This window comes from Aliarcobacter skirrowii CCUG 10374, assembly GCF_003544835.1.
Taxonomy (GTDB): Bacteria; Campylobacterota; Campylobacteria; order Campylobacterales; family Arcobacteraceae; genus Aliarcobacter; species Aliarcobacter skirrowii.
In genome coordinates this window covers 1,844,352-1,902,022 of sequence record NZ_CP032099.1, presented here as the reverse complement: position 1 = coordinate 1,902,022, position 57,671 = coordinate 1,844,352, and the positions used below count along the sequence as shown (strand labels likewise).

The 57,671-nt window shown below is 28.8% G+C and carries 49 protein-coding genes, 2 tRNA genes and 3 rRNA genes (2 of these 54 cut by a window edge); 27 read left to right on the top strand and 27 right to left on the bottom strand.

What is annotated here, in order from left to right:
• The 4 genes in view from ASKIR_RS09880 to secG are tightly spaced (at most 19 nt apart) and all read right to left on the bottom strand, a layout consistent with a single transcriptional unit that may run on beyond the window.
• A protein-coding gene (locus ASKIR_RS09880) for an RDD family protein (protein ID WP_066350108.1) crosses the window boundary here: on the bottom strand, nt 1-49 show its 5' portion. Its footprint begins 440 nt before the window's first position; 49 of the gene's 489 nt are visible here — the first part of the coding sequence; it begins with the start codon at nt 47-49; the stop codon falls past the left edge of the window.
• Complete coding sequence (pyrE, locus tag ASKIR_RS09875; RefSeq protein ID WP_066350109.1) at nt 49-657, bottom strand: orotate phosphoribosyltransferase; 609 nt, start codon at nt 655-657, stop codon at nt 49-51. Before pyrE ends, ASKIR_RS09880 begins: the two co-directional genes overlap by 1 nt.
• 2 nt (nt 658-659) lie before the next feature.
• Nucleotides 660-1,217 carry a ribosome recycling factor gene (gene frr / locus ASKIR_RS09870; protein ID WP_066355680.1) on the bottom strand — a complete coding sequence of 186 codons (558 nt, stop codon included), beginning with the start codon at nt 1,215-1,217 and terminating at the stop codon, nt 660-662.
• Between the two features lie 19 nt (nt 1,218-1,236).
• Nucleotides 1,237-1,569, bottom strand: a complete 333-nt coding sequence (gene secG / locus ASKIR_RS09865; protein WP_066159922.1) for a preprotein translocase subunit SecG — start codon at nt 1,567-1,569, stop codon at nt 1,237-1,239.
• A 95-nt stretch (nt 1,570-1,664) separates the two neighbouring features.
• Between secG and ASKIR_RS09860 the strand changes: the two genes are divergently transcribed.
• Entirely contained in the window at nt 1,665-2,357 is a 693-nt protein-coding gene (locus ASKIR_RS09860; protein ID WP_066159919.1) for a methyltransferase, read from the top strand.
• Here ASKIR_RS09860 and ASKIR_RS09855 read toward each other — a convergent pair.
• Together ASKIR_RS09855 and ASKIR_RS09850 are read right to left on the bottom strand one after the other, a co-directional pair.
• Nucleotides 2,309-2,713, bottom strand: a complete 405-nt coding sequence (locus ASKIR_RS09855) for a thiamine-phosphate pyrophosphorylase (protein WP_066159917.1) — start codon at nt 2,711-2,713, stop codon at nt 2,309-2,311. The two genes, ASKIR_RS09860 and ASKIR_RS09855, sit on opposite strands and share 49 nt — an antisense overlap.
• 39 nt (nt 2,714-2,752) lie before the next feature.
• Nucleotides 2,753-3,451 carry a Bax inhibitor-1/YccA family protein gene (locus tag ASKIR_RS09850; RefSeq protein ID WP_066159914.1) on the bottom strand — a complete coding sequence of 233 codons (699 nt, stop codon included), beginning with the start codon at nt 3,449-3,451 and terminating at the stop codon, nt 2,753-2,755.
• Nucleotides 3,452-3,881: 430 nt separating this feature from the next.
• Here ASKIR_RS09850 and ASKIR_RS09845 point away from each other — a divergent pair.
• The 12 genes from ASKIR_RS09845 to mreC all read left to right on the top strand — a co-directional run bounded on the left by ASKIR_RS09845 (nt 3,882) and on the right by mreC (nt 16,312).
• A 16S ribosomal RNA gene (locus ASKIR_RS09845) occupies nt 3,882-5,399 on the top strand.
• A gap of 113 nt (nt 5,400-5,512) precedes the next feature.
• Nucleotides 5,513-5,589 (top strand) — tRNA-Ile (locus tag ASKIR_RS09840).
• 28 nt (nt 5,590-5,617) lie between these two features.
• Nucleotides 5,618-5,693, top strand: a tRNA-Ala gene (locus ASKIR_RS09835).
• A 363-nt stretch (nt 5,694-6,056) separates the two neighbouring features.
• Nucleotides 6,057-8,970, top strand: a 23S ribosomal RNA gene (locus tag ASKIR_RS09830).
• A 206-nt stretch (nt 8,971-9,176) separates the two neighbouring features.
• A 5S ribosomal RNA gene (gene rrf, locus ASKIR_RS09825) occupies nt 9,177-9,292 on the top strand.
• Together the 16S, 23S and 5S rRNA genes with 2 tRNA genes alongside form the textbook arrangement of a ribosomal RNA operon.
• Nucleotides 9,293-9,860: 568 nt before the next feature.
• Entirely contained in the window at nt 9,861-10,934 is a 1,074-nt protein-coding gene (locus ASKIR_RS09815) for an epoxyqueuosine reductase QueH (RefSeq protein WP_115588060.1), read from the top strand.
• On the top strand, nt 10,931-11,974 hold the full coding sequence (gene lpxB, locus ASKIR_RS09810) for a lipid-A-disaccharide synthase (RefSeq protein ID WP_066350489.1): 1,044 nt from the start codon (nt 10,931-10,933) through the stop codon (nt 11,972-11,974). Before ASKIR_RS09815 ends, lpxB begins: the two co-directional genes overlap by 4 nt.
• A 50-nt stretch (nt 11,975-12,024) precedes the next feature.
• Nucleotides 12,025-12,468 carry a 3-hydroxyacyl-ACP dehydratase FabZ gene (gene fabZ, locus ASKIR_RS09805; RefSeq protein WP_066162250.1) on the top strand — a complete coding sequence of 148 codons (444 nt, stop codon included), beginning with the start codon at nt 12,025-12,027 and terminating at the stop codon, nt 12,466-12,468.
• A gap of 11 nt (nt 12,469-12,479) precedes the next feature.
• Nucleotides 12,480-13,283, top strand: a complete 804-nt coding sequence (lpxA, locus tag ASKIR_RS09800; RefSeq protein ID WP_066350488.1) for an acyl-ACP--UDP-N-acetylglucosamine O-acyltransferase — start codon at nt 12,480-12,482, stop codon at nt 13,281-13,283.
• Nucleotides 13,276-14,499, top strand: coding sequence for an ATP-dependent Clp protease ATP-binding subunit ClpX (gene clpX / locus ASKIR_RS09795; RefSeq protein WP_066350487.1), 1,224 nt, complete (start codon nt 13,276-13,278; stop codon nt 14,497-14,499). Before lpxA ends, clpX begins: the two co-directional genes overlap by 8 nt.
• Nucleotides 14,500-14,502: 3 nt before the next feature.
• Complete coding sequence (locus ASKIR_RS09790) at nt 14,503-15,540, top strand: rod shape-determining protein (RefSeq protein ID WP_066350485.1); 1,038 nt, start codon at nt 14,503-14,505, stop codon at nt 15,538-15,540.
• 7 nt (nt 15,541-15,547) lie between these two features.
• A complete protein-coding gene (gene mreC / locus ASKIR_RS09785) occupies nt 15,548-16,312 on the top strand; it encodes a rod shape-determining protein MreC (protein ID WP_066162241.1) in 765 nt (254 codons plus the stop codon).
• Here mreC and ribE read toward each other — a convergent pair.
• Nucleotides 16,309-16,917, bottom strand: coding sequence for a riboflavin synthase (ribE, locus tag ASKIR_RS09780; protein WP_066350483.1), 609 nt, complete (start codon nt 16,915-16,917; stop codon nt 16,309-16,311). The two genes, mreC and ribE, sit on opposite strands and share 4 nt — an antisense overlap.
• A gap of 106 nt (nt 16,918-17,023) precedes the next feature.
• On the opposite strand from ribE, the gene mnmG reads away from it, so the two are divergent.
• The 3 genes from mnmG to ASKIR_RS09765 all read left to right on the top strand — a co-directional run bounded on the left by mnmG (nt 17,024) and on the right by ASKIR_RS09765 (nt 21,357).
• Nucleotides 17,024-18,898: a tRNA uridine-5-carboxymethylaminomethyl(34) synthesis enzyme MnmG gene (gene mnmG, locus ASKIR_RS09775; protein WP_115588061.1), complete on the top strand. Its 1,875-nt coding sequence runs from the start codon at nt 17,024-17,026 to the stop codon at nt 18,896-18,898.
• 64 nt (nt 18,899-18,962) lie between these two features.
• On the top strand, nt 18,963-20,660 hold the full coding sequence (locus tag ASKIR_RS09770) for an acetolactate synthase small subunit (protein WP_115588062.1): 1,698 nt from the start codon (nt 18,963-18,965) through the stop codon (nt 20,658-20,660).
• Nucleotides 20,661-20,718: 58 nt separating this feature from the next.
• Nucleotides 20,719-21,357, top strand: coding sequence for a DUF4145 domain-containing protein (locus tag ASKIR_RS09765; RefSeq protein ID WP_115588063.1), 639 nt, complete (start codon nt 20,719-20,721; stop codon nt 21,355-21,357).
• A 176-nt stretch (nt 21,358-21,533) separates the two neighbouring features.
• Here the strand turns inward: ASKIR_RS09765 and ASKIR_RS09760 are convergent, their stop codons facing one another.
• The 8 genes from ASKIR_RS09760 to ASKIR_RS09725 form a co-directional block, all read right to left on the bottom strand.
• The gene (locus ASKIR_RS09760; RefSeq protein ID WP_115588064.1) at nt 21,534-22,460 is read right to left on the bottom strand and encodes a tyrosine-type recombinase/integrase; all 927 of its coding nucleotides are present in this window, start codon (nt 22,458-22,460) and stop codon (nt 21,534-21,536) included.
• 132 nt (nt 22,461-22,592) lie between these two features.
• Nucleotides 22,593-26,492, bottom strand: a complete 3,900-nt coding sequence (locus ASKIR_RS09755; protein WP_115588065.1) for a type IIG restriction enzyme/methyltransferase — start codon at nt 26,490-26,492, stop codon at nt 22,593-22,595.
• Between the two features lie 178 nt (nt 26,493-26,670).
• Entirely contained in the window at nt 26,671-29,154 is a 2,484-nt protein-coding gene (locus tag ASKIR_RS09750; RefSeq protein ID WP_115588066.1) for a S8 family peptidase, read from the bottom strand.
• Between the two features lie 3 nt (nt 29,155-29,157).
• Nucleotides 29,158-30,144, bottom strand: coding sequence for an AAA family ATPase (locus ASKIR_RS09745; RefSeq protein ID WP_115588067.1), 987 nt, complete (start codon nt 30,142-30,144; stop codon nt 29,158-29,160).
• A gap of 55 nt (nt 30,145-30,199) precedes the next feature.
• Entirely contained in the window at nt 30,200-31,375 is a 1,176-nt protein-coding gene (locus tag ASKIR_RS09740) for a TniQ family protein (protein ID WP_115588068.1), read from the bottom strand.
• 1 nt (nt 31,376) lies between these two features.
• Entirely contained in the window at nt 31,377-32,246 is an 870-nt protein-coding gene (locus ASKIR_RS09735) for a TniB family NTP-binding protein (protein ID WP_115588069.1), read from the bottom strand.
• A 4-nt stretch (nt 32,247-32,250) separates the two neighbouring features.
• Nucleotides 32,251-34,137: a Mu transposase C-terminal domain-containing protein gene (locus ASKIR_RS09730; RefSeq protein WP_115588070.1), complete on the bottom strand. Its 1,887-nt coding sequence runs from the start codon at nt 34,135-34,137 to the stop codon at nt 32,251-32,253.
• Nucleotides 34,130-34,798, bottom strand: a complete 669-nt coding sequence (locus ASKIR_RS09725; protein WP_115588071.1) for a TnsA endonuclease N-terminal domain-containing protein — start codon at nt 34,796-34,798, stop codon at nt 34,130-34,132. The genes ASKIR_RS09730 and ASKIR_RS09725 overlap by 8 nt, the downstream gene beginning before the upstream one ends.
• Nucleotides 34,799-35,014: 216 nt before the next feature.
• Here ASKIR_RS09725 and ASKIR_RS09720 point away from each other — a divergent pair, with 216 nt between their 5' ends.
• Nucleotides 35,015-36,643 carry an ATP-binding protein gene (locus tag ASKIR_RS09720; protein ID WP_115588072.1) on the top strand — a complete coding sequence of 543 codons (1,629 nt, stop codon included), beginning with the start codon at nt 35,015-35,017 and terminating at the stop codon, nt 36,641-36,643.
• A gap of 18 nt (nt 36,644-36,661) precedes the next feature.
• On the opposite strand, the gene ASKIR_RS09715 is transcribed toward ASKIR_RS09720, so the two are convergent.
• Nucleotides 36,662-37,687, bottom strand: coding sequence for a DNA cytosine methyltransferase (locus tag ASKIR_RS09715; protein WP_115588073.1), 1,026 nt, complete (start codon nt 37,685-37,687; stop codon nt 36,662-36,664).
• 67 nt (nt 37,688-37,754) lie between these two features.
• On the opposite strand from ASKIR_RS09715, the gene ASKIR_RS09710 reads away from it, so the two are divergent.
• The 6 genes from ASKIR_RS09710 to ASKIR_RS09685 all read left to right on the top strand — a co-directional run bounded on the left by ASKIR_RS09710 (nt 37,755) and on the right by ASKIR_RS09685 (nt 41,722).
• Complete coding sequence (locus tag ASKIR_RS09710; RefSeq protein WP_115588074.1) at nt 37,755-38,057, top strand: hypothetical protein; 303 nt, start codon at nt 37,755-37,757, stop codon at nt 38,055-38,057.
• Between the two features lie 135 nt (nt 38,058-38,192).
• On the top strand, nt 38,193-39,047 hold the full coding sequence (locus ASKIR_RS09705) for an NgoPII family restriction endonuclease (protein WP_115588075.1): 855 nt from the start codon (nt 38,193-38,195) through the stop codon (nt 39,045-39,047).
• Between the two features lie 22 nt (nt 39,048-39,069).
• Nucleotides 39,070-39,678 (top strand): toll/interleukin-1 receptor domain-containing protein, encoded by a 609-nt coding sequence (locus ASKIR_RS09700; RefSeq protein ID WP_115588076.1) that lies wholly within the window; start codon nt 39,070-39,072, stop codon nt 39,676-39,678.
• The gene (locus ASKIR_RS09695) at nt 39,665-40,144 is read left to right on the top strand and encodes a hypothetical protein (protein WP_115588077.1); all 480 of its coding nucleotides are present in this window, start codon (nt 39,665-39,667) and stop codon (nt 40,142-40,144) included. The genes ASKIR_RS09700 and ASKIR_RS09695 overlap by 14 nt, the downstream gene beginning before the upstream one ends.
• 1 nt (nt 40,145) lies before the next feature.
• On the top strand, nt 40,146-40,724 hold the full coding sequence (locus ASKIR_RS09690) for a TIR domain-containing protein (protein ID WP_115588078.1): 579 nt from the start codon (nt 40,146-40,148) through the stop codon (nt 40,722-40,724).
• Entirely contained in the window at nt 40,724-41,722 is a 999-nt protein-coding gene (locus ASKIR_RS09685; protein ID WP_115588079.1) for a DNA cytosine methyltransferase, read from the top strand. The genes ASKIR_RS09690 and ASKIR_RS09685 overlap by 1 nt, the downstream gene beginning before the upstream one ends.
• Before the next feature lie 275 nt (nt 41,723-41,997).
• Here the strand turns inward: ASKIR_RS09685 and ASKIR_RS09680 are convergent, their stop codons facing one another.
• The 6 genes from ASKIR_RS09680 to topA all read right to left on the bottom strand — a co-directional run bounded on the left by ASKIR_RS09680 (nt 41,998) and on the right by topA (nt 48,054).
• Nucleotides 41,998-42,723, bottom strand: a complete 726-nt coding sequence (locus tag ASKIR_RS09680) for an AMIN domain-containing protein (RefSeq protein WP_066350450.1) — start codon at nt 42,721-42,723, stop codon at nt 41,998-42,000.
• On the bottom strand, nt 42,720-42,962 hold the full coding sequence (locus ASKIR_RS09675; RefSeq protein ID WP_066162230.1) for an FtsB family cell division protein: 243 nt from the start codon (nt 42,960-42,962) through the stop codon (nt 42,720-42,722). Before ASKIR_RS09675 ends, ASKIR_RS09680 begins: the two co-directional genes overlap by 4 nt.
• Nucleotides 42,962-44,242, bottom strand: coding sequence for a phosphopyruvate hydratase (gene eno / locus ASKIR_RS09670; RefSeq protein ID WP_066162228.1), 1,281 nt, complete (start codon nt 44,240-44,242; stop codon nt 42,962-42,964). The genes ASKIR_RS09675 and eno overlap by 1 nt, the downstream gene beginning before the upstream one ends.
• A 106-nt stretch (nt 44,243-44,348) precedes the next feature.
• The gene (locus ASKIR_RS09665; protein WP_066350449.1) at nt 44,349-45,218 is read right to left on the bottom strand and encodes a biotin synthase; all 870 of its coding nucleotides are present in this window, start codon (nt 45,216-45,218) and stop codon (nt 44,349-44,351) included.
• Nucleotides 45,208-45,720, bottom strand: a complete 513-nt coding sequence (locus ASKIR_RS09660) for a metallophosphoesterase family protein (RefSeq protein WP_066350448.1) — start codon at nt 45,718-45,720, stop codon at nt 45,208-45,210. The genes ASKIR_RS09665 and ASKIR_RS09660 overlap by 11 nt, the downstream gene beginning before the upstream one ends.
• Nucleotides 45,721-48,054 (bottom strand): type I DNA topoisomerase, encoded by a 2,334-nt coding sequence (gene topA / locus ASKIR_RS09655; protein ID WP_066350447.1) that lies wholly within the window; start codon nt 48,052-48,054, stop codon nt 45,721-45,723.
• A gap of 168 nt (nt 48,055-48,222) precedes the next feature.
• On the opposite strand from topA, the gene ASKIR_RS10355 reads away from it, so the two are divergent.
• Nucleotides 48,223-49,098 (top strand): glycerol kinase, encoded by an 876-nt coding sequence (locus ASKIR_RS10355; RefSeq protein ID WP_066350446.1) that lies wholly within the window; start codon nt 48,223-48,225, stop codon nt 49,096-49,098.
• 56 nt (nt 49,099-49,154) lie between these two features.
• On the opposite strand, the gene ASKIR_RS09645 is transcribed toward ASKIR_RS10355, so the two are convergent.
• Genes ASKIR_RS09645 through ASKIR_RS09630 form a run of 4 tightly spaced genes read right to left on the bottom strand, consistent with a single transcriptional unit; the run spans nt 49,155 to nt 53,332 of the window.
• A complete protein-coding gene (locus ASKIR_RS09645; RefSeq protein ID WP_066350444.1) occupies nt 49,155-49,940 on the bottom strand; it encodes a UDP-N-acetylmuramate dehydrogenase in 786 nt (261 codons plus the stop codon).
• Nucleotides 49,940-50,815: a menaquinone biosynthesis family protein gene (locus ASKIR_RS09640; RefSeq protein WP_066350443.1), complete on the bottom strand. Its 876-nt coding sequence runs from the start codon at nt 50,813-50,815 to the stop codon at nt 49,940-49,942. Before ASKIR_RS09640 ends, ASKIR_RS09645 begins: the two co-directional genes overlap by 1 nt.
• Complete coding sequence (locus ASKIR_RS09635) at nt 50,802-51,587, bottom strand: hypothetical protein (RefSeq protein WP_115588080.1); 786 nt, start codon at nt 51,585-51,587, stop codon at nt 50,802-50,804. Before ASKIR_RS09635 ends, ASKIR_RS09640 begins: the two co-directional genes overlap by 14 nt.
• 11 nt (nt 51,588-51,598) lie before the next feature.
• Nucleotides 51,599-53,332: an ATP-binding protein gene (locus ASKIR_RS09630; RefSeq protein ID WP_115588081.1), complete on the bottom strand. Its 1,734-nt coding sequence runs from the start codon at nt 53,330-53,332 to the stop codon at nt 51,599-51,601.
• Between the two features lie 112 nt (nt 53,333-53,444).
• Between ASKIR_RS09630 and ASKIR_RS09625 the strand changes: the two genes are divergently transcribed.
• Together ASKIR_RS09625 and dauA are read left to right on the top strand one after the other, a co-directional pair.
• A complete protein-coding gene (locus ASKIR_RS09625) occupies nt 53,445-54,053 on the top strand; it encodes a tetratricopeptide repeat protein (protein WP_115588082.1) in 609 nt (202 codons plus the stop codon).
• A 3-nt stretch (nt 54,054-54,056) separates the two neighbouring features.
• Entirely contained in the window at nt 54,057-55,679 is a 1,623-nt protein-coding gene (dauA, locus tag ASKIR_RS09620) for a C4-dicarboxylic acid transporter DauA (protein WP_228137890.1), read from the top strand.
• Nucleotides 55,680-55,690: 11 nt separating this feature from the next.
• Here dauA and nfo read toward each other — a convergent pair whose 3' ends face one another.
• Complete coding sequence (gene nfo / locus ASKIR_RS09615; RefSeq protein ID WP_066162201.1) at nt 55,691-56,536, bottom strand: deoxyribonuclease IV; 846 nt, start codon at nt 56,534-56,536, stop codon at nt 55,691-55,693.
• A 107-nt stretch (nt 56,537-56,643) separates the two neighbouring features.
• Between nfo and ASKIR_RS09610 the strand changes: the two genes are divergently transcribed.
• Nucleotides 56,644-57,671, top strand: partial view of a sodium-dependent transporter gene (locus ASKIR_RS09610; RefSeq protein WP_066350439.1) — the 5' portion only. The gene runs 319 nt beyond the window's last position; 1,028 of the gene's 1,347 nt are visible here — the first part of the coding sequence; the start codon lies at nt 56,644-56,646; its stop codon lies beyond the right edge, outside the window.

Below are 57,671 nucleotides of genomic sequence, written 5' to 3'. Positions count from 1 at the left end.
TTTTAATATTTTTTGCTCTATTTTGTTTTACATCTCTCCATTTTGCCATTAGTTTCCTCTACTACCTGGTTTTATAGCAACACTTCCATCTTTGCATAAAGGGCAGTTTTCAGGGCTATACATCTCAAATGCAAAATCTGCAAGTGCAAAAAGTGGTTTGTCAAGTGGTAGTTTGCAATTATCTTTTCTTTCTTTGCTGCTTCCTACTCTTTGACAAAAACCTCTATTTGCTAGTGCTGCATAAGCCACAACTTCACCACCACCTTTTACAATCTCACGTGCAGCTTCAAGTGCACTTCCACCTGTTGTAATAATATCTTCACAAACTAGATATCTTTCACCTTTTTTTACTTTAAAACCTCTTCTAATTGTCATTTCACCATCAGCTCGTTCTGCAAAAATAAATCTTACATCTAAAGCAGTTGCAAGTGCAAATCCAGCAATTAATCCACCAAGCGCAGGAGCACAAACTGCATCAATTTTAATTCCAGACTTTTTAATCTCAAGAGCTAATGCTTCAGCAAGAAGTTTCGCAGTTTTTGGATTTTCAAGTACTTTTGCACTTTGTAGATAAAATTGTGAGTGGTTTCCACTACTTAATTTAAAATGCCCTTCAAGTAAAGCATCTGATTCTTTATATATTTGTTCTATATTCATAATTAAACCGTTAAAATCTCTTTCTCTTTTGTTTTTAAAGTTTCATCAGCCTTTGCTACAAAACCATCAGTTATTTTTTGAATCTCATCTTGAGCTTTTTTACTATCATCTTCAGTAATCTCTTTATCTTTTAGAAGATTTTTTACTTTTGTATTTGAGTTTTGTCTAATATTTCTAATAGCAACTTTTGCATTATCAGTCATGATTTTAGCTTGTTTTGCTGTCTCTTGTCTTTGCTCAACTGTCATTGGTGGAAAAAATAGTTTAATTACTTCACCATTGTTATTTGGATTTACTCCAATATTTGCAGTTTGTATAGCTTTTTCAATAGCTCCTAAAAGATTTTTCTCCCAAGGGCTAATTGTAATTGTTGTTGCATCTGTTGCTAATACAGAACCAACTTGACTTAAATCAGTCATTGTTCCATAATAATCAACTTTTATATTATCTAAGATATTTACACTTACTTTACCTGTTCGTAAAGTTTTGTAATCTCTTTTTAAAGCCTCAATAGATTTCTCCATTTGCTCTTTTGTTTGTGAATAAATTTCATTCAACATATAAAACTCCTTTAAATTTTTACTTAGTTTGTGGTGCAGCTGGTGCTGTGTTCTCTTTTGTTTCAGTAATTGGACTTGAAGGAATTAGCGATTCAATTTTTACGCTATCAATTGCACTTTTATTTCTCTCTTGATTATATAAATAACCTAAAATTAATGTATTGATTACAAATACAATACCTAAAGCCATAGTTGCTTTTGATAAGAAGTTAGCAGGACCTTTTGCCCCAAACACAGAGTCATTGCTTCCGCTATATGCTCCTAAACCAATACTTGAGCTCTTTTGAAGTAGAACTACAATTACAATTAGCACCGCTAAAACAATTTGAACTATTAAAAGTGTAGATGTCATTATCTATATTCCTTTTTTAAAAATGGTGTTTATTTTATCCAAAACTAAATTTAAAATAGATAAAATGTATATTAAATTTTTTTTTAAAGAGAACAATGCAAAAAAAAAATCAATTCTCAAAATATGCAAAAGAGTATCAATCATATAATATAATCCAACAAATTTGTGCAAAATCTTTGATTCGTGAGCTAAAATCAAAACCTAAAAATATTTTAGAGTTAGGTTGCGGTAGTGGTCAGGTTTTTTCAAATATCAGTTGGGATTTTGATAGATACTTAGCTATTGATGGTTCAAAACAGATGTGTAATCTTCATCCTAAGGCAAAGAATCTAGAGTTGAAAAGTTTAAATTTTGATTCTCAAGAGTTTATAGACTACACAAAAAATCAAAACTTTGATATTGTATTATCTTCATCAGCTCTTCAATGGTCTGCAGATTTAGAAAAGTTAGTAGAACATCTATCTAAAATTACAAAAGAGATAAATGCAGTTTTATTTACCTCAAATACATTTAAAACAATTCAAAATATAAGCAAAAATAGATCACCAATTCTTGATGAAAATAGTATAAAAAAAGCTTTTAACAAATATTTTATTTGTGAATTTGAGACTATAAATTATAAATTAGAGTTTGATAACAAAAAAGAGCTTTTTGATTATATTAAAAAATCAGGTGTAAGTGGTAGTAGCGAACTATCTTATGAAAGTGCAAAAAGATTGTATAAAGAGTATAACTTAAACTATTTAGAGTTTGAAGTTATTTTTGTTAAAACGCTCTCTAAAATATAGAGTTCATATCTTATATATTTAAAGTTTTCACTATCTTTAATAGATGAAAGTTTTGTAAGCTCTTCTAAAACTCTTGAACTCTCTTGAGCTCTTTTGAAGTTTGCAATTAAAATTGAGTTTAAATCTTCTCTATTTTGTTCACTTTTAATAGACTCTCTTAAAACATCATTTTGAACATCTCTTGACTCTAAAATTTCATAAAAGTTCTCAACTCTTGCAAGATGCCTCAAATCTTTTAGTTTAGTAGATAATTCCTTATCATTATATACATATCTAAAAATATCCTCAACAACTCGAATTCCTTCTCTAAGTCTATTAAGGTTTGCGTCGATTATTCGTAAAAAATTGTTATTCATATTTTATATAGTATATTGGGGCAAAATTACCCCAATAAATTACTCATTATTTTTCATAATACCAAGTATTTGAAGAAGCGATATAAATAGATTAAAGAAATCTAAGTATAAAGATAAAGCTGCTTCAACTGGAGAGTCATAATTTCCTTTGATTATATTTTGTGTATCATACAAAATAAATGCAGAGAAAAGTAAAGCACCAGCACTTGCAATTACAAGTTGCATCATTGAAGATTGAATAAAGATATTAGAAATACCAGCAACAATCATAATGATTAGAGCGATAAATAAAAATTTACCCATAAAACCATAATCTTTTTTAGTTGTCATAGCAAACATTGAAATTCCACCAAAAGCAATTGATGTCATTAAAAATGCTTGACCAACAATTGAAGCACCACCTGGCATTGCAAAAATTGCAGTTAAAAGAGGAGCAATTGTAAGACCTGTAATAAATGTAAATACAAATAATACAGCTAAATTTACACCAGGAGTATGTTTAACTCTAGGAATTACAAAAAATATAAGTGCCAACTCAATAGCAAACAAAACCCACATCATAGGACCAGCTATATAGTTAACAATTCCTAATCCAATATAAGCTCCAGCAGTTGCTGCTAAAAGTGAACCTGCAAAAAGTTGATAAGTAGCTTTTAAAAAGCTCATTATATATGCTTGTTTTGATGATTCATTTGAGTAACTATTTGTCTGATCTGTCAAATAATCTCTATTGTACATAAATCCCTTCCTTATAATCTTAAGATTTTTTTTTAATACATATAACAATAAATTGCTATATTATGGGGATTATAATATAAAAAAATTGTAAATAAAAGATTAATATAAAAGAATTCCAAAATTTAAGCCAAAGTTAAGCGCAAACCTCTTGACAAAGTAAGATTTTCCTATTATAATTCCCGTCCAATTTGACCAGTACGGTTTAAAATTAAGATCTTTAAAATTATGATTAGACGGTTTAAGAAGATGTAATCTTTATAAACTGAATATGAGAAATGTTAAAAAAATATTATGAAGAAACAAGTATAAGTAAAATTATAACTTGTCTATAACTTGAGTGATAATTTTGTAATTAAGTAATTAAAAACAAAAAAGTCAGATTCAAATAAACTATAACAAATATATATTTATGAAAATAGATATAAAAAAAATTATGGAGAGTTTGATCCTGGCTCAGAGTGAACGCTGGCGGCGTGCTTAACACATGCAAGTCGAACGAGAACGGGCTATAGCTTGCTATAGTTGTCAGCTAAGTGGCGCACGGGTGAGTAATGTATAGGTAATATGCCTCTTACTAAGGGATAACAAATGGAAACGTTTGCTAATACCTTATACTCCTTTTAAACAAAAGTTTAAAAGGGAAAGATTTATTGGTAAGAGATTAGCCTGTATTGTATCAGTTAGTTGGTGGGGTAATGGCTTACCAAGACTATGACACATAACTGGTTTGAGAGGATGATCAGTCACACTGGAACTGAGACACGGTCCAGACTCCTACGGGAGGCAGCAGTGGGGAATATTGCACAATGGACGAAAGTCTGATGCAGCAACGCCGCGTGGAGGATGACACATTTCGGTGCGTAAACTCCTTTTATATAAGAAGATAATGACGGTATTATATGAATAAGCACCGGCTAACTCCGTGCCAGCAGCCGCGGTAATACGGGGGGTGCAAGCGTTACTCGGAATCACTGGGCGTAAAGAGCATGTAGGCGGATTAATAAGTTTGAAGTGAAATCCTATAGCTTAACTATAGAACTGCTTTGAAAACTGTTGATCTAGAATGTGGGAGAGGTAGATGGAATTTCTGGTGTAGGGGTAAAATCCGTAGAGATCAGAAGGAATACCGATTGCGAAGGCGATTTACTGGAACACAATTGACGCTGAGATGCGAAAGCGTGGGGAGCAAACAGGATTAGATACCCTGGTAGTCCACGCCCTAAACGATGTACACTAGTTGTTGTGAGACTAGATCTTGCAGTAATGCAGTTAACACATTAAGTGTACCGCCTGGGGAGTACGGTCGCAAGATTAAAACTCAAAGGAATAGACGGGGACCCGCACAAGCGGTGGAGCATGTGGTTTAATTCGACGATACACGAAGAACCTTACCTGGACTTGACATAGTAAGAACTTTCTAGAGATAGATTGGTGTCTGCTTGCAGAAACTTATATACAGGTGCTGCACGGCTGTCGTCAGCTCGTGTCGTGAGATGTTGGGTTAAGTCCCGCAACGAGCGCAACCCTCGTGTTTAGTTGCTAACAGTTCGGCTGAGAACTCTAAACAGACTGCCTACGCAAGTAGGAGGAAGGTGAGGACGACGTCAAGTCATCATGGCCCTTACGTCCAGGGCTACACACGTGCTACAATGGGATATACAAAGAGCGGCAATACGGTGACGTGGAGCAAATCTTATAAAATATCTCCCAGTTCGGATTGTAGTCTGCAACTCGACTACATGAAGTTGGAATCGCTAGTAATCGTAGATCAGCTATGCTACGGTGAATACGTTCCCGGGTCTTGTACTCACCGCCCGTCACACCATGGGAGTCGAACTCATTCGAAGCGGGGATGCTAAAGTAGCTACCTTCCACAGTGGATTTGGCGACTGGGGTGAAGTCGTAACAAGGTAACCGTAGGAGAACCTGCGGTTGGATCACCTCCTTTCAAAGAAATATTATTAAGATTTGGTTCTTAATATATAAATAAAGAAAAACAATATTTTTTAACAACTCATATTTGGTTTATAAAGATTATTTAACCGAAAAGTATAGGTGAATGGGCCTATAGCTCAGCTGGCTAGAGCGCTCGACTGATAATCGTGAGGTCTCAGGTTCAAGTCCTGATAGGCCCACCATTAAATAATCTTTAAAGATTGTTGGTTTGGGGAATTAGCTCAGCTGGGAGAGCGCCTGCTTTGCACGCAGGAGGTCAGCGGTTCGATCCCGCTATTCTCCACCATACTTAAGTTTTAATATAAGTTTTATAAGAGATTATAAGATTTATATTAGAGCTTTGTAAAAGAAGTTACTAAATGATATTTAAAAATATAATGTTAAAGTCTTTAAAATTTTTTCGTAAAATTAAATAGTAATGTTTAATTTTAAATAAAAAAATTTCATATCTAAAAAAGATAATTATTTGAAAAGATAATTATAAAACTATAGATAACACAACTAACTTATTATAGTATGTACTTGTATATATGTTTAATAAGATAGTAGCCAAAGAATATTATCAAATTTAAAAGTTCTAGTTAAACTAAAACTTTTAGGCAAGAAAAGAGGACCCTAAATAAAATCGTAAGATTTTTTTAGGTTCCGATTATAAGCTATTAAGGGCTAATGGTGGATGCCTTGACTGTAAGAGGCGAAGAAGGACGTATTAGGCTGCGATAAGCCTCGGGGAGCTGCCAAAGAGCTTTGATCCGAGGATTTCCGAATGGGGCAACCCAGCATATAGAGATATATGTTACCCTGCGGGGAGCGAACCTGGTGAAGTGAAACATCTCAGTAGCCAGAGGAAGAGAAATCAAATGAGATTCCCATAGTAGCGGCGAGCGAACTGGGATTAGGACAAACCCAATGCTTGCATTGGGGGTTGTAGGACCATAATATAAGATTAAAGATGATAGATGAATTAGTTGGAAAGCTAAAGCATAGAAGGTGATACTCCTGTAATTAAAATCATCAATAACTTTAATGGTATCCTGAGTAGGTCGGAACACGTGATATTTTGACTGAAGCTGGGGGGACCACCCTCCAATCCTAAATACTACTTACAGATCGATAGTGAACAAGTACCGTGAGGGAAAGGTGAAAAGAACTGCAGCGAGCAGAGTGAAATAGAACCTGAAACCATTAGCTTACAATCATTCAGAGCCCTATGATTTATCAGGGTGATGGACTGCCTTTTGCATAATGAGCCTGCGAGTTGTGGTGTCTGGCAAGGTTAAGCCAAGTGCGAAGCCGTAGCGAAAGCGAGTCTTAATAGGGCGAAATAGTCAGATGCTGCAGACCCGAAACGAAGTGATCTATCCATGAGCAGGTTGAAGCTGGTGTAAGAGCCAGTGGAGGACCGAACCCGCTGACGTTGAAAAGTCTTGGGATGACTTGTGGATAGGGGTGAAAGGCCAATCAAACTTCGTGATAGCTGGTTCTCTCCGAAATATATTTAGGTATAGCCTTGTGTTGTAGCATATAGGGGTAGAGCACTGAATGGGCTAGGGCTGCTTACCGCGGTACCAAACCCTATCAAACTATGAATACTATATGTGGAATCACAGGAGTCAGGCGGTGGGTGATAAAATCCGTCGTCGAGAGGGGAACAACCCAGACTAACAGCTAAGGTCCCTAAGTTACATCTAAGTGGAAAACGATGTGGAGTTACTGTGACAACCAGGAGGTTGGCTTAGAAGCAGCCATCCTTTAAAGAAAGCGTAACAGCTCACTGGTCTAGTGATTCTGCGCGGAAAATATAACGGGGCTAAGATGTACACCGAAGCTTTAGATTCAATTTTTAATTGAGTGGTAGGAGAGCGTTCTATTCAGCGTTGAAGGTATACCGGTAAGGAGTGCTGGAGCGGATAGAAGTGAGCATGCAGGCATGAGTAGCGATAATTAAGGTGAGAATCCTTAACGCCGAAAACCCAAGGTTTCCTACGCGATGCTCGTCATCGTAGGGTTAGTCGGGTCCTAAGTCGAGACTGAAAAGTGTAGACGATGGCAAATTGGTTAATATTCCAATACCAACATATAAGCGCGATGTGGGGACGCATAGAGTTAATCGAGGTCACGGATGGAAGTGTGGCTCGAAGGATGTAGGTTGTTAAGTAGGCAAATCCGCTTAACACTAGACCGAGATCTTACAGGCTCTTGACACTCTTCGGAGGAGATGGAGAATCGATGATACTGTCGTGCCAAGAAAAGCCACTAAGTTTATTATATGTTGCCCGTACCGTAAACCGACACAGGTGGGTGGGATGAGTATTCTAAGGCGCGTGGAAGAACCCTCTTTAAGGAACTCTGCAAAATAGCACCGTATCTTCGGTATAAGGTGTGCCTACTTTGGTATATGAACTTGCTTCAAAAAGCTAAAGAGGTTGCAACAAAGAGTCCCTCCCGACTGTTTACCAAAAACACAGCACTTTGCTAACACGTAAGTGGATGTATAAGGTGTGACGCCTGCCCGGTGCTCGAAGGTTAATTGATGATGTCAGCGCAAGCGAAGCATTTGATCGAAGCCCGAGTAAACGGCGGCCGTAACTATAACGGTCCTAAGGTAGCGAAATTCCTTGTCAGTTAAATACTGACCTGCATGAATGGCGTAACGAGATGGGAGCTGTCTCAAAGAGGGATCCAGTGAAATTGTAGTGGAGGTGAAAATTCCTCCTACCCGCGGAAAGACGGAAAGACCCCGTGCACCTTTACTACAGCTTGACACTGTAGCTTGGATATTCATGTGCAGGATAGGTGGGAGGCTATGATGACTAGACGCAAGTAGAGTCGGAGCCATCCTTGAGATACCACCCTTGAATATTTGAGTTACTAACTGCGATGAGTTATCCTCATTCAGGACAATGTCTGGTGGGTAGTTTGACTGGGGCGGTCGCCTCCTAAATAGTAACGGAGGCTTACAAAGGTTAGTTCAAAGCGGATGGAAATCGCTTGTTGAGTATAATGGCATAAACTAGCTTGACTGTGAGACCTACAAGTCGAACAGAGACGAAAGTCGGTCATAGTGATCCGGTGGTTCTGCGTGGAAGGGCCATCGCTCAAAGGATAAAAGGTACGCCGGGGATAACAGGCTGATCTCCCCCAAGAGCTCACATCAACGGGGAGGTTTGGCACCTCGATGTCGGCTCATCGCATCCTGGGGCTGTAGTCGGTCCCAAGGGTATGGCTGTTCGCCATTTAAAGCGGTACGCGAGCTGGGTTCAGAACGTCGTGAGACAGTTCGGTCCCTATCTTCCGTGGGCGTAGGAAAGTTGAAGAGATTTGTCCCTAGTACGAGAGGACCGGGATGAACCAACCACTGGTGTACCAATTGTTCTGCCAAGAGCATCGTTGGGTAGCCACGTTGGGATGTGATAAGAGCTGAAAGCATCTAAGCTCGAAGCCAACTCTAAGATGAACTTTCCCTGAAGTTCCCAGCAAGACTAGCTGGTTGATAGGCTGGATGTGTAATGGGTGTAAGCCCTTTAGCTGACCAGTACTAATAGAACGTTTGGCTTATTTTTAACAATTTTCTTTGGTTTACTATCTTATTAAGCATATCTTTTTATGTTTAATAGACAATTGTGTTTATTTTTTTAGAAAGAAAAAAAGGCGTTTACTTGAAAAAATGCAAATTTTTTTAAGAGCCAAGACTTTAGCATTATTTTTTCTTAACTCTAATTGAGTTGAGTGCAAAGAGTATTTATTATTTACTTTTTTCACTCAACTTGTTGGTGGCTAAAGAGAAGTGGAAATACCCAGTCCCATTCCGAACCTGGTAGTCAAGCACTTCATCGCCGATAATACTGCTGGGTCCCCCGGTGGAAACGTAGGTCGCTGCCAGCTCTTGAGTATTTATTCAAGCCTTTATCTATTCACTTACCTCCAAGTGTTTAGGTGAAGGCTTTTTTTATCTATCTTTATTTATTTTTATATTAATTTATGTATTTATTCATTATTCTATTTAATCTCTTATTACTCTTATTGTTATTTGATTCTTATCATCTTTAAAGTAGCTTATTCTTTTATTCTCATCTAGTAAGTTTTTTAAAAAACTATTTTCATACTCTTCATTTAAATTCTCTTTATTAAATGTTTTTAAATCTTGACATTTAAAAACACCTTTACAAATTTTATCATTATAAATATCTACATCAAAAATTAAATTTCCTAAACTAAATACTTGAAGTTTTGTATAGTTTTTATACTTATAGATAAAACCTCTATCATGAAATTTTATATTTGGAGTTTTAAAAAGTATTGTTACACTATTTGATGATATTTGAGGCTCTTTTATACTACATGCTGTAAATATTGAAGCAATAAGAGATATTTTGATGATATTTTTGATAAGAAACCCTTTATTAAAATTTTTTTAACTATAATTATACCTTATTTTAAAAAAAGGACAAAATTGTTAGTACATATTTGTTGCTCTGTGGATAGCCACTATTTTTTAGAAAGAATTCAAGAAGAGTTTCCAAATGAGAAGCTTATTGGATACTTTTATGATCCAAATATTCATCCATATAGTGAATATAGACTTAGATATTTAGATGTTGAATACTCTTGTAAAAAATTAGGAATTCCACTTATTGAAGGACCATATAATCTTGAAGAGTGGTTAAAAAAAGTAAAAGGGATGGAGCATCTTCCTGAAAAAGGAGATAGATGTACCGTTTGTTATGATGATAGACTTGCAAACAGTGTAAATAAAGCTATTGAGTTAGGTGAAAGTAGTTTTACTACTACTTTGTTGATATCTCCAAAGAAATCTCAAGAAAAGCTTGAAATTATTGGAAACTATTTAGAAAACAAAACAGGTATAAAGTTTATTTTTAAAGATTACAGAAGTGGAAATGGAGCTCAGATTCAAGGGTTAAGAGTAAAAGAGAATAGTCTTTATAGACAAAATTATTGTGGATGTCTATTTGGCCTATCTTCTCAAAGAGAGCATCAAAAAAAGATTATGGATGAGATGTTTAATCCTATTTCAAATCAAATCTTACCAGAATCAATTGAACAAAGATTAGAGCTATATAAAAAAAGAGATGAGTTTGAAGAGAGCAATAAAGAGTATAAAATAATTAAACAAAGATTTTTAAACTATAGATTACTAAGTGGAAAAGTTGTAGTAAATAATGAGCCTATCTCCTCTTATATTTTTGCCTATTCAACAATAAATAAAAATCAAACAAGTTCAAAAATAGATTATGTAAAAGATGGAATTAATTATTTAGTAAAAGATGAAGTGAAAATTATTACTATTGATAAGTTTAATGAAATCTCTAATAGTAGATATAAATCAACAAAAGAGTTGATATTTAATCAACTTAAATTTGAAGATGAGATTATAGTTAGAAATAAGATATTAAACAATCCTTTTGATTTAAGTGCTTTGATTGTTGTTGATAAAATTATTGATGAAAAATATGAGATTTTTATAAATAGTATTATTTATGAAGATATAAAAGAGGAGATAATATGAAAATTTTAGTAAGTGCAATGGAAGCATCATCAAATGTTCATTTAAAAGAGTTAAAAAAATATTTAGATGATAGTGTAGAGTTTGTTGGTGTTTTTGATAAAGATTTAGGAAATCCTCTTTATGATTTAAGTCATTTGGCAATTATGGGAATAGTTGATGCTTTAAAAAAACTCAGATTCTTTTTTCGTCTTAGAGATGAGCTTGTAAAGTTAGCAAAAGATTGCGACAAAGTTCTTTTGATGGATAGTAGTGGATTTAATCTTCCATTGGCAAAAAAATTAAGAGAGGTTTATCCAAATAAAGAGATTATTTACTATATTCTTCCACAAGCATGGGCTTGGAAAAGAAAAAGAGTTAAAATTTTAGAGGCAACTTGCTCAAAGCTTTGCTCAATCATACCATTTGAAAGTGAGTTATATAGCAATAAGGAAAAAATAACTTATGTAGGACATCCTTTATTGGATGAGATAAAAGAGTTTAAAAAAGAGCTTTTAAAAACAGAAAAAATTGTATTTATGGCTGGAAGTAGAAAAACAGAGATAAAAAACTTAATGCCTATATTTAAGGAGTTAATAAAACATATTCCAAACAAAGAGTATGTGTTAGTAATTCCATCAAAATTTGATGATAATTATATAAAAGAGATTTATGGAGATATTAGCGAATTCACAATATCAAAAGATGCTCACAAATCACTTTTAGAAGCTGAATATGCATTTATTTGTAGTGGAACAGCAACACTTGAAGCAGCACTAATTGGAACTCCTTTTACTCTTGCTTATATTGCAAAAAAATTAGACTTTTTTATTGGAAGAATCTTTGTAAAACTTCCTTATGTAGGTCTTGCAAATATATTTTTTGAAAAAATGTACAATAGACCACTTCATAGCGAATTTTTACAAAAAAATGTAACTGTTGAAAATTTATTAAATGACTATAAAAATATGAATAAAGAAGATTTTTTTCAAAACTCTAAGCTTTTAAAAGATTATTTAAAAGAGGGAAGTTCTCAAAATGTTGCAAAGATTATAAAAAACTAAACTTCTTTTAGATATAATCTTTAGCAATTTTCAATTTTTAGGATAAATATATGTTTGATATTATGCAAATTCAAGAGATTTTACCACATAGATACCCACTACTATTAGTAGATAGAATTACAGATATGGAAGAGGGAAAAGTTATAAAAGGATATAAAAATATCTCTATTTCTGAACCAGCATTTCAAGGACATTTTCCAGGTCATCCAATCTATCCAGGTGTTATGATTTTAGAAGGTATGGCACAATGCGGTGGAGTTTTAGCACTAAAAAGTTCAGGTTTAAGTGATGAAGAGCTTAAAAATAAAGTTATCTATTTTATGAGTATCGACAAGGCTAAATTTAGAAATCCTGTTCGTCCTGGAGATAGATTAGATTATGAATTAACAGCAATAAAGATGAAGAGTACTTTAATGGTTTTTGAAGGTAAAGCTTATGTTGATGGTAAACTTACAGCTGAAGCTGAATTTAAAGCAATGATTGTTGATAAATAATTAGGAATAAAATGAATAATATTCACAAAACTGCCATTATAGAAGATGGTGCAAAACTAGGGAACAATGTAATAATTGGTGCATATACAATAATTGGCAAGGATGTTATTATTGGTGATGGAACAATAGTGGATTCTCACTCTTTAATAACTGGAAAAACAACAATTGGAAAAAATAACCATATATTTTCTCACGCTTCAATCGGATCAATTCCTCAAGATTTAAAGTTTAACAATGAAGAAGAGGTTGAGCTAATAATTGGTGATAACAATAAAATTAGAGAGTTTACACTTTTTAATCCAGGAACAGTTACTGGAAATATTAAAACTATTATTGGAAGTAATAATTTATTTATGGGTTATGTTCATGTGGCTCATGATTGTATTATTGGAGATAACTGTATATTTGCAAACGGAGCAACGCTTGCTGGTCATGTTGAGTGTGAAGATTTTGTTGTAGTTGGTGGATTAACACCAATTCATCAATTTTGTAAAATAGGAACACAAGCTATGGTTGGAGGAGCTAGTGCTGTTGCTCAAGATATTCCACCATTTTGTTTAGCAGAGGGAAATAAAGCAACAATTAAAGGTTTAAACTTAGTTGGACTTAGAAGAAGATTAGATAATAAAGATGATATAAATGCTTTAAAACATGCTTATAAAGTTCTATTTAGTATGGGAAATCCACTTCAAGAGGCTGCTAAAAATCTTTTTGAAAATGATTCAAATGAGTTAGTTAAAAAACTTGCAAGTTTTATAATTGAAACAAAAAGAGGAATTCCTTTTGAGAGAAATTTAAAGAGTGAAAATGAGTAAAATAATTTGTGATTTTTGTGGAGCAAATGATACAAAAGCAAATCCAATAATAACTGGAGATAATGCTTGTATATGCAAAGCTTGTGTGGGTGCTGCTTACGATATTATGAATACACAATTAGATGATATCTCTATTAAAAGTGAAACTAAAATAAAACCAGAAGAGCTAAAAATAAAAACTCCTTCTGAGTTAAAAGCAATTTTAGATGAGTATGTTATAGGACAAGAGAGAGCTAAAAAGGTTCTATCAGTTGCTGTTTATAATCACTATAAAAGAATTTTTAGAAAAGATGAGTTAGGTGATGATATTGAACTTAATAAATCAAATGTACTTTTAATAGGACCTACTGGAAGTGGAAAAACTCTTCTTGCTCAAACAATTTCAAAATATCTTGATGTTCCTTTGGCAATTGCAGATGCAACTAGTTTAACAGAAGCTGGATATGTTGGAGATGATGTTGAGAATGTTGTAACAAGATTAGTTCAGGCTGCTAATGGAGATATACAAAAAGCTCAAAGAGGAATTATTTTTATTGATGAGATAGATAAAATTGCAAGAATGAGTGAAAATAGAAGTATTACTAGAGATGTTTCAGGAGAGGGAGTTCAACAAGCACTTTTAAAAATAGTTGAGGGTGCTATAGTAAATGTACCTCCAAAAGGTGGTAGAAAACATCCAGGACAAGACTCACTTCAAGTTGATACAACAAATATTTTATTTATTTGTGGTGGAGCTTTTGATGGGCTTGAAGATATTATTAGAAGAAAACAGGGTTCTAATATTTTAGGATTTAATCAAGATAAAAAAACAAAATCAGATGCAGACAAGCTTATTTCAAAAGTTGAAACAGATGATTTAGTAAAATATGGTTTAATTCCTGAGCTTATTGGAAGATTGCATATGATTGCAACTTTAAATGAGATTTCAAAAGAGGATATGGTTCATATTTTAACTGAACCAAAAAATGCTTTAATCAAACAATATATAAAACTTTTCTCTATGGATAAGGTAGATTTAGAGTTTGATAAAGATGCTTTACTTGAACTTGCTGATTTAGCAATAAAACGAAAAACAGGGGCTAGAGGACTTAGGTCAATTTTGGAAGATATTATGCTTGATATTATGTTTGACCTTCCAAAATTTAAAAATAAAAAAATTACAATTACAAAAAAGGTGATTCTAAAAGAGGAAGAACCAAAAGTAAGCAAAGGATAACAAATGATTTTAGATAAACTAATCGGATTTTTTTCAAGTGATATGGCGATAGATTTAGGAACTGCTAACACTATTGTTTCTGTAAAAGGTAAAGGTATTATTATAAATGAGCCTTCTGTTGTTGCTGTTCAAGTAGATAAACAAGGAAAAGATAAAATTTTAGCTGTAGGTCAAGAGGCTAAAAGAATGCTTGGAAAGACACCACTAAATATCCAAGCTGTTCGTCCTATGCAAGATGGAGTTATCGCTGATTTTGAGATGACTGAGAGAATGATTAGATATTTTATCGAAAAAGCTCATTCAAGAAAATCATTTATAAGACCTAGGGTAATTATCTGTATTCCTTATGGAATTACACAAGTTGAGAGAAAAGCTGTTGAAGAGTCAGCTATGAGTGCAGGTGCTAGAGAGGTATTTTTAGTTGAAGAGCCAATGGCAGCAGCTATTGGAGCTGGAATTCCAGTTTCAGATCCAGATGGTCATGTTGTTGTTGATATTGGTGGTGGAACAACTGAGATTGGTGTTACATCTTTGGGTGGATTAGTTTTATGTAAAAGTGTAAAAGTTGGTGGAGATAAAGTAGATAGATCTATTGTTGAGTATGTAAGACAAAACTACAATCTATTTATTGGTGAGAGAACTGCTGAAACGATTAAGATTGAAGTAGGAGCTGCTGTTAAGCTTGAACCTGAACTTAAAATTCAAATTAAAGGTAAAGATCACTCTGGATACCTTTCAACTATCGAGTTAGGTAGTGAAGGTGTTAGAATTGCTATAAAAGAGCCTCTAAAAGAGATTGCAAGTGCAATCAGAAGTGTTTTGGAAAATATGCCACCTGATTTAGCTGGAGATGTTGTTGATAATGGAATTATAATAACAGGTGGAGGAGCTTTGATTAGAGGAATTGATAAATACCTATCAGAGATTGTAAAAATTCCAGTAAGAATTGCAGAAGATCCACTTTTATCTGTTGCATATGGTACAAGTCAAGTATTAGATGAGCCAGAACTATTAAAAATTATAGAAGAGATGAAAAACTAATTTCTAAATGAAGAGATTTTTATTTCTATCTTTATTTATCTTTGCAGGATTAATCTATTTGTTTGAAGTAGATGAGTATATTTCAAAACAGTTTGGATTTTTTGCAGGGTTAAAAAACTCTTATATAAATGGTTATATAAATTTTTCTCAAAATATTAAAAACCATTTTAATCAAGAAGCTTTAATAAAAGAGCTTCAATCTGAAAATTTAAAATTAAAAGAGTATAAATATCTATATGAATCAACAATTTCAAAAATAGATTCATTAAAAGAGTTTTTAATAAATGTTGAAATACCAAATATAAATGTAAAAATTGATATTGTAAGAGTTTTGTCTTATATAAATTTTGATGACTTTACAACTGTTTTAATTGATAAAGAGTTAGATGAAAAAATAGTTGGTTTAATCTCTGAAAATTATGCTGCAGGGATAGCTTTAAAAAGGGGAGCTAAAAATATTGGACTTTTAAATGGAAATGAAGATTGTACATATGCAGTTTTTATTGGGAATAGCAAAGGTTCTGGAATTTTAACATCAAAACAGAGTGATGATAAACTTTTACAAGTTAAATTTATACCAATTTGGGCAAATATAAATATTGGTGATGAGGTAATAACATCTGGACTTGATAATATCTTTTATGAAGGACTTAGAGTTGGAAAAGTTGTTGAGATAAAAGAGTATCCTGATATGAAAGTAGCTACAATAGAGCCTTATGCAAAACCTCTTGAAAAAAGATTTTTTTACACTTATGAGGAAATTTTAGATTAGTAAGCTGCCATAATTCTATCAACATCACTCCACGATAGATTATCTTTTTTATTAAACATATTATAAATATATCTAGCAAACATATCTGTTTCAATATTAACTTTACTTCCTACTTTATAATTTCTAAAAAGTGTATTTTGAATTGTGTGAGGAATAATTGTAAGTCTAAAACTACTTTTTAAAACTTCATTTATAGTTAGTGATACACCATCAATTGCAACACTACCTTTTGGAATCATATATTTTAAAAACTCTTTAGGTACTTTGATATAAAAATCTGTTGAATTACCATTTTTATCTATTTTTTCAACTGTTCCAACACAATCAATATGTCCTTGAACAATATGACCTTCAAATCTATCGCCCATTTGCATTGCTGGTTCTATATGAACTTCATTTTTATAATTTTCTAGTGCTAAAATAGAACTACTTTCAGGAGATAACTCTACACTAAAATTTTTATTTCCTATTTTTATAACAGTTAAACAAGCTCCATTTACAGCAATAGAATCTCCAATTTTAGGTATATATTCTGCTTTTAGAGTTAAAATATTATTTGAAAAGCTCTCAACCTTTGCCATCTCTCTTATTAAACCTGTAAACACTTAAAAAACCTTTAGATAAAATTTGGTTATAATAGCCAAAAATTCATAAGAAGCTAATTTTAACTCTTATTTAAAAATTCTAATACTCTTTAAAAAGGAAAATTAAATGCAATACGATATAATCGTTGTTGGTGCTGGTCATGCTGGTATTGAAGCAGCATTAGCAGGTGCAAGACTTGGTAAAAAAACACTATTAATAACAATGCTAGTTGAGCAAATTGGAGCGGCTAGTTGTAATCCTGCAATTGGAGGTTTAGCAAAAGGACATCTTGTAAAAGAGCTTGATGCTCTTGGTGGAGAGATGGGACTTTGTACAGATGCCTCAGGAATTCAATTTAGAGTTTTAAATGGTTCAAAAGGAGCTGCTGTTCAAGGTACAAGAGCTCAAATTGATATGGATGAGTATAAAGAGTATATGCGAAAAGTTTGTCACAACACACCAAACTTGGACATCTATCAAGATGAAGTAACTTCTTTAATAGTTGAAAATAGTGAAGTTTTAGGAGTAAAAACAAAACTTGGAGAAGAGTTTAGATCTTTAAAAACTATTCTTACAACTGGAACTTTTATGAGAGGTTTAATTCACATTGGTGAAAATACTTATGAAGCTGGTCGTGCTTGGGAGTTGCCATCTACTACTCTTTCAATTCAACTAAAAGAGCTTGGATTAAATGTTGGAAGACTTAAAACTGGAACACCTTCAAGACTTGATGCAAATAGTATTGATTTTTCAGTAATGGAGACTCACGGTGGCGATGTAAAACCTACACCATTTTCATTTAGAACATCAAAAAAAGATTTTAATCCTACACAATACCCTTGTTATGTAACTTATACAAATTTAAGCACTCATGAGTTAATTGCTGCAAATTTTCATAGAGCCCCAATTTATACAGGACAAATTCAAGGTTCAGGTCCAAGATATTGTCCTAGTATTGAAGATAAAGTTAAAAGATTTAGCGAAAGAGAGAGACATCAACTATTTTTAGAGCCACAAACTGCTAAGTGTACGGAGTATTATATAAATGGTATGTCAAGTTCACTTCCTATTGAGATTCAAAAGCAAATGATTGCTAGCGTAAAAGGTTTAGAGAATGCAAGAGTTATAAGATATGGATATGCTATTGAGTATGATTATGTTGATCCAACAGAGTTAAAACACACACTTGAAACAAAAAAGATAAAAAATCTTTATCATGCTGGACAGATAAATGCAACAACAGGATATGAAGAAGCAGCAGCTCAAGGATTGATGGCAAGTATAAATGCATCTTTAGCAATAGATGGAAAAGAGCCTTTTATTTTAAGACGAGATGAAGCATATATTGGTGTTTTAATTGATGATTTAGTTACAAAAGGAACGCACGAACCATATAGAATGTTTACAAGCCGTGCTGAGTATAGACTTCTTTTAAGAGAAGAGAATGCTGATATAAGACTTAGCCAATATGGTCATGAATTAGGACTTATAGATGATGAAACATTTGCAAAAGTAGAAAACAAAAGAAAAGTTCTTGAAGATGCAATTAATTATATGGCAAATACTTGGATAACTTCTAAAAAAGAGACTTTGGAACTTTTAGAATCTATTGGAGAAGAGAAAATAAATGATAAGGTTTTACTGGTTGATTTAATAGGAAGAAATACAATAGATATTGAAAAATTAGATATTTTGGTTCCTAGTTTAAAAGAGCTTGATGATTATTTAAAAGAGCAAATAATTGTAGAAGCGAAATATTATAGATATATTCAAAAGCAACAAAAACAGATAGAAAAAATGAAGAAAATGCTAAAACTAAATATACCTGAAAACTTCTCTTACAAAGGACTTCCAGGGCTTTCAAATGAAGTTATAGAGAAGCTTGAAAAGCATAGACCACCAACTTTATATAATGCAAGTTTAATATCTGGAGTTACACCAGCTGCACTTGATATTATACATTTAAATTTGAATAGGTTTGTCACAAGCAATAAAAAATGATAATGAGTCAATATAAATTGATAATATGTAAAATAAAAAATGATAATGAGAGAATTATTTAATCATGTCAACTAGAAAAAGTATCATTCCAGAGTTTATGAAGAATAATCCTGATGATACTTTTCAGTTCATATTTCCCCTTAAAATTGTACTTGATGAAGATAAATATGGTAATAGTAACTATGAAGTAGTTGTTAAAAATATAACTAAAAAAGAAGTATTTAAATACCCAGTATCACCTGAATTATTTTTCACGCATTATCAATTTTTAGAGTACTATGAAAATGGTAAAAAAGTTGATAGAAAAAATAGTATAGAAGAAAAAAGTTTTATTATTGATTCAAAAACTATTAATGAAAATAATTTAAAAAAATTAAAAGATTTACTAAATGAAGATGCAATTGGAATATTGCTTGGTTGGAATAAAAAATATCTAAAGACTGCTGAAAATATAAATTGTTACCTAGTAGAAATAGATGGTGTTAATTTAATTATCCCACATTTTGCAATTGGTATATATTACTATTTTAGATCTTCTGCTTTAAAAGAAGCTGTTCTTGATTCAACATTGAAAGAATTATATATACTTTGTGATGATAATCCTAAAGATGCAAAGATAGTTTTGCCTAAATATAAAACAGATGAAGATGCAGCTATTATACATAGATTTGCTTGTCAAAAAAGTGCAATTAAAGAGTTTGATAATGTATCTAGCTATATTCATAATTACTTGAAGTATATGCAAGAAAAAAATTTAGATGAAGATATTTATAAAATGCATCTTAAATTTAATTTTCCAACAAAAGAACAATTTAAAATCGATACAAGAAGTTCAATTATTAAAAATAAAGTTACAAATGAAATTTATTACTTTATTCATGAAATTATAAATGATTATTCTAGTATAGGATTCGAAAAACTCACAAAATATATTCAAAAAAATAAAATAACTCTAAATATTGATGATATAGATAATCTTCCAGTTATAGAAAGAGAAGTACCAGATGAAACAACAGAAATACTTCAAATAGCTCATGCTAGTAAAAAATATACACAAACATCTAATCAAAAGAATAGAAAAAAGAGTTGTGGTAGCCTAAAAGATATTCAAGTTGATGAAAAAGAATCATCATTAGAAGTTATTGAAAATCTATTAAAAATATATAAAGACCAAGAAAGTGATGAAATAATAGATCTAAGCTTAACACAATCATCTTCAAAAGGGAATTCAAATATTAGAAAGGTTGTAATTTCAAGTGAATTTGTTAAAGATACTTCATATAATCCATTAAATGAAATAGATAATTTTGTAGTATTTAGACAATATATTAGATATTTAGTACAAAGAAAAGATATAAAAGATTTATATATAAGTGAAGAGAAAGAGTTACAACAATTTACTTTAGATGTTGAAGATGGTAAAAAGCAAATTAATCCTAAATGTAAAATCAATAAAAGAGCTAGAAAATATATAACTGTTACATTCCAGTATGACAACTATTTTTTTGGATTATTAGAGTTAGAAAATAAACCATCTTCTGCAAGCTCTACTTGGGTACTAACATCCAATAGACAAATTCAAGATAGTGATTTTAATAAATTTATCAATTTATATTGTAAATATAATATGAATCCACTTGAAATAAAACAAAGATATTCGAATTCTAATCCTACATTTGATAGAAAATATCATGAAAGAAATGAAGATTTAGAAGATAAGCAACTTGCAATGTGGTATTTTAATTTATTGAAAAAAATCTAGTATTTACTTATAATATTTGGTATTATCTGATTTAATATAATAGCAAAGGAAACTTGATATGAAATGTCCTCATTGTAAAAATTATATACATATAAATTTCCAAAATGAAGAACTAGGTGTGGATAATAAGTATTATTGGTATGTTAGGTATGAAAACTGTCCTTCTTGTAAAAAAAAGATAATATTTTTACTAAATACTCCTTTTTCTGGTGATATAAACTTAAAAAATGAATTTCTAGTTTATCCAAAAATTAGTTCATGTGACAATGCACCAAATGAAGTGCCATCACATATTGCAGAAGACTTCAATGAAGCTGGATTAATTTTAAATGATAGCCCAAAAGCTAGTGCAGCTCTTAGTAGAAGATGTTTACAAACTATTATTCATGAACATTTTAAAATTAAGAAAAAGAATTTATCTGAAGAGATAGACGAAGTTATGACGAAAGTTCCAGAATATATTTCTAAACAACTAGATGCAATAAGACAAATTGGTAATTTTTCAGCTCATCCTATAAAAAGTCAAAATACAGGTGAAATAGTAAATGTAGAAACGGGGGAAGCAGAATGGTGTTTAGACATTCTTCAATCACTTTTTCAATTTTGTTATGTACAGCCTAAAATTGCTGAAGAAAAAATGGTAGAATTAAATAAAAAATTAGAAGAATGTGGGAAACCTCTACTAAAAGGAAATTAAAATAATACAATAGGATTTTAACTAATATAGTTTAGTTTACTTTGCCACTTTTTTAGGGTAAATAATTAGATGAAATAATTATTTTTATAATAATAAATTTAGTAACCTTTGTATAAAATCAATTAACGATAATTAATTTACTTGGAGTAACTAGACTTTTTAAGTCTAGTTTATTATTAATTAAGAAAATTTAGAGTTCTTCTTGGATGTTTTGTATTGAGTAATTTTCTTTGATGCTTTGTATTTACTTTTGTATAGATTTGGGTAGTTGATATTGAAGAATGTCCCAACATATTTTGGATATATCTTACATCCACTCCTTCTTCTAGGAGTAGTGTTGCAAAAGAGTGCCTAAACATATGAGGAGTAACACTTTTTAGACCTAATTTTTCTTCATATTTATGTATCATAGCTCTAATAGATTGTTCTGAAAAATTGTTATTTAATCTATTTAGTAAAAAATGTTTAGTTTCATTATCTTTTATTTTAAATAATATGCAGTACTCTTTTAATAATAGTAAAACTTCTTTGTCGCAGATTTGCATTATTCTTTCTTTTGAGCCTTTGCCAAATATTTTGATAATGCCTTGCTTTATATTTATTTCATTTTTCTTTAAATTTGATAGTTCAGATACTCTTATTCCAGTTGAAAATAATATTTCAATGGTAACTATATCTCTTACTAGAAGGTTGTATCTAAAAGTAGATTTATCATAAATATTTTTTAAATCATATAGATATTTTAAAATAGTTTTAATTTCTTTAATATCTAGTGTTTTAGGTAGTAATTTTGGTTCTTTTAGAGACAGTCTTAATTTTCTAAATGGATTTATTTCTAAAATTTCATCAAACTCTAGGTAATTAAAAAAAGTTTTTAATACCGCTATTTTTCGTTTTATAGTTTTTATTTTGTAAGGATGGTTAAATAAACTTTCAACATAATCTTTTAGATCAAATTTTGATATTTCATTTATTTTATAATTTTTAAATTTCTCTAAAAATTGATTTAAATCTGCATCGTAAGCATGCATAGTTTTTAAACTTAGATTCTTTTCATAAACACAATGAAATCTAAATTTTTCAATTGCTTTTGGTAATACCATGTAACTCCTTTAAATTAAAAGTGGGAGTTTAGTTATTAGTTACTTTTAATGCTATGAAGTATGAGAGTTTTATATATTATTTTAGAATTATTTTGATAGAATCAATTAACGATAATAAAGAATTATACTTCTTTAATAAATTCCATCGATTTTTTCTATATCATCATCATTGAGATTATATAACTCATAAAATATTTTATTTAAATTATTTTCTAACTTAACTATTTCTTCTGTACTATCAGTAGAATTAAGCCTTGAGATAAGAATAATTTTGTCTATTAGATTATTGATATTATCCATTGAAATATGATTATTATCAATATTTAAAATTGGTAAATTTAATAATGGTTCTTTATCAATTTGAAAATTGTCACCTTGCATTTTCCCTTTATACTTTAACCAAAATGTAATTATTTTAGAGTTTAAAAGTGCAGTTAAATATTTTAAATTAATTCGATTTGATTTTATTACATAATATGCTTGATTTACATAACTATCAAAATCAACATAGCTAAACAAAGGTCTATTTACACATTTTCTTAAAGATAAAATTTTATCTCCTTTAAAAAAATATTCATTTCTTGCTCTATGAATACCATAAGGCTTATTATCTGTTGTGATAATATTTTTAAATCTATCTAAATGATATTTTAAATTTGGATAATCCCGCATTTTTTCTACATTCTTAAAACTGCTATCAGTATATATAACCCAGTATTTATTGTCTTTTTGAGTACAGTATCTATAAATTTCAGTTGAAGTATATAATGGTTTTATTATTTCTAATTCATTCAAATTTAAGTTTAAGTTTTTTAATTCTTTTGTTGATAAAATAAAAATACCTTCATTTAATCTATAATTTTCCCCTAATTTCTCCAAAGATTTTTTATTAACAAATTCTTGTTGCACTTGCACGCCATTCGTTATTTCATTTTTTTCATCTAACTTAAAATTCTTTTTTTCTTCAATTTTATTTAAAATAGATTTAATATCATTATTTAAGAAAACTATATTCTTATCAATTAAATTTTCATTAATCATCAATGATTTATATGATAGTATTTTTTTATGTGGTACTTTGTTTAAAAATTCTTTTACATTTTCCTCTTTTATTGTCTTATCTAATATTTTCGAATATTCACAATAATAATCATCTATATTTTCTGTTTTTTTAAGAGTAAATATCATTGTAAGAACATCTGCACTATCAAAAACAAAATACTCACCAAAATCAATATACTCTTCAATTTTAGTAGTCTTTAGAATTTTATTTCTAAATTTTGATGCTCCATAGTTAGAAATCCAATTATTTGTAGCAATAAAAGACAATCTACCATTGTTTTTTAATAAATCTATTCCTTTACAAGCAAACAAAAACCATAAATCTATTTTACCTTTATAGCAAGATGCATCGTGTAATCCAATAAAAGCTTCTTTATTATCAGGTTCTCTTATGTATGGAGGATTTCCAATAATTGCATCAAAACCTAAAAATTTTCCATCATTATCTAAGATCTCAGGGAAGTCAAATCTCCATTCAAAAGAATTTTCATATATTTTATTACTTTCTATTTCTTTTATATCTAAGTATATTTTATTAATAATTTTAAGCATATCATTTTTTATCTTTTGTGCTTCAGCTAATTGAGATTTAGTCATAGTACTAGCAATATCAAATAAACTATTAGATGTTGCATTAACATAATTTGATACTATTTCTTTTGATAAACCTTCGTATCCAAATTGTTGCACATAACCTTTTTTTACTTCTTTCTTATTTGTGTAGCCATTAAGTAATTTTTTTAAATTTAAAACATGTTTTGAATTATTGTTGAAATCTAAGAATAACTCTTTTCTTAAATTAAGTATATGTTCTTTAATTTTATGTTTCTCTATTTTATCCTTGCTACTTTTATACTCTTTTACAAGCCCTTTATAGTTATCTATTTTTTCTTTTACTTGTTTTGGTATATTTTCGTTATCTACTAATGGAAATTTACTTAATAATGAATTTCCATCTTTAATATTTATATCAATATTCGGTAAGATTTGTAAATATTCAAAGCCACTTTCCTCGGTATAATAAGTGTGTTTTAATAGTTCTATCCATAATCTTAATCTACAAATATTAACAGAGTTTCTATTTATATCAACTCCAAATAAACAATTTTCTATAATTTTTTGTTTTTCTAAAAATATTGTTTCTTGAACAATATGATTATCGCTTACGGTCTTAGGCCTTTTATAAGTAAAATATTCATTATCTATAGTTTTTATTGCTAAATCATCATTCTCTATTAAGATTTTATAATCTCTAATTTTCTTTCCATTTTTATCTTCTAGAATACCCAAATCTGATTTTAATTTAATTATTTCATTTAGCATTGAAACTAAATAGTGCCCACTTCCAACTGCAGGATCACATATTCTTAAACTATTAATAATATCATTTGCTTCAGATATATTTTCAATTTTATTATACAAATCGTTTAAATTATTACAATTCCAACCTTTGATTTCATTAAATTTATCTACAACTATTTTTTCTAGAATATTTTTTGACATAAATGTAGTAATATAACTTGGAGTATAAAAACTACCGTCTTTATAGCCATTTATTTTTTCAAAAATCAATCCCAATACTGATGAGCTAATTAGTTCTTTGTGCTGGTCTTCAATGGTATTACTATTATTTAAACTTCCAAAACTATATGAATTCAAAAAGTCATATAAATAATGAAGAGGATTACTCTCCCCAGACATCTTTTTACCATTAAAATCTTTTAAAACAGTATTTTTATAAATTTTAATTTTTGAAGTAGAATCGAGTTGAGAAATAAGCATTAATTTTCTCTCTTCTTCAGATTGTTCAAAAAGTGAACTATTTAGATAAGGTATAAAACTATATTTCTTTTTTACTTCCTCATTTCTTTGATTTGGTTTTTTAGATAATACATGAAAGAAAAGCTTTTCAAGTTCACCAAAATCTTTAATAAACTCTTTTTTAAGAAAAGCATAATTTTCATTTTTAGAAAATCCAGTAAGTTGATTTTCAAAAAGCTTTAAAAATATAATTCTATTTAACCAGACTATAATTAATGAAATTATGCTATTAAAGTTTTTGTCTTCATTTTTAGATAGTTCACTATAACTATCAAGTTTAGAATAAATATTTTCAAAGAAAGATCCATCTTGTCTATTTTCTCTTACTCTTATAATTCTTTTTTTACCATTAACTTTTGCTTCTTCTAATCCTAATATATAAAGTAATTCATCGTAAAAGTTTTTATTCAAAGAATTACTATCATTGGGAGTAAAATCTTTTAATAATGTATCAGGGCTTAGTAGTTTATATACATTACTTAAATTGTTCTCTGAATTATTATAATTAAGTTCTTTTAATGTAAAAGAACTTACTTCTATTAATTCATTATAGATATCATCAAATAAGGATTCCCTTCTGGTATTTAATAAAGATTCACAAAAAGGTTTAGCAATTGAAAAATAGAAAAACTCCGTTCTATCATCTAAAGTTTTTTTATTTTCCCAGTCTAAAAATCTTTTTCTAAATAATTTATTATTCCAGAAAATTCTTTCATATTCAGATGCATCAATAATATACCAATTATGAACATTTGTTATAATTATGTGTTTTAAATCTACGTTTCCTTGATTTCTTTCTTTCATGAAATATAATATTGTTTCAAAAAATGCTTTTCTAAGAAAATTTTCTTTATTTACCATTTCTGATTCATTTATGATTCTTTTTACTTCAATAATCACTTCTACTTTATTAAATTCATTAAAAATTGCCCAATCTATATCTCCAGAAGTATTTATTTTATAATTAAAAGTATTTATTAGAAAATCTCTTATAAATGTTTTTTGATTTTCTTCAGTTGCTTCAGGATTTACGTTATTCAATAATTTAAGTTGATCAATAAATATATTTAAAGTTTCAGAAGATATTGGTTTTTTCTTTAATGCTATATTAATAAAATTTTGAATTTTAATTAAATTTGGTTTTAACATATATTATCCATAATTCTTTATTATCATTAGTTTGGAGTAAAATTTTAAGAATAAGATTAATTGAAAGATTAACTATAAAAAATATTTAAATAGGACTAATTAATAATAAATAGATGATAAAATAATCTTATTTAGGCAATAAGTATAATTCGGAAATGATTTTAAAATATAAAAATAATTATATTGGGATTTGAGTTTGTATTGGAATAGTAACTTGTGTAAGTACAGGTGTGTATATATCAATATCATTAGATGGAGAATAAATACTTACAATTAAAGTATATCTAGTAACATTATCATAAGCTTCTAAATGTTTTCTTGTTTTCCACCATCCATTTGTTGGATATACTGCGATGTGATTACAAGAAGCTAATTCTACAGCTTTTCCTTTCCATACATCAGATATTATACTTCCTCTATCTCTTGTATTTTTACCAATTTTCCAATAATCTGATGTACTTAAACCACTTGATATATAGTCTTCCGTTCTATCTTGTTTATTACATCTAGTTTTGAATTCTTGCATACTTTCATTTGGGTGATTTACTTCAAATCTAAGCCCATGAGATGGATAGTTATATCTATTAAAACTACTTACAGCCATTTCTGTTGGAGCTGGTTCGATGAAGTATGATAAAGTAACTCTCATTTCTACTTCTAAAGAACCTAAATCTTCTAATGCTTCTTTAGGCCATGGAAGAGTATAAAGATTCATCACATTTGTTTTTATATCACTACCAATTTTAATAAATGGTTGAATAGTATCTTCTGCTATTAAAGTTAAACTATTTTTGTAGCAATTCACTGCCTTATCAAAATCAGGTACTCCATAACCACAAGTTCTTAATAATATTCCATAAAGATCTTTTGGTGATTGCCCTGATACTGTAAATTGTTCAATCATTTTATCTGTCCAATTAGCCGAATGAACAACTAACCCTCTAATTGTTTGAGGTGTTGCTTCTGGAAAAGTAGAATATAATCTTGCTACAAAATTCGCTCCTACTGCATTTGCTGCACTTGTTGCAAATGTCCAAGTAATTAAATCTCTATAAATATTTGAATGGGTTGTTAAGAGTGATAAATCTTCATGTTCTGTTTTATCGTTTCTTGTAGTATTTAACAAAAGATTTCCACCTTCAAATACTACATCAGGTTTTATACACCATTGTTTATCCCATAAAGAAGAAGTTGTTGTAAATGGAGATATTTCATCTTTTTGTGCCATTACTACATCATAATCAATGTATTCATCTTCTTCATCTGTAATGGTATCTTTTTGTGTATAAGCTCCAATCGTTAAAGCATTCCAAGATTGAGCTGGATTTTCTATTGGAGCCATTATATTACTGCTAATATAATTGAATGTATCATCGATATAGTCTGCATTTCCTGCTGATATACAAAAAAGTTTTTTCGTATCACCATTAAATAGTTCATTATCTATTGCAGATGACCATGAACTTGGAGTACCATCAGGTATATCTCCATTTGTATCATTTGCTGTGACAGACATTGAGAATATATGTATTTTCCCAGATTCTTTAATAGTTCTTTCCGAAACGGCTTGAGAGGTAATATATCCCCATAAGTTTACTTCATTGTCTCCAGTAGGTGGTAATATTTTATATGATGCTAAAGTATGATTTAATTCAACATTTGCTGTAGTAGTTAAATATTCATTCAAATCTCCATAAGCCGCTATCCCACTCATTTCAGTACCATGACCATTGTGATCATTTACATCCCATGATGATAAAAAAGTGTGTTTATCTTCATCTTTTAAGATATCTTTTAATAATGGGTGTACATTATTTACCCCAGTGTCTAAAATACATATCGAAACTTTAGTATCTGAATCGACAATCACTCTATCTTTTAATTCATTTACCCATTCTTTTTGGTCGATGTATTCCATACTTGTATAGGCTATATTTGGTATTGCATAAGGTCTTATTTCAGCTAAATATTGATATGAATCAATTAAATTCAAAATATCTTCAGCATTTAATTTTGCTAAAGTTATTATTCTCTCTGGAAATTTTATATTTGATTCTGTTCGAATTTCTATATTGTTGGTGTGGGTTACATTTATAAACTCTGAAATAACATCTTCATCATGAGTATTTTTATTATTAATTAACCATACTTCACACCATACTTTAGTTTCACTAGGAATTTTATCTTCTTTACCATTCCAAAATGAATTAATTGTAGCAATTTTAAAATCTTCTATAACCGCAATTAAATCATTATGTCTTGGGTTTCCTTTTTTAGTTAATTTCTCTGTATATTCTTTTATTTTTTTCTCTAAAAAATCTTTTTTCTCTAATGGTAAAAATAGTGTAGCTTTTTGTGGATTTGTATTTTTAAAATTTGATAATCTAATATCTTTTGATGAACTTTCAAGAGGTTCTATATTTAAGTCAATCCCCTCTATCCCTAAAACCTCTAAATAAATTCCTTTATTTAAAGACTCATTCTGAGATATAAGTTCAGTTTGAGAAGTTAAAAGAGATTGTAATTTTCCATACAGTCTATTTCCATGTTCAGGTGCATTTCTATAAGGTAAAGTTGAATTACCTCCACCTCTTTGAGGAGATGTGAATCTTATATCAGTTTTACATTGTCCACTAATAAATAAAGGTCTTAAATCAGGCATTTATTACGCCTCACTAATTTTTTTATACGATTCTTTTATAATTTCAAAGTTGTGAATTAAGGATGTCTTAGAGACATACTTTTTATCATTGATAATTGCTTCTTTAATAGCATCATTACATGTTTTTACAATATCTGCATGACTTAATCCTGAAGCCTTAGGTAAAATACTCTCTAAATCAAAATTAACTGTAAATGATTGTAGTCTTAGTTTTAAAAGTTTAAGTATTTCTTCTTTTGTTGGTATATCATAATATAAAATATCATCAAATCTTCTAAACAATGCTCTATCTAATAAAGCTATATTATTTGTAGCTGTGATTATTAAACTATCAGAGTTATCATTCTCTAAAAATTGTAAAAATGAGTTTAATACTCTTCTCATTTCTCCAACTTCATTATCTTTACTTCTATCGGTACCAATAGAATCAAATTCATCAAAAAAATAAACACCTTTTTGCATCTCTATCATTTTGAATATTTGTCTAAGTTTTGCACCAGTTTCACCCATAAATTTTGTAATGATTTTATCTATTTGTATTACATATAAAGGTAAATGAAGTTCTGAAGCTATAATAGAAGCTGACATTGTTTTACCAGTACCTGGATGTCCAGATAATAGAATCTTTCTTCTATGTTTTAATCCATGTTTTTTTAATTTTTCTTGATTGTTATATTCATTTAAAATTTTTACTATTTTATCATGATTAGAAGTTGAAAGGATTATTTCAGACATATCTAATATTGGTCTTGAATGAATGAATAGCTCATCAATAGTATTATTGTATAGTTTTACATTATTAGAATTAATCGCTTCTACTGTACGATTCTTTTTTGAATTATCTACAAGTTTCTTTACTTCTAGTGCTAAGGAATTATTACCAAGTGTAGCTTCATGTGCAGCTACTTGCAATGATAAAGTATCAAATCTAGTATAATCATTATCATAGTGTGATTTGATTAGTGCTTTTAGCTGAGATGCTTTTGCCATAATTCCTCTTCTTGAATTTTTACCATTATATCTTAAATGGTATTAAAAGTTAAATTTATATATTGACTAAAAATTTATAAATCTTATTAAATCTTTTATGAATACTAGGATGACATCCAACAACTTCAGCAACATTTATAATATTAACTCGTTCATTTATACTTTCTAAATATTTAATTGCACCTGATACTTCGCTTTCAACTATTTCTCTACCTTTTTTGTTTTCCATTGGTACCAAATCAAAGATTAAATTTTTGTACCAAAAAGAAGTATCTTTTAAGCTATGAAAAAAATCTCTATAAGTTACATTATTATCTTTGGCAAATTTTTTAAGGTTATATGGATAATTTTGAAATAAAAAATAAATCATTGAAGTTAAGTAAAAATCTTTATATATAAGACTTGCTTTTTTGGAGTTATACAGGTTGATTTTTTTACAAACTTCTTTATATTGATTAATTAATGGGAAATCATCTAAAATTAGTTTTTCTGCTGTATCGATTAAATAAATAAATCTTTTAAAACTATTAAAAATATAAATAGAATGAATCATTTCATTGTTAATTATAAAATAACCATCTTCTAATCCTTTTTCAAACCATTTTGTAGCTTCTAATCCATATCTATGATAATCTTCAATATTTTTGCAAACAGATGTTCTTAAATCTTTTTCACATTTACTACAAATTGCTAAATTCTTGTTGTGAGTTATTTTAGAAAAATTTACTTTTTCATAGCATACCCAGCACCTATCTGTTAAAAATAGTTCATGTTTTGTGCAAATATTATAAAATTGATATCTCCATTTTTTCCTAAAATATGGGATTTTATCTTCGGCTAAACATTTGGGACAATACATTAGTCCATAGTGATTTCTTTTATCTACAAGTTTTCTAATTTGATTTGGTGGATATAAATTATTATCACTACAAGAATATAGGTAACCTTCTTCACTTCTTAAAGACATTTTAAAAATATCTTTTTTTGTAAGATTTGATTTATTTACTAAAGCTTCAAATAACTTTTCATCATATAAAAAATCTAAATCATTTCTTGAAATAGAATTACCTTCCTTTTTTACATATAAACTTAAAAAAATAGATAATTTTCGTTTATGTTCAATTGCAACTCTTGTTAGCCAAGAACTTAAAAGTTCATCTTCAAAAGGTCGAGGAACTATCAAAAAGAAATAGTTCTGAATCCATGAAGTATCTCTTTTTCTTTTTGCCATTTTACAACTTTGGTAAATATTCTATATCATCAACTGAAATATATTCTCTTTTTGATTGGATCGCTTTTATAGATGCTTTTTTTAATAAATTTACAGTTTTACCAATTAAGCCTTCTGATTGATAAAATAATTTGCTAACTAATTCTGGATTATTTGCCATATTTGAAGCTTGTTTAAGAGGTAAGCATCTTTCATATGTTGCTACAAATGATCTAAATTTTTTATCATTATTCCACCTAGGTAATTCAAGTGCTGGAAATCTACTACTTGTTTCATTCCCTATTGATAGTGCAGAATATGCTTCTCTTGTTCCTGCTAAAACAATTGTTAGTGATAAGCTATTGCTTAATTGTTTTAAATCATCTATAAAAGTTCTTTGTTTGTTTAAATTACCTCTTAATGAACTATGTATCTCATCTATTAAAATCATTTTAGTACCTAGTTTATTTAAATGATGTTTAGCAAGATGAGATTTTGTTGCAACTTTATCAACTCTATTTTGTGGTACGCAAAGTTCATCAAGTATTAAGCTATATAATCTACTTTCATCAGGAATTGTTGGTGCTTGAAAATATATTATTGGTATCTCATAAATTGCTTCACCATCTTTTGTGACATAATCAAGTTTTGTTTTATGTAATTCATACATTCTTTTTAGAATGGCAGTTTTACCATTATTTGAATCTCCATATATTAGTAATCCTTCATGTCTCATTTGAGGTGGATCTAAAAATTTATCTTCTAAAATTTCTATTAATTTAACTGCTGCACCATAACCAATCCAATGGTCTTTTTTACAGTATAAGATTCTCTCTTCATCACTTTTACTTAAGTATTCAATAGCTTCTGATATTAAGTTTCTTTCATTCATAAATTTAGCCTATAGGATATATTTCAATATCTGAGTCATCTTCATCATTTGTATTGTTGTAAATTTTTGATAGTGGTTGATTTTCTTTGTAATCGATTCTATCTTGGTCATTTTTTAAAGTTTTTTCTTGATGTTTTTTAGAACTATCTTTTCTTCTTACTAATTTTTTCTCTTCTTTTGCTTGTGCAACATAAGAGTGTAATCTTTCATGCGCTTCAAAAATATCATGCTGTTCTAACTCTCTTCCAGATACTTTTTTTCTAGCTTCGGCAATAGCAGCTCTTAATTCTGATAAATTCATTTTAGGTTTTCTTATATCAGCATATGGAACAGTTATATAATCTTGTATATCTTCATCATAAATATAAATTTTACTAATGTCTCTTGGATCCCGTCTGCAAATGACAGTTTTTCCCAATTCAGGTTTTAATTTTTTATATTGAGTTGGAATTATATATTTTCTAAGCGTTTCACTAAGATAAGTAATATAATCAATTGTAATTCCATTTTTTTGAACAGTTCTATTTATTCCAGGAAGTAAAGCCATTCTAAGTTTTAAAGTATTTGCAACAGTTACAGGTAGAAATGGAATAGATTTGTCTTCGCCAACTCCATATAAACCTTGATAAAATTTTTCTTCAGGAGTCATTCCTAAAGAGCTATGTTCTGTTTTATGATAAACATTTATTACAAAATCTAGATACCATTTTTCTAAATTATCTATTGTCATAACAGCATTACCATCAGAATCATAATTGCCTTTTTCAAAAATATTTGAAAAAGTACTTCCTGGTAATGTATGAACTTTTTTCATACATGTACCAATAACTCTTTCTATTGCTCCACCAAATTCAGGTCTTGCTACTGGTCTATAAATATCCTCGATTCTATATTCTTTACAAAAGTTTTGTAAACTTATACTTCTAAATTCCTTAGCATTATCCATATGAACTTTTTTTGGTAATCCATAGACTGGCCATTCTCCTTTAATTCCATACTTTTTAATGAAATCATCTTTTGGTAAAATTGCATTTAATAAACATTGTCCAACACTAAAATAACTTGGTGCTTCTAAAGATATATAAAAACCAAAAATCATTCTACTATAAACATCAATAGCAACTGTAATAAATGGTCTTCCAATTGGTTTTCTTGTTTCATCATCAACTAAAATAACATCAACTTTAGTATGATCTATTTGAATAATATCTAAAGGCATTTTTACTTCAGGAAAATTGCTAGGCATTCCTCTTGTTTCATTAATCTTTATACCTTTTCTATTTTTAGCAATTATTTTTGGATGCAGGCTATTAATTCTGTTTCGTAGAGTATTTTTAGTAGGCGCTTTTATATTTAAATTTCTACATTTATATACTATTTCATCATAAATCATTTGCAATGGATATTGTTGTTTATTTAAATAATATTCTTCAATAACATCATTGATTACAGTATCAACCGATTCATCTAATCTACTTTTCCCTTTTGCTCCACAAAATTCTCTTTTTGATGATAAAGAACTAATACTTCTATATTGCTCATAAGTGTTCAGCCATCTATAAATAGTTGCAATACCTTTTTTATATTTTTTGGCAATTTTTAAAACATCATTTGCACTTCGGTCTTTTTTATCTATTAAAGATTTTATAATTTCAAATCTTTCGTTTGCTTTATTAAAATCTTTTTCACTTAGATCAACTAATGTTTTTTTATTTTCTTTTATATTTTTTGGCTCTACTATTAGTTCATGGACTTTAACGATTTTTTCATTAAATGGAGAAGTATCTCTTTTGAGTAAAACTTCATTAAAAGAAGGATAACCTTTAATGATATATTCTAAGTCTTTATAAAATATTTTTGAATCAATTTCAAATTTAATTATATTACTCATAAGATAGCTCCACTAATGAATTCATAGTAATTTTTGATAACTCTAAATTAGTTTTTAGTTTTTCTTTGCATACCAAATCCCAAATACAATTTGAAATAAGTCCGTATTCTATAGGGTTTTTTGATATTAAGTTTGCCAAGTCAAAAGCAGATATTTTATTATTTTTATTAAGTATCTTTAATATCTGATCTTCATATTTATTTTCAATAGATTGCAATTTGTATCTATATAAAAAATCCAAATTATCTAAATATATTTCACTATGTATTTTTTCAGTATAAACTTCAAAATCAAGATTCAATTTATTTACTGAAGTTTTTGCAGCTTCAAATTTTTTTTCGAAGTAATCTTTTCTTTTTTCTATTTCATTTGTATACTTAATTTCTACAATACTATCTTTTTTATTTGAGTTTTTAGCTCTTTTGATATAACAATCTGCACTATAAATTTTATTTTTACCATTGATACATATCTCTATTTGAGGCTGTTCTTGATATGAGATTACTTCATTATCAAATTCTAGAGATAAAAAATGAGCTTTTTCAAGTTTTGATTCAAAACCTATTGAAGTATTATTTTTAATACTTGGAAAATGTCCAGTTATAGAACGATAGTTCTTTTTAATTTTACGCTGAGAAAATTTTATTTCTGAATTTTCCATAGATTTTCCAAATAATTTAATTATTTTATTATATATAGATTAACTTAGTATATTATGAAATTTTTCTTCGTATTATTAATTTATATATTAATAATATTAATTATCTTTTATTTATATAAATTTAATCACAAATTAACTTTTAATAACATATAGTAGTGGTTAAGATAACTTAGATTAATTAAAAATAATTAGTTTAAAAGATTAAGGAAATATAATATGGGGAAAGTAGAATTTAATGTAGGTGCTAACGCAGTTATTCAATTAGGTGAGGATTTATATAAAAATATTTTTGGGGTATTAATTGAGTATATTACCAATTCTTATGATGCAGATGCCACTATTGTGAATATTAATGTAGATAAAAGTCGCGGACAAATTATAATTGATGATGATGGTTATGGTATGTCGCTAGACACTCTTAAAAATATTTATATGAATGTAGGCTTAAATAGAAGAAAAGATACATCTACTAGAACAAAGTTAGGTAGATTAGTGACAGGGAGAAAAGGTTTTGGAAAGTTAGCATGTTTTGGGTTATTTAAAAAATTTAGAATAGAAACAGTCCAAGATGGATTAAAAAGTACATTAAAAATTGATACTGGATATACCAAAGATGGCGATTTCTTTTATGATGCAGTAATTGATGATAAAGCAGTATCTACAAAAGAAAAAAATGGAACAAAAGTATTTTTAATTGAAAATACGCAAAATATTCCTGCGGATAAGGATATAGCTTCATCTATTGCCAAGAGATTAAATATAATGTATGGAGAAGAAAAAGATAAAGATAAATTTATTATTAAATTTGGGAATTACACAATAGATAAAGCTTTCAGAGATAATGAAGTTATTAAAGGAGCTGGCAATAAATTAAATTATTTAATTCCAAATGATATCGATAAATTTCTTACCCATAATGAAGATATTGAATATGTTAAAAATAATAAAATTAAAGGGATTATAATTGCTAGAGAAAAAACTGTTACTATAAAAGAAAATAAAGGAATAGTATTATTTGCAAGAGGTAAACTTTGTCAAGAAGCAACATATTTAAATATAAATCCATCTAATAGTTATGGATATGCTTATTTGTATGGTGAACTTCATGTAGATTTTATAGATGATGAGAAACAAGATAATATAGGAACTGATAGAACTGCACTCAAATCTACAAAAACAACAGAAAAATTATTTGATATTATTAATAAAATTCTAAAATCTTATGCAAATTTATATGATCAAGATGAAAAAGAAAAAAAAGATACTGCTATTGATAAATATAAGAATAGTGAAGATTTTAAAAGTATAAAAAGTATAATAGATTCTGTTTCTAATGAAGAAATAAAAAAAGAACTTATATCACTATTGGATATTAAAATTAAGAATAGTATAAAAGATTCATCTGTTGATAGTTCAAAAGTTAAAAATTTTAAATGGATTGCTCAAGCAATAACTCCAACATATATTTTAAAATCAGATCAAATATTTAAAAATGATGCAAAAGATAATATTTCTACTTCTTATGATACTTTGTTAGATTATATATGTAAAAAATATAACTATAAAGGGAAAGATGGAGAAACTGCTTTTAATGAAATTTATGGTGAGAATAATAAGTATGCTAAATTAAGTCAATTGGCAAATTCTCAAAATCCTGATACTCAAAGAAATATAAAAGGATCTATAAGAGAATTAGGAAAATCAATTGTTGCTATACGGAATGCAACATTTCATACTACTGATAGAAAATGTTATAATGAAACAATATCTAAAGAGAATTCAAAAAGATTTTTGGTAGTTGTAGATTTATTTTTAGAGATGGATAAATTATTTTATACAAATTAATTTATCCAAGATATAGGATTAGGCAATTGAAGAAATAATAACTTCACCAACTGCTCTTGATAAATTAACAGGAACTGCATTACCGATTTGCCTAGCTATCTGGTAATCTGTTCCGAAGAATTGATAATCTTTCGGAAAAGTTTGAATTAAAGCACCTTCTCTTAAGGATAAAGCTCTATCTTGTTCTGGATGACCAAATCTCCCACTATAGTATTGATTAAATTTTGTTGTAATTGTTGAACTCAATTTATCCCAAGCTAATCTTCCATAGTTATCAGGGAATACTTCTTTAGCTTTATGACAAGGTAATCTTAAATCTTCATTCCAAGCAGACCTTAATCCACCATTTAATGGCGTAGCTTTTATTCTTTTAAGATTGATTTCATTTAGTTCTTTTGCCCTATGTAAAATATCTCTTTTAGATGAATTATTGTGTTGTATTGGCTCTAAGTGAGAGATTACATCTTTTAAATAAATAGGTGCTTTTTTCTGAATATTATCAAATGATAAATTTAGTTTTTTTATTCTTGTAGCTATCAAAAATAGTCTTTTTCTATTTTGTGCAACTCCAAAATCTTTTGCATTTAATACTTTATATTCATACTTGTAATTATTTTTTTCAAGCATATCAATAAATTTTGAAAAGTATGGATTTTCTTCATTTAGCCTGCTTACATTTTCCATAAGTACAAAATGAGGCTTAACCCCATTAATAATTTTTCTAAATTCATCAAGGAGTGTTTTTCTTTCATCATCTTGTTTCTTTCTAGTGTTAATCATACTATATGGTTGGCAAGGTGCACATCCAGCTAACATTGTAAAATCATTTTTTGTGGTATTTCTTTTGAAAAGTTCCTTTATTTCTTTTATAGAAATATCAACAATACTCTTATTAATAAACATTGCATTATTATTTTTTTCATAAGTTTCTTTACAAGATGGTTCAAAATCAACACCAGCAAATACATCTATACCTGCCATTTTAAGCCCACTAGTTAGACCTCCCGCTCCACTGAAGAAATCGATTGCTTTGATACTTTTCATAAAAATTCCTTAATGTTTTTATAAGTTGTATTATTTTAATATACTTTTACTTAATAAAGGTTTAAATATGAATGAAAAAAATAATAGAAAAAATGAAAATAATATTTATGGAAAGACTAGAACAAAGTCAAAGAAATCGACTTTGAATTTAGAACAATTCAAAGAGAAAATAAGCTGCATAGATATGAATATATCGAGATTCTCTAGATATTCTGGGATTTCAAAACCTACAATTTATGGTTGGAGTAATCATGGTATTCCTTTGTATGTAGAGCGTATTATAGAGTTGTTAGAGACAAAAAAACAATTGCATAATGGAATAAATAAGTTGTATGAAATTAATACAAAAGAAATTAGAAAAATCATATAATATTAATATAATAAATACTTTTTATAAATGAATTAATCCTATATGCTTTAGTTTCTCCTAACATAAATTACACTTCATAATATTTTTTATATTGTAATTTTATTTAGGGTATAATCTAAAAAAATAGGGAAAATTATGAGTAATATTTTAAAAGCATTTATCAACACAATAAATAGTTATCAAAGCAATGTTTCAACTCTAACAAATGGCAATAATCGAGCAAACAATATGGGAGCTGGACTTGAAGAGTTTATCAAAGATATTTTTGCAGGAACTATAAATGTAACAAATGAAACAACAAGACTTGTTGCTTTTTCACAAACTTATTCTTATAGTGGGAATAAAAATAATCCACCTGATTTGATATTACGTAATAGTGATGCAATAGAAATAAAAAAACTTGAATCTCACAACACAGCAATAGCACTAAATAGTTCATATCCAAAAGCAAAACTTTTTTCAAATAGTTCTATGATTACAACTGCTTGTAGATATTGTGAGCCAAATTGGATTATAAAAGATATGCTTTATGTGATAGGCAATGTTCCAAAAAATACAAACAGTTTAAAATCTTTATGGTTTGTATATGGTGATTGTTTTTCTGCGGATAAAGAAGTGTATGAAAGAATAAAAGACACTATTTCAACAGGTATTACATCTATTCCAAATGTAGAATTTACAGAGACAAACGAGCTTGGAAAAGTAAAAAAAGTTGATCCACTTGGAATTACAGACCTTAGAATTCGAGGAATGTGGCATATTGAGAATCCTACAAAAATATTTAATTATCTTTATAGTTATGATGAAACAAAATCTTTTCAACTTATTTGTCTTATGAAAAAAGACAAATATGAATCAATGCCTTCGGAAGATAAACAGATAATAGAAAATCTGAATAATCCAAATGTGAGTGTAAGTGATGTAAGAATCAAAAATCCAAATAATCCTGTTCAGTTGATGGATGGGAAGTTTTTGATGTTTAAAATATAATAAAAAATAGAAAGGACATGAAATGGCATTATTCAGTTATGAAGAATTAAAACAAAAAACGAATTATTTATATAATTCTAAATCATATGATAATTCGCTTAGAATGGGTTTATTATCAGAATCAAGTAGTATTAATATAAATTCTATTAGTCAAGATTCATTTGATATATTTTTATCTCATAGCTATGCTGATAGAGAAATTATTCCCGCATTAAAAAATGAATTGGAAAGTTATGGTTTTAGTGTTTATGTAGATTGGATTACAGATAAACTCTTAAGTAGAGATGAAATAAATAAAAAAACAGCTGAAGTTTTACAAACAAGAATGAAACAATCTAAATGTTTAATATATGCAACATCAGATAATTCACAAAAATCAAGATGGATGCCTTGGGAACTTGGATATTTTGATGGAATAAAAGATAAGATGGTAGGTATTTTACCTTTAAAAAAATATGGTAATAATTTTAATGATAATTTTAAAGGTGAAGAATATTTAGGACTATATTATTATATTGATAAAGAAAAAAATCAATTAAATGAAATGAGATTATGGGTTAGAGAGAATCAAGATAAATATGTATTATTAAATAGTTGGATAACAGGAGAAAAACCATATGTCAGAAAATAATAAAAAACTAGATAGAGAAAAGATTTTAATAGAAGAAGTTAAAATTGTACAAGATATTATTAAGAGAATGGCAGGAAATTCTTTCAATGTTAAAACATGGACAATAACTCTTATTGTTGCCACATTACTTTTCAAAGGTAATAATAATCATATTTTTATAGCTTTTATTCCATTAATTGCTTTTTGGTTTTTAGACTCATATTATTTACAACAAGAACGATTATTTAGAAAAGTACATGATTGGGTTATTAGCTATAGATTAACTAAAGATGATAATCTTTTCAATATGAATCCAGTTAGATTTAAAGATAAAGTTCAATCTGTTTTGCAAATTATGTTTTCTATTAGTACATTGCCTTTTTATGGAAGTATTCTAATAATGTTATCTATTTATTTTATTATTATTTATTTCAATTATTTTGAATTATTACTAAAATGTATAAAATTATCTCAAGGAGGAAACTAAAATGGCAAAAAAAGTATTTTTTAGTTTCCACTATCAGGATGTTATTGATTTTAGAGCTAATGTTGTAAGAAATCATGGACAATTTAAATTAAATGCTCAAGAAGCAGGATATTATGATTCTTCTATGTGGGAAAAAGCGAAAAAAGAAGGAAAAGTTGCTTTAAAGAAACTTATTAATAATGGGTTAAATAATACATCAAATACTTGTGTTCTAATTGGTAGTGAAACTTATCAAAGACCTTGGGTTAGATATGAGTTATTGAAAAGTGTAAAAAAAGGTAATCATATTTTTGGTGTTCATATAAATGGTATAAAATGTAAAGATCAAAAAACTAAAGATTTAGGTAAAAATCCATTAGATTATGTTGGTGTTTATGCTGAAAATAACAATTCTTATCATTTGATTGAAAAAAAAGAAGATGGAAAATGGTACTACTATAATGAAATTGATGGTAGTTCTAAAATAAACATTAATCATACATTAGAACTTCAAAAAGTTTTAACTTTATCAAACTTTTTTCAAGTTTATAAATGGAATGCTGATGATGGATATAATAATTTCAAAGATTGGGTTCAATAATGAACATAATATCTCTATTCTCAGGTGCTGGTGGTTTAGACTTAGGTTTTCATCAAGCAGGATTTAATACTATTTGGGCAAATGAATATGATAAAGAAATTTGGGAAACATTTGAAACAAATTTTTCAGATACAAAACTTGATAGAAGAAGTATTGTAAATATTCCATCAAGTGAAATTCCTGATGCTATTGGACTTATTGGTGGACCTCCATGTCAAAGTTGGAGTGAAGCAGGAAGTTTAAGAGGAATAAATGACAAAAGAGGACAACTGTTTTTTGAATTTATTCGAGTTTTAAGAGATAAAAAACCTCTATTTTTCTTAGCTGAAAATGTATCAGGGATGTTGGCTTCAAGACATAGTGATGCTTTAGAAAATATCAAAAATCATTTTAAAGATAGTGGTTATAACTTATCTTTCAAACTTTTAAATGCTTCTGATTTTGGAGTTGCTCAAGATAGAGAAAGAGTATTTTTTATAGGATTTAGAAATGATTTAGATATTACTTTTAAATTTCCTAAAAAAATTCATCATAAAAAAACACTCAAAGATGTAATTTGGGATTTAAAAGATAATGTTTCATTGCCTGATGAAAAAAACTATACTTTAAACTCTTGTGAAGTTCTGAATCATGAATATATGTTGGGTGGATTTTCTTCTATGTATATGTCTAGAAATCGTGTTAGAAGTTGGGATGAACAATCATTTACAATTCAAGCAGGTGGAAGACATGCACCTCTTCATCCACAAGCTCCAAAAATGGAAAAAATTGGAAAAGATAAGCAAGCCTTTATAAGTGGATGTGAACATTTATACAGAAGATTAAGTATTAGAGAGTGTGCAAGAGTGCAATCTTTTCCTGATAATCATAAGTTTTGTTACAAAAATCTAAGTGCTGGGTACAAAATGGTTGGAAATGCCGTTCCTCCAACTCTAGCTTTTCATTTGGCAAAAGAGATTATGGGAGTTTTAAAAGAAAGAGTAGACAAGGCTTCATAGTGCATAGGTTTTCTTGCTGATAAGAAATTTTAATTTAAATTTTTTAGTTCATTTAGACATGCAATATTAATTATATGCTTGTAGATCCTATAATATCTATTATGACTCACTGATTGTTAATATTATCAATTTTTATTGTACACATATAAAATTGATTTTAATAAAAACTATTATAAAATCATTTAAAAAAAGGGACTTATAGTATGAAAAATCTATTATCAAATTATTCTGAATCTCACAATGTTTTTAAAACAAAAGTAGATAGTTTTATCTATCTACTTTAAAGAGATTGTAATATTTCCCGTAGTTACATCTACATTGTATTTAGATGGATTATCGCTAAGTTCTACAGCAACTCTAAAGAAACCTGCATTTTTATGATTTCCTACTGTTAAGCTTTTGAAATTTGTATCCAAAAAAGTCTCTCTTTGTGTTGCAAAGTCAGTTTTTGCTTTGAAATCAAATACAATTTTATTCTCTTTATCAAGGTTAAACTTTTTTGTAACCTTATAATCAGTCATAATATGAAGTTTATTATCAGCAATTGATATCTTTAAAAAAGGTAAAACAGTTTTTTCAATACTAAAAGTTCTAACACTCTCTTGAGTAGTTTCATCTTCACTAAGTATATCTGCTCTAGGTTTTACAAAAACAACTTGTTCTGGCTCTTTTTTAATATTTTCAAGCTCTTTTTTAATATTTTCAAGCTCTTTAGCTTTTTGTTCATTTTGTTTGTTTGTTTTTGAAATTATTGCATCAAGCTCTTTTTTAGTAACAACTTTCTCTTCAGGTTTTTTTACAACTGGTGCTACTTTCTCTTTTGGTGAAGTTTTTTCATCAATCTCTTTTTGGATTTTTTGAATATACATCTCTTCTTGAATAGACTCTTTAATCTCTAAACTATTATCAACATTTTCATTATAATTTGAAAAAGGGTTTTCCCTAGCTTCTAATGAGATTGTTAAAACAGCTAATAACAAAATTTTAGGTAATTTTTTCATTCTTCTGGCTCCAAGTTTTTAAGTTCAAAATACTCTTTTTGTAATCTAGCATTTTCTTGTTGTAGGCGTAAATTTTCACTCTCTAAGTATACTTTTTTATACTTTAATGAATTATAAACTTTAAGAGAATTATCTCCAACTAAAAGAAGATTTGCAAAGTGATATGCAAGAAATATTGTAAATAGTGCCAAAAATGTGGCAAAAACTATAAATCTTGCTTTCTCACTTAGTTTTTTCATTATTTTTTAGAGAAAGGTTGTTTCCCTAAATATTCACTATAAGCAATCTCTGAACCAATTTCAAGAAGTCTATTGTATTTTGCAATTCTATCACTTCTTGCTGTGCTTCCTGTTTTAATTTGTCCACAGTTTAATGCAACAGCAAAATCAGCAATAAATGCATCTTCACTCTCTCCACTTCTATGACTCATAATACAATTGTAGTTATTTCTTTGAGCAAGTCTGATTGTTTGCATAGTTTCACTTACACTTCCAATTTGGTTTGGCTTAATTAACACTGCATTTGCAATCTGTTTTTTAATACCTTCAGCAACAATAGCTGCATTTGTAACAAATAGATCATCTCCAACTAATTGAACTTTGTTTCCAAGTTTTTCAGTTAGGATTTTCCATCCATCCCAATCATCTTCACTTAAACCATCTTCAATTGAAACAATTGGATATTTAGAGCATAAATCAGCATAATAATCAACAAGCTGTGCTGAAGTTAATTCTCTATTTTCACCTTTTAAAACATATTTTTTTGTTTTCTCATCAATTAACTCACTAGCTGCAACATCAAGAGCAATAGATATTTGCTCTCCAGCTTTATATCCAGCTTTTTCAATTGCACTCATAATAACAGAAATTGGTTCTTCATTTGATTTTAAATTTGGAGCAAATCCACCCTCATCACCAACTGCTGTACTTTCACCCATTGCATCAATAATTTTTTTAAGGTGTTGATAAATCTCAGCAACTGCTCTTAAACCTTCATTGAAGTTTTCAAAACCTGTTGGCATAATCATATACTCTTGGAAATCTACAGAGTTATTTGCATGCTCTCCACCATTTATAATATTAAACATAGGAACAGGCATAGTCATAGCATTTGCTCCACCAAGGTATCTATAAAGTGGCATATTAAGTGAAGTTGCAGCTGCTCGTGCTACTGCCATAGAAACACCTAAAACAGCATTTGCTCCAAGGTTTGAGTAGTTGTTTGTTCCATCAATTTCTTTCATAATTGCATCAATTTCAGCTTGATTAAATGGACTTTGTCCAATTAACTCATCTGCAATTTTTGTATTTACATTTTCAACAGCTTTTAGAACACCTTTACCTAAAAATCTATTATCCCCATCTCTTAACTCTAGGGCTTCTCTTTTTCCTGTACTTGCACCACTTGGAACTATTGCATTTGCTTTTGTACCATCACTTAAAATTACAGTTGCTCTAACAGTTGGATTTCCTCTTGAATCCATAACTTCATCAGCATAAATATTGTCAATATATACCACAAGGTCTCCTAAATTAAATTTTTTTGCTACGATTATATCTAAAAAAAAATTGGGATTTCCTTTATTACTTATATTTAAATATATAAAGGAAAAAGTTTAAAAAACTCTATTTTTCGTCTGGCATTAAATGCATATGTTTAGCAATTTTGAAACCAAGTTTTTCAAGTGCTTCAACATCATCTTTTGGAGTTTTTCCAGCAGTTGTAAGATAATCTCCAATTACAAAAGCGTTTGCTCCACGCTTAAAAATCTCATACTGTCTATCACCAAACATTAACTCTCTTCCACCAGCAACCATTATTTTATGTGCATTTGGAATCATTTTTCTAGCAAGTTCTACTAACTCAAAAGCTTGTTCAATATCAATTGAATTTTCAACTATTGGTAGGGCTTCATTTGGGTGAAAGAAGTTTAAAGGTACATTCATAGGATCAAGTGAGTTTATAGCTTCAAGCATAGATACTCTATCTTCTTGAGTCTCTCCCATTCCAAAAATTCCACCACAAACAAGTTTTAATCCAGCCTCTTTTACATTTAGACAAGTTTGGTATCTCTCATCCCATGTGTGAGTTGTACAGATTGTTGGATAAAAATCTCTTGAAGTCTCTAAATTATGGTTATAGTTATCAACCCCAGCAGCTTTTAGCTCTTTTAGTTGCTCAATAGTAGCAATACCATTACAAGCGATTAATCTTAATCCTAAATTTGCAGCTTTAACAGCTTTTGCAGCCTCTGCAATAAATTTTGTTTTTTTATCTGTAAGACCAGCTCCAGCAGTAACCAAACAAAATCCAACAGCTCCATTTGCTCTTGCAACTGTTGCCTCTTTTACAATTTGTTCAATACTTTTTAGTTTATATCTTTGAATATCGGCTTTATATTTTACGCTTTGTGTACAAAATTTGCAATCTTCGTTGCAAGTACCGCTTTCAACATTACAAATAGCACATAAAAAAATCTCTTCATTATTGTTCATATCTAAACTCTTCTTTCATAAAATTATCTTCATCTATTTTTTTAAAATATCTTGTGATTATATACTCATTTGCATTAATCTCTAGTTTTGCACACTCTATAAACTCTTTTTCCCTAGCACAAATTTCACCAGGATTTAAAAATAGTTTTCTGTTTATATATTGGCAATCAAATTCATGAGTGTGACCAAAAATTATGATATCTGTATTGGGAGTTAAGTGCATTGGAAGGTGCATAAGTTTAAAACTTTTATCTTCTATTTTAAAATAATATGGCTCTTTTTTTATATTGTAGTTGTTGCTAAATTCATAAAGATTTTTATCATTATTTCCAAAAACACAAATATATTTTAATCCACAATTTTTCAAAACTTCTAAAGAATCAACTGTGCAAATATCTCCTGCATGAATTAGATACTCGCAATCTTCTTTTTTTAAAAATTCAATAGCACTCTTTAAATAATCTACTTTAAAGTGGCTATCTGAGACAATGGCTATTTTCATCTACTCTTTTTTAGCCTTAGTAGTTTTTTTTGTAGTTGTACTTTTTGAAGCTGTTTTTCTAGCAGGTTTTTTAACCCCCTTACTATCTTTTTCAATTATTTCCAAACACTCCTCTAAAGTAAGATTTGAAGCCTCTTTTGTTTTTGGTATTTTGAAATTCTTTCTACCTTGTTTTATATATGGTCCATATTGTCCATCTAAAACTTGAATTTTCTCTTTTTCAAACTCTTTTATTAAAGCTTTACTTTTAGCCTCATCAATCTCTTTTATAATCTCTTTTGCCCTTTGCTCATCTACCGTATAAGGGTCATCAGTTTTTAGTGAATAATATTTTGTTTTAACTTGTAAATATGGACCAAATCTTCCAATATTTGCTTTAATCTCATTTCCACTATCATCAACTCCAACAACTCTTGGAAGATTGAATAAAAATAGTGCTTCTTCAAGTGTAATAGTATCCATATTTAGTTTTTCAGGAATTGCCACAAATTTTGGTTTCTCTTCATCATCTTTTGTACCAATTTGAACAAAAGGTCCAAATCTTCCAACTCTTGCACTTACAGGTTTTCCAGATTTTGGGTCAATTCCAAGCTCTCTTACTTGTGAATAATCAGATTTACTAATATTCTCCTCTTTATCTTTTATAGTCTCTTTAAAATCACCATAAAAGCTTTTCATTACATCAACCCAAGCTTTTTTACCTTCTGCTATATCATCAAACTGCTCTTCAATACGTGCTGTAAATCCTAAATCAATAATATTTGAGAAGTGATCAGTTAAAAAACTATTTACAATCTCTCCTGTTGGTGTTGGAGCTAATTTTTTATCTTCGGTTTTTACTACATACTCACGCGCTTGAATAGTTGAAATTGTTGGAGCATAAGTTGAAGGTCTTCCAATTCCTTCGCTCTCAAGTTTTTTAACCAAACTAGCTTCAGTGTATCTTGAAGGTGGTTTTGTAAAGTTTTGTTCACTACTTAAATTTTCTATCTCTAAAACTGTTCCGATCTTGATATTTGGTAATATTTTTTCAGCACTATCAAGTGCAGCTTCAGGATTATCACTACCTTCTGTGTAAGCTTTCATAAATCCAGCAAAAATAATTCTTTGACCCTTTGTTTGAAATTCAAACTCTTTATTTTTTCCTGCTTCTATTTTATATGTTGTATTTGCAATTTTTGCAGTAGCCATTTGAGTAGCTATTGTTCTTTTCCAAATTAAACTATAAAGTCTATATTGAGAAGGCTCTAAATATGCTTTTACATCAGATGGTTTTAGACTCATATCAACAGGTCTTATAGCTTCGTGAGCCTCTTGAGCACCTTTTGCTGTTGATTTAAAAGCTCTTGGTTTTGCTAGTGAGTAATCTTTTCCATACTCATCTTCAATAACTTTTTTAGCAGCAGTTGTTGCAACAGTTGATAAGTTTAATGAGTCAGTTCTCATATAAGTTATTAAACCACCTGTATGATTTGGAATATTTGCAACATTTCCTTCATATAGCTGTTGAGCTATCATCATAGTTTGAGCAACACTAAGACCTATTTTTCTACTTGCTTCTTGTTGTAGTGTTGAAGTTGTAAATGGCGGAGCTGGATTTCTAGTGCTCTCTTTCTCTTCAATATCTACAAGTTTGTATGAACCACTATTCAAAGAGTTTTCAATATCTCTTGCCTCTTTTTCATTTTTTACTTTGATATTTTTGCCATCTTTTTTTGCTAATTCGCTTGAAAGTTCAGGGTTTATAAAATCTGCTTTTATTTTCCAATACTCTTCAGGAACAAAAGCTCTAATTTCATTCTCTCTATCTACAATTATTTTAACAGCTACACTTTGAACTCTTCCTGCACTTAAACCATATCTTACTTTTTTCCACAATAGTGGTGAAAGCTCATATCCAACAGCACGATCTAGTATTCTTCTTGCTTGTTGAGCATCTACAAGATTTTGATCCACATCTCTTGGATTTTGTAAGGCTTTAAGTATTGCATCTTTTGTAATTTCGTGAAAAACTATTCTTTTTATTGGATTTTTTTCAATTTTAAGTGCAGGAATCAAATGCCAAGCAATAGCCTCTCCCTCTCTATCCTCATCGGCCGCTAGGTAGATTGTTGTATCTTTTGAGATCTGTTTTTTTAAATCAGCTATAACCTTTTTTTTATCAGCACTTACTTGATAGTTTGGTTTAAAGTTATCATCTGGATCAAATCCTAAAGTAGATTTTGGCAGATCTCTTACATGCCCCATAGATGCCATAACTACATAATCTGGACCTAAAAATTTTGATATTGTTTTTGCTTTTGCTGGTGATTCCACTATTACTAAATTTTTCACTTAAATTGCCTTCATATTTTCTAAAAGTGTGCATTCTAACATAAAAAATGTAAGGTTTTCTTAATAGTTTTAAATTAAATTGACACTAATTTCATTTTAACTTTTTAAAATAGTATATGATATACTAAAAATCTTTTAAAATTTAATGAAATATAGAAGGAAAAATATATGTCAGATTTAAAATTAATATCAACTACAGCATTAGCAAAAAAAAATTCTTTGATGGCAAAAGATTTATTTTTAAAATTTTATAATTATGGATTTATAGATAAAGATGAAGCAGATTCTTGGATATTAACTCAAAAAGGTATTTCTTTTGGAGGAACATGCTTAGAGAGTAAACAATATGGAAAATATATAGCTTGGCCAGAAAATATTGATTTAAATAACTTTAAAATAGAAATGTTAAATGCTACTAAATTAGGACAATATTTTAGTCTATCTGCACGAAAAACGAATGTTATATTATCTGAACTTGGCTGGACAAAAAAAGGTATAAAAGGTTGGCTTATAACATCTCAAGGAGAAAAAGTAGGTGGTTTACAATCTGAAGATTTTAAATCAGGTATACCGTATGTTGTTTGGCCAATAGATATTTTAAATAATAAAAATTTAATTGCAACCATTGAAGATTTAAGTGGGAATACAAAACAAGAAAATATAAATAAAGAAGATAATAAAAAAGAGGATTTTAGAGAAAAGTTTGAGGCAAAACATAGAGCAACAGATGGTCACTTTACAAGATCAAAAGCTGAAATGTTAATTGATAATTGGCTTTATATGTTTGAAATCGTTCATGCTTATGAGAGAAAATTACCAATCGAAGAGAATGTTTATTGTGATTTTTATATACCAGCTGGAAAAGTTTATATAGAGTACTGGGGATATGAAAATGATGAAAAATATTTAGAAAGAAAAAAGAAGAAACAAGAAATTTATAAAAAGTATAATTTGAATTTAATCGAATTAGAAGATGCTGATATTCAGAATTTGGATGATGTGCTACCAAAATATCTACTAAAATTCGGTGTACATACCTTTTGATTTTTTTATTTAAATAAGATTAATAAAGTTAAGATTTAAACTTTTTTGAAAATAGATTAGTATAGGATAATTATCTCTTCTTCAAGCTCTATATCAAACTGCTCTTTTACTTTTTGTTTTGCTAGATTTATCAAAGTTATCGCTTCATCAAATGTACCATTTCCGTAGTTTACCAAAAAATTTGCATGAGTATTTGAAAACTCCATATCTCCTATCTTTTTACCTTTTAATCCAACAGCTTCTATAAGTCGTCCTGCAAAATCACCTTTTGGATTTTTAAAACAGCTTCCAGCACTAGCAATTTGTGGTTGATTATCTCTCATTTTCACAAACTCATTTTGCATCTCTTTACTAAAACCTTTTTTGATATTAAAAACTGCTTCATAAATAATAGAGTCGATATTTGTATGTCTATATGAAAAATCTATATCCTCTTTTTTTATATATCCATCTTTTGTTTTTATTGAGTGAAGATAGTTGAAAATTTCCCACTCTTTTAATCCAGCATTCATCTTTACAAGTCCACCAATATTTCCCGGTAACTTTGCCAAAAACTCCAAAGAGGCAATATTATTTTTTCTTGTATATGTAAGAAGTTTTCCACTACTAGTAGCACAACCCACATATAAAAGCCCATTTTCCTCTTTGATATAATCAAACGCTTCACCCAAAATTGCAAACTTTTTTTCACATTTTGGTGAAATAAGTAAATTATTTCCACGACCAATTATTTGAAAATCACTATAATCGCCTATTTCATTTATTACTAAAACCTCTTTTTTACAACCAATATGTATAGAAGAGTATCTTTTAAAATCAATTTCTTTAAAGTAGTTTTGCATTAGCTATTTCTTAAATCTTCGTACTCGCTTGGAATTGTAAAATCTTGTGAACGAAGAAGATTTTGATAGTGACCACTTTTGTAACCCAATTCAAATAGTTTATCTATAGCTTTATATTGAATTTTGCTTAATTTTACAGAGTTATCATTTGCATATAGGTCTAAATATTTATCAAGTGTAGGTGCATCAACTCTTATTAAACCTTTTTCAAGCAACATTACAGCTAAAGTTTTTCTATTTTTATTTGCTACATCAACTGCTTTTATAAGTGCATTTTCATATTTTATAGCATCATTAAGTGGAATTGAACGACGAAGACACATTCCACCAAGAGGAAGTGGTAACTCTTCACCATCACATAGCTCTACCCAAATATCCCAAATCTCACGCTCAACTTCAAGAACACTGCTATAAGTTAAAATTGATTCATGAATTAAAACTCCAGCATCAACATCACCATTTATTACAGCATTTTCAATATCTAAAAAGTTCATATAAGTAACTCTTGCTTCTGGATAAGCTATTTTAAATAAAAGTGCATTTGTAGTAAACTCTCCACTAAGAGCTACTTTAAAGTTTCTCTTTAGTTTAGCTCCTTTTTTCTTAATAAGTTTTGGACCGTACCCTTCACCAAATGAAACAGCAGTTTTAAGTAAGGCAAAATCATCTTTAACAAAAGGATACAGAGCAAAAGATATTGCACAAATATCGTAAACTCCTTTTAGTGTGGCTTGATTTAAAGTCTCTATATCAAGTGCAATATTTTCAAATTTTGTATTCTCTATACTAATCCAACCAAATTTAATAGCATAATACATAAAAATATCATCAGCATCAGGTGAGTGACCTACACTAATAGTTTTAATTTGTTGCATTATTTTGCTCCTTTGTAAGTACTATTTTTCTAAATTTATAAGTTGAGATATCTTCATTTATTAAAGCTATTGTTCCTAAAAGATTTTTATCTAAAACTACTTGTTTTTTAAACTCTTTGTTATCGCAATTAAAAGTTACAAAATCATTGTGTGAAAGTTTTGCAACATTTAAAAAAGTTTGACTTGAAATAATTTTTGAATCATTTTCTAAACTATTTTTTCCTAAAAAATAAATAACAGTTCCATTAAAACTTTCAAGATTTTTAGGTTCAACTAACTTCTCTTCTGAACTATTTTTTACCATATTTTCTAACTCTTTTGAAGTAAAAATAGGATTCAAATCTGTATATTTTTCTATATTTTTTATTAATTGAACAATATTTTCAATACTTTTGTGATTTAGTAAATCATCTCCTAAAATCAAAGCTTTTTTCAAAGACTCTTCATAAATTTCAAAAGCCTCTTCAAACTCATCTTCTCCAGCACTACTTTCAGCAGATAAATAGCCAATATCAAGCTCTTCTAAATAGTTTGAAATAATCTTTTTATCTTTTGAAAAAAAGTATAAAATTAGGGCTAAAATAGCCTCTTCACTTCCAACTTCATATTTTATAAATGAGTTATAAAAATCTTTCAACTCATATTTATCTATTGGGTGCATATAGATTATTTTAGCTTGATTTTTTGAAGAGTTTTTTAAATCTTCTAATAGTTTTTTATCTTCAAAAAATGTTCCAAGAGTTAAAATAAAATCGTAACTATTTAAATTCATATCTATCCTTATTAAAAAAATCCTACTTTTATATCGCTGTCAAACTGACCCTTTTTCTCTTTTGTAATCTGATCTTCAAAATCTTTTAGAGTAAATATTGCATTTTCACTAATTGCTAGTTTGTAAGCTGTATTTTTAATTACAAGCTCAATTTGTCCACCTGTTAACTCATGTTGTGCAATTTTTTCAAAATCAAAATCTTTTTCCAAAGGTAAAGTCTGTGGAATTAGTTTTTTCCAAAGCTCAACTCTTTGCTCTTTATTTGGTTTTACAAACTCGATTTTATAGTTAAATCTTCTTGAAAATGCCTTATCAAGATTTTCAAGCAAGTTTGTAGTTGCTATTAAAATTCCATCAAATTTTTCAATCTGTTCTAAAAATATATTTTGCATTTGATTATGCATCTTATCAGCACTACTTCCTGCACCACTACTTCTTGAACTTAAAAATTGATCAGCTTCATTTAAAAGTAAAACAGGTTCACTTTTCGTCTGCTCTTTTATCTCTTTATATTTATCAAAAATATTTCTAACATTTTTTTCACTCTCACCAATGTACATTGATAAGATTTTAGAGCAATCAAAGCTTAAAACCTCTTTTTTTAAAGATTTTGCCAATGCTAAAGCTGTTATTGTTTTTCCAGTTCCAGCATGTCCATAGAATATTATTTTTGCCTCTATTCCTCTTTTTTTATCTTTTATTCCCCAAGTTTTAAGTCTATTTATAACACTTTTATCAACTTGTTTTAAAAGATTATTTAAAGTCTCTTTTGTTTTTGGATTTAAAACAACATCATCTAAGTTTTTAGTTGTAGTGCTTAATTCAAAAATCTCTTGCTCTTTTATTATTGTTTCAAGTTTAATTTTTGAAACAGGTGAACCTTTTTTGTTTGGATGAGAGATTTTGTATAAAATCTCATCAGGAATATAGAAATTTCTATTTATTCCTCCAAAAGGAGTTAAAACTTCATCATAATCAATTAAATTCTTTGATACCAAAGTTGAACTCTCTTCAAGCAAACTTCTATATTTTATCTTTTCATAATCATCATTTGATACAAGTTCAAGAAGATAGTTCATCTCTCTTAATGTTCCATCTCCACCACTATACTCCTCTTTTAATAGTGCCAAAAATAGAATTTTTTCTTGCTCATCAAGATTATGCTCTTTAAAAAACTCCTCAAGAACTATCTTATTTGTAGTTGCGTTTATTCTCTCTTTTATTCTATTTTCTACTAGTAGAAGTTTGTTTTTAAGCCTACTTGAACTAGGTGAGTTTATATCAAAATTTCTTTTTACACTATTTAGTTGTTGAGTTATATCTATTTTTAAAAACTGGTCTTGAAGATACTCTAAATGGTCACTATAATCTTTTATTTCAGGTAAAACAAACTCACTACTTCCACTTTCAAGCATCTTTAAATAAGAGCTAGACAAGCAAACACTTGTGTTTATAAGCTCAAACTTTGAAGCTTCGTTTAGTTTTACTTGGTCAAAAGCTATTTGAACAATCCAACCAAACTCTAAAAGAGATTTTATAATGTTTAATTTCTCTAGGTGCTCATATTTTTCAATACTATAAAATTGACCTAAAATATCAATTACACTTAAAACATCTCTTCCATTCATATACTCTTTTGAGAGATATTGAAGGATTTTTGCCTCTTCAACACTACATTTTAATTGATTAAAAAAGTTTGTTTTCTCTATATCTTTTGTTTTTAAAAAATCTATTACCTCTTGCATAAAGCTCCGTAAATTTAAATAATATTAAGTTTATATGGTATCTTAAAACTTCTTAACTACAAATGAATAAAAAAATGATAAAATCTTAAGATATTTTTTTGGGAGTTATATTATGTTTGCTTTGTTGAAATTTTGTTCTATTTTTATAATATCTTTTATATTTATCTCTTGTTCTATGTATAAAAGTGATAGCTCTTTGCAAAGTGAGTTAGATATTGCAAATAGTTGTAAAAATAAGAGCTTAAAGCTTGAGATGAGTTGCTATGATTTAATAGCATATAAAAGTAGTTTCGCAAATATAAGGTTAGGAATTTATGAACTTAAAATTGGTGAATCAAAATCAGCAAAAAAAAGATTTGAACTAGCTAAAGAAAGTGGAAATTTCTATGCAAACGCACTATTAGCAAACTTATATGAAAATGGTATTGCTGTAAAAGAGGATAGAGATTTAGCAATTAAACTTCTACAAGATGTTGAATATAAAGATCCAATAGCAGCTTATAAAATATCTTTTTACTATTTTTCAAATGATAATATAAAAAAAGGAATAAAGCTTTTAGAGTTTGCAGCTAATAGTGGAGTTAAAGAGGCTCAAAAAGAGTTGGTTTTGATATATACAAATAATCAATATATAAATGAAGATAGCGAAAAAGCGATGTTTTATGATAATTTATATCAGGATAAAAAAGAAGATTTTTCTGTAAAAATCTACGGGAAATAGAAGATGATACGAAGTAATATCTTCTCGGGTCTTACTGTTGGAATTATTGCATTGCCTTTATCTATGGCACTTGCAATTGCAACTGGAGTTCCACCTGAACTTGGTCTTTATACAGCAATAATTGCTGGTGTTTTAGCAACTGTTTTTGGAAGTAGTAAGGTAAATATTTCAGGACCAACTGCAGCTTTTATTGTAATTTTAATTCCAATAGTTCAAGAGTTTGGAATTTCAGGGCTTCTTCTTTGTGGACTTATGTCAGGAGCTATTTTAATCTTAATTGGACTTTTTAAGCTTGGAAATTTAATAGAGCTAGTTCCATATCCTGTAACAGTTGGGTTTACTTCAGGAATTGCAGTTGTAATTGCAACTTTTCAAATAAAAGATTTTTTTGGTTTAACAATTGATAATTTTACAGGAAGTTATATTGACAAGCTTCTTTTACTTTTTAACTCATTTTCTACATTTAATATTTATGAATTTTTAACAGCATTTACAACACTTTTAATATTGATTTATTGGAGAAAAACAAAAAGTAAAATACCAGCAGCTTTGATTGCTTTGGGATTTATTACTTTGGTTGTTGCTTATGTTAATTATAAGTTTGGATTAAATATTTCAACAATTCACTCAACTTTTTCATATAGTGTTGGAAATTTGCAAGGAAGTGGAATACCTCCTGTTCCTTTACAATTTACTCTTCCTTGGGGATTTCTAGCTCCACATGAGATAAATTTAGATCTTATAAAAGCTCTATTACCTCATGCAATTGCAATTGCAATATTAGGGGCTTTGGAGTCACTTTTATGTGCAGTTATTAGTGATGGTATGACTGGAAATAAAACAGATCCAAATAAAGAGTTAATTGGTCAAGGAATTACAAATATGGTTGTACCATTTTTTGGAGGAATTCCAGCAACTGCAGCAATAGCAAGAACAGTTGCAAATATAAATTCAGGTGGAACAACAAAACTATCTTCAATAGTTCACTCTCTTTTTATCTTAGTTTCAATTTTATTTATAGCTCCATATATCTCATATCTTCCAATGGCTGGATTATCAGCACTTTTACTTATGGTTGCTTGGAATATGAGTGAAGTTAAACACTTTATAAATATCCTAAAAACTGCTCCAAAAGATGATATTTATGTTCTTTTAGCTTGTTTTAGTTTAACAGTTTTAATAGATATGCAAGTTGCTGTTGCAGTTGGAATTGGTCTTGCTTCTGTGTTATTTATAAAAAGAACGATTGATTTATACTCAATTGAGCTTGTAAGTGAAGATTTAAGTTTACATCCCAATTTGCCAAAAGATGTTTTAATATATGATATAAATGGTCCTATGTTTTTTGGTGCTGCTCAAAAAGCTATGAAAATTCTTTTAAACTCAAGTGATAAAAGAGATATTGTAATTTTAAATATGAAAAATGTATCTTTAATAGATATGACGGCAATGGTTGCACTTAAATCTATAATCGATAGTTTTGAAACAAAAAATAAGAAGTTAATACTCTCAGGTTTAAATAGTAGAGTTCAAAGAAAGATAGAGAGACATATGGATTATGTTACAACTTTTTCAAATATAAATGATGCAATAGAGTATGCAAAACATTTTAAAAATGTAGTATAAAGTAGAGAGTTTTAATTCTCTACAAAACTATATAAAGTTTTTATCTCTTCTGCCCAAATAGACTCATCAATAGTCTCTAAAATAAGTGGAATATCATCCATTCTTGAATCGTTCATCAAAAATTTAAATGAATCCCAACCAATTTGTCCAGCTCCTAAACTATCGTGTCTATCAACTCTACTTCCAAGCTCTGGTTTTGAATCATTTATATGCATTCCACTTAAATACTCAAATCCTATAATTTTAGAGAACTCATCCCAAGTTTTATCATAAGCTTCACGCGTTCTTATATCATAACCAGCTGTAAACATATGACAAGTATCAATACATACTCCAACTCTACTTTTATCTTCAATTTTATCAATTATATAAGCTAGATGTTCAAATTTATATCCAAGATTACTTCCTTGCCCAGCTGTGTTTTCAAGTACAAGTTTTACACCTCTAGTTTTATCAAGAGCATAGTTCATAGATTCTGCAATATTATTTAAACACTCCTCTTCACTAATCTCTCTTAAATGACTTCCTGGATGAAAATTCAATCTATCTAAAGCTAAAATTTCACATCTTTGAACTTCATCAATAAAACTATTTAAAGATTTCTCTCTAGCCTCACTATTTGGATGTCCAAGATTTATCAAATAAGAGTCGTGAGGTAAAATATGTTTTGGTTCTATTTTTGATTTTTCTAACTCTTTAAACCATAAATCAATTGTTTTATTATCAAGAGCTTTTGCGCTCCATTGTCTTTGATTTTTTGTAAATAGTGCAAAAGCTTTTGCACCAATTTCAACAGCATTTTTTGGAGCATTAAAAACTCCTCCACTAGCACTTACATGCGCACCTATAAATTTCATAATAACTACCTAATAGATTTTATTTTCATTATATCCAAGATATAGTTAAGTAAAATTTATAATTGAATTTTAGATAAAATCTATTTTCAATAATAAAAAGGATTTTTTTGCATAAAAATAGATTTTCAAAAATAGGATATGTTTTAGCGATTGCAGGGAGTGCAATTGGACTTGGTAATATTTGGAAATTTCCATATATAACTGGAGAAAATGGTGGAGGAGCTTTTGTTTTAGTATTTTTGCTTGCAGTTTTTACAATTGGAATTTCAATCTTTATAGCTGAGGTTATTTTAGGAAAAATAGTAAAAAAGGATGCTGTTACAACTTTTGAAGTTTTAGCTCCAAAAAAGCATAAATATTTTAAATATATTGGATTTACTTTTATAACAGGAGTTTTAATAATATCTTTTTATCCAATAGTGATAGCTTGGATTTTGCACTATACGGTATTAAGTTTTACATCACTTCCTACAACTGTAAATTTAGCAGAAGAGTATTTTTTAAACTACTCTCAAAATAGTTTAGCCTCTCAAATTTTTTATTTTAGTTTTGTTTTTGGTCTAATTATATTTATTATCTCAAAAGGTGTAAAAAAAGGGATAGAGAGATTAAATAATATACTTGTTCCTGCACTATTTATTATATTTATTGTAATGTTTTTTTACTCTACAACTTTAAGTGGATTTTCAAAAGCAATGGAGTTTATGTTTAAAGCAGATTTTGAAAATTTTGATACAAATTCAATACTAATAGCAGTTGGTCATGCTTTCTTTTGTCTATCTGTTGGAGTTGTTACTATTTTGACATACTCTGCATCAATTAGCGAAGATACACATATTTTAAAAGCGACTATGTTTGTTGTAATTATGGATATATTGACCGCTTTTGTCTCTGGATTGATTATTTTTACAATAATTTTTAGTGCCGATGCAAATGTTGATAAAGGTGTAGGATTGGTATTTATAACTCTTCCTGCAATCTTTTATGAGATGGGATTTGCTGGAACTATTTTTGCAATATTTTTCTTTCTTGCATTGGCTTTTGCTGCTATTACTTCAGCTGTTTCTATGATAGAACCAGCAATTATGTATCTAATTGAAAGAAGAGGGTTTAAAAGAGTAAAAGCAACTTTAAC

What these genes read in the sequence shown, in the direction of transcription:
- pyrE (WP_066350109.1), bottom strand. Translation starts at nt 657, where the DNA reads ATGAATATAGAACAAATATATAAAGAATCAGATGCTTTACTTGAAGGG.
- frr (WP_066355680.1), bottom strand. Translation starts at nt 1,217, where the DNA reads ATGTTGAATGAAATTTATTCACAAACAAAAGAGCAAATGGAGAAATCT.
- secG (WP_066159922.1), bottom strand. Translation starts at nt 1,569, where the DNA reads ATGACATCTACACTTTTAATAGTTCAAATTGTTTTAGCGGTGCTAATT.
- ASKIR_RS09860 (WP_066159919.1), top strand. Translation starts at nt 1,665, where the DNA reads ATGCAAAAAAAAAATCAATTCTCAAAATATGCAAAAGAGTATCAATCA.
- ASKIR_RS09855 (WP_066159917.1), bottom strand. Translation starts at nt 2,713, where the DNA reads ATGAATAACAATTTTTTACGAATAATCGACGCAAACCTTAATAGACTT.
- ASKIR_RS09850 (WP_066159914.1), bottom strand. Translation starts at nt 3,451, where the DNA reads ATGTACAATAGAGATTATTTGACAGATCAGACAAATAGTTACTCAAAT.
- lpxB (WP_066350489.1), top strand. Translation starts at nt 10,931, where the DNA reads ATGAAAATTTTAGTAAGTGCAATGGAAGCATCATCAAATGTTCATTTA.
- fabZ (WP_066162250.1), top strand. Translation starts at nt 12,025, where the DNA reads ATGTTTGATATTATGCAAATTCAAGAGATTTTACCACATAGATACCCA.
- lpxA (WP_066350488.1), top strand. Translation starts at nt 12,480, where the DNA reads ATGAATAATATTCACAAAACTGCCATTATAGAAGATGGTGCAAAACTA.
- clpX (WP_066350487.1), top strand. Translation starts at nt 13,276, where the DNA reads ATGAGTAAAATAATTTGTGATTTTTGTGGAGCAAATGATACAAAAGCA.
- ASKIR_RS09790 (WP_066350485.1), top strand. Translation starts at nt 14,503, where the DNA reads ATGATTTTAGATAAACTAATCGGATTTTTTTCAAGTGATATGGCGATA.
- mreC (WP_066162241.1), top strand. Translation starts at nt 15,548, where the DNA reads ATGAAGAGATTTTTATTTCTATCTTTATTTATCTTTGCAGGATTAATC.
- mnmG (WP_115588061.1), top strand. Translation starts at nt 17,024, where the DNA reads ATGCAATACGATATAATCGTTGTTGGTGCTGGTCATGCTGGTATTGAA.
- ASKIR_RS09770 (WP_115588062.1), top strand. Translation starts at nt 18,963, where the DNA reads ATGTCAACTAGAAAAAGTATCATTCCAGAGTTTATGAAGAATAATCCT.
- ASKIR_RS09765 (WP_115588063.1), top strand. Translation starts at nt 20,719, where the DNA reads ATGAAATGTCCTCATTGTAAAAATTATATACATATAAATTTCCAAAAT.
- ASKIR_RS09760 (WP_115588064.1), bottom strand. Translation starts at nt 22,460, where the DNA reads ATGGTATTACCAAAAGCAATTGAAAAATTTAGATTTCATTGTGTTTAT.
- ASKIR_RS09755 (WP_115588065.1), bottom strand. Translation starts at nt 26,492, where the DNA reads ATGTTAAAACCAAATTTAATTAAAATTCAAAATTTTATTAATATAGCA.
- ASKIR_RS09750 (WP_115588066.1), bottom strand. Translation starts at nt 29,154, where the DNA reads ATGCCTGATTTAAGACCTTTATTTATTAGTGGACAATGTAAAACTGAT.
- ASKIR_RS09745 (WP_115588067.1), bottom strand. Translation starts at nt 30,144, where the DNA reads ATGGCAAAAGCATCTCAGCTAAAAGCACTAATCAAATCACACTATGAT.
- ASKIR_RS09740 (WP_115588068.1), bottom strand. Translation starts at nt 31,375, where the DNA reads ATGGCAAAAAGAAAAAGAGATACTTCATGGATTCAGAACTATTTCTTT.
- ASKIR_RS09735 (WP_115588069.1), bottom strand. Translation starts at nt 32,246, where the DNA reads ATGAATGAAAGAAACTTAATATCAGAAGCTATTGAATACTTAAGTAAA.
- ASKIR_RS09730 (WP_115588070.1), bottom strand. Translation starts at nt 34,137, where the DNA reads ATGAGTAATATAATTAAATTTGAAATTGATTCAAAAATATTTTATAAA.
- ASKIR_RS09725 (WP_115588071.1), bottom strand. Translation starts at nt 34,798, where the DNA reads ATGGAAAATTCAGAAATAAAATTTTCTCAGCGTAAAATTAAAAAGAAC.
- ASKIR_RS09720 (WP_115588072.1), top strand. Translation starts at nt 35,015, where the DNA reads ATGGGGAAAGTAGAATTTAATGTAGGTGCTAACGCAGTTATTCAATTA.
- ASKIR_RS09715 (WP_115588073.1), bottom strand. Translation starts at nt 37,687, where the DNA reads ATGAAAAGTATCAAAGCAATCGATTTCTTCAGTGGAGCGGGAGGTCTA.
- ASKIR_RS09710 (WP_115588074.1), top strand. Translation starts at nt 37,755, where the DNA reads ATGAATGAAAAAAATAATAGAAAAAATGAAAATAATATTTATGGAAAG.
- ASKIR_RS09705 (WP_115588075.1), top strand. Translation starts at nt 38,193, where the DNA reads ATGAGTAATATTTTAAAAGCATTTATCAACACAATAAATAGTTATCAA.
- ASKIR_RS09700 (WP_115588076.1), top strand. Translation starts at nt 39,070, where the DNA reads ATGGCATTATTCAGTTATGAAGAATTAAAACAAAAAACGAATTATTTA.
- ASKIR_RS09695 (WP_115588077.1), top strand. Translation starts at nt 39,665, where the DNA reads ATGTCAGAAAATAATAAAAAACTAGATAGAGAAAAGATTTTAATAGAA.
- ASKIR_RS09690 (WP_115588078.1), top strand. Translation starts at nt 40,146, where the DNA reads ATGGCAAAAAAAGTATTTTTTAGTTTCCACTATCAGGATGTTATTGAT.
- ASKIR_RS09685 (WP_115588079.1), top strand. Translation starts at nt 40,724, where the DNA reads ATGAACATAATATCTCTATTCTCAGGTGCTGGTGGTTTAGACTTAGGT.
- ASKIR_RS09680 (WP_066350450.1), bottom strand. Translation starts at nt 42,723, where the DNA reads ATGAAAAAATTACCTAAAATTTTGTTATTAGCTGTTTTAACAATCTCA.
- ASKIR_RS09675 (WP_066162230.1), bottom strand. Translation starts at nt 42,962, where the DNA reads ATGAAAAAACTAAGTGAGAAAGCAAGATTTATAGTTTTTGCCACATTT.
- ASKIR_RS09665 (WP_066350449.1), bottom strand. Translation starts at nt 45,218, where the DNA reads ATGAACAATAATGAAGAGATTTTTTTATGTGCTATTTGTAATGTTGAA.
- ASKIR_RS09660 (WP_066350448.1), bottom strand. Translation starts at nt 45,720, where the DNA reads ATGAAAATAGCCATTGTCTCAGATAGCCACTTTAAAGTAGATTATTTA.
- ASKIR_RS10355 (WP_066350446.1), top strand. Translation starts at nt 48,223, where the DNA reads ATGTCAGATTTAAAATTAATATCAACTACAGCATTAGCAAAAAAAAAT.
- ASKIR_RS09645 (WP_066350444.1), bottom strand. Translation starts at nt 49,940, where the DNA reads ATGCAAAACTACTTTAAAGAAATTGATTTTAAAAGATACTCTTCTATA.
- ASKIR_RS09640 (WP_066350443.1), bottom strand. Translation starts at nt 50,815, where the DNA reads ATGCAACAAATTAAAACTATTAGTGTAGGTCACTCACCTGATGCTGAT.
- ASKIR_RS09635 (WP_115588080.1), bottom strand. Translation starts at nt 51,587, where the DNA reads ATGAATTTAAATAGTTACGATTTTATTTTAACTCTTGGAACATTTTTT.
- ASKIR_RS09630 (WP_115588081.1), bottom strand. Translation starts at nt 53,332, where the DNA reads ATGCAAGAGGTAATAGATTTTTTAAAAACAAAAGATATAGAGAAAACA.
- ASKIR_RS09625 (WP_115588082.1), top strand. Translation starts at nt 53,445, where the DNA reads ATGTTTGCTTTGTTGAAATTTTGTTCTATTTTTATAATATCTTTTATA.
- dauA (WP_228137890.1), top strand. Translation starts at nt 54,057, where the DNA reads ATGATACGAAGTAATATCTTCTCGGGTCTTACTGTTGGAATTATTGCA.
- nfo (WP_066162201.1), bottom strand. Translation starts at nt 56,536, where the DNA reads ATGAAATTTATAGGTGCGCATGTAAGTGCTAGTGGAGGAGTTTTTAAT.